Here is a 57,140-nt window from a genome sequence, read left to right as displayed (position 1 = left end):
CGACTTGGGGTCGGTGCGGCCCCGGTCCAGGCTCTGCTTGACGGCGGCGGCGTCCAGCGGGGCGCCGTCCTCGAAGGTCAGTCCGGGGCGGAGGGTGAAGGTGACGGAGGTGCCGTCGGCGGCGTACGTCCAGCCGGAGGCGAGCGCGGGGACGGCGGCGCCCTGCTCGTCCAGCTTGGTCAGGCCGGCGTAGACCAGCGAGAGCACGTGCACGTCCCAGCCGGCCGAGGAGAACACCGGATCCCACGAAGTGGGCAGCGCCCAGCCCCACTTGAGGGTTCCGGTGGAGCCCGCCGCGCCGGTGGACACGGTGCCGGCACTGCCGCAGGCGGCCAGGGCGAGCGCGGCACCCGCCCCGAGGCCGAGGCCGAGGAAGGAGCGTCTGGCGAGGGTCGACGAGGGGGCGGGAGGAGTGGTCATGGGCGTGCGTCACCTTTCGCGGGCACGGCGGGGCGGCCCGTGGCCCACCCGTGCCGGACGGACCGGTCCACGGGCGGGGCGCGGGCGCGGGCGTGCGCCGACGGGTCAGGAGGGAGGAGGCGGCCGGCGGCTCCCTCCGGGCGAGGGACGGCGCGGCGTGCGGAAGCAGACGTGGGCGGGCGGAAGCGGGCGGCGGGCGGGCCGGAGCCGGTGCGGCCGGGCGGCGGCAGGGCTGCGCCGGGCGACGGTGCTGCAGTCGGCGGGTTCACCCGCGGTGGCGCGGCCCGGCGGAGCGTGGAGCGGGCTCCGGCGGGCGGCCGGCACGGCGGCGGTGGGGCCGCCGGCGGGGGGCGCTCAGCGACAGAGGTCGCTGCTGGTGCGCCGGAGGTCCACGTAGCGGCACACCACGTTGGGGTGCGTGGAGAACATGCGCTCATCCTGGCGACTTCGGTGCTCGGCTGTCAATGGACACCAAAAGGTGTCTCATCCGTCGGTACGTCGCCGTGCACGAACCCCAATCCGCCGTCCCCGAACCGTCCTTGCTGCTCGTGCGGGTCCGGCGGGCGGCGCCGGCCGGCTACGGCGACGGCTGCCGCCCGGCCTCCCGCGCGGCGGGCAGCGCCCCCGGACAGACCTCCTCGGCGGCCGCGAGGTACGCCGCGAGCGGGCGCCACCCCGGCACCGCCCGGTGCCCGGCCGGGCCGCGGAACAGCACCGTCGGCAGCGCGTAACGGTGGCCGTCCTCGGTCTCCTTGGCCGCGCCCGGGTGCGGACCGCCGGCCCGCAGCCCGACCACCTCGGGCACCGGCCGGCGGGTCTCCGCGTGGTCCCGGCGCACCCGTTCGTACGCCTCGGCGCCGCCCGCCTCGGCCATCAGCCGGTCCAGGTCCAGGCCCGGTACGCCGTCCAGCGCGACCCGCACCCGGGCCGGCGTGTCGGCGGGCCGGCCCAGCACGAACACGGTCTCCCGCAGCCGTTGCAGCACCCGCTCGGCGGCCACCGGGCCCTGCCGCTCGGCCGCCGCGGCGGCCAGCGAGGCCGGCCAGCTGGTCGCCGCCACCCAGCCGAGCACCGCCGCCCGCGGAGCGCCGGTGTGGCCCGCGACCTGCGCCAGGTAACCGGCGTACCAGGCCGTCTCGGCCGCCGGATCGGGCGCCGGATCCTCGTCCTCGTCGAACAGGATCCCGAACACCCGGCGGTGCTCGGCCCGGCCCGCCAGCAGCCCGCGCAGCACCCGCAACCGGGGCTCCGAACCCCAGGCCCAGGGACAGAACGGGTCGGTGTACTCGACCACTTCGAGGCCGGGGCGGGCACCGAGGTCAGGGCCGGCGCTCACGCCGGGGCCGCCACGGCCTGCCGGGCGGGCAGCAGGCCCTCGACCGTGGTGCCCGCCAGGATCTCCCGGGCCCGCTCCTCGACCGCCCGCCAGACCTCCGGCAGCGCGTCCGCCGGGCCCGGGTAGGCCAGCGCGCCGAGCGGCTCGCCGCGCAGCGTGATGACCTCGCCGTCCACCGCCCGGACCACGTCGAGCAGGGTGATCTCGGCGGCGGGGCGGCCGAGCCAGTAGCCGCCCTCGCAACCGCGCTGGCTGCGCACCAGGCCGGCCCGGCGCAGGTCGCCGACCACCGATTTCAGGAACCGGAACGGGATCCCCTGGGAGGAGGCGATGGCCTCGCAGGTGAGCGGGCGGCCGGTGTCACAGGCCAGTTCGACGAGCGCGCGGGCGGCGTAGTCCGCCTTCGCGGAAATATGCATGTCCCCGAGTATCCACCGGCCGCGGCGGTGTTCAAGCTCCGCCCCGGAGCGGCCCGTTGGCGCCCGCACCGGAAAGGACACCTCTTGACATCCTTTCCGTCGCGCGCCTAGCGTCCTGTCCGCGGCCCGCCGCTGCGCCGCTCCGGCGCCCGGCCCGGTGACGTCCGCGCTCCGCGCGCTCCACCGCCGCTCCGCGCCCTCGCGCCCACTCCCGGGAGTCCCCATGTCCAGCGCCCCCCGCCCCACCGCTCCGGCCGCCGCCGGGAGCCCGGCGAGCTGCGCCGAGGCCGGTGACGGCTTCCACCCGCACCTGCCCGGCGACCCCGCCCCCGCCCCCGCCCCGCTGCGGGCCCGGCTGCACCACATCCGCGCCGGCGAGCTCGACGGCGACACCGCGCAGACCGGCGGCATGCGGCGGTTCGCCGCGATCAGCGGCCGCCGGGTCGGCTCGGAACGGCTCTGGATGGGCCAGACCCACGTGGCCCCGGCGACCGCCTCCTCCGACCACCACCACGGCGAGTCCGAGACCGCGATCCACGTGGTCAGCGGCCACCCCGAGTTCGTCTTCGTCGACGACTCCTCCGGTGAGCCGGTCGAGGTCCGCCTGCGCACCGGCCCCGGCGACTACATCTTCGTCCCGCCCTTCGTCCCCCACCGCGAGGAGAACCCCGACCCCACCGAGGAGGCCGTGGTGGTGATCGCCCGCTCCACCCAGGAAGCCGTCGTGGTCAACCTCCCGAGCCTGTACACCCGTTCCGCGGACGCCTGAGGCTCTCGCCGTCGGCCCGAGCACACTCCCTCAGTCCGCTACGGCCGGCGGCACTACGTAGGAAGCGATCGCCGCGGCGAGCAGCCGCGCGGAGGAAGGTCGCGAGCAGTCCCAGTGCAGGTCCAGCCCGCTCGACGTGGTGAAGTTGATGCGCCCGTAGAGCATGACGGGGATCTGCGGGTTCTCCTTGAACCGCCGGTCCGGTCCGCCGTTCACGTTCACGTACTGCCAAGTGGTGCCGACCTGCTGGCTGTCGCGGGGTACGGTACCGCCCTCGTGGAAAACGATCTCGCGCATCACGGCCTGCAACTCGCTGTAGGGCACGTCCGCGATGCTCCGGCCGTATTCCACGAGAACGCGATCGGGGAGCAGGTGGAGCGACAGGTCTCCGGCTCACGACAGCCGAGGCTCCGCTGCTCACCTTGTACTGGTACGTGGTCACCACCGGCTCCGAACCAACCAGGATCCAGTTGGCGTCCGATCGACTCACTGCATCGGCCGCGTCGACCAACCGAGCGAACCGATCTCCCGCGTGACTCTCGAAATCGTAGAACACCACCACCCGTTGGGCCACGCGGTCGTGAAGGTAGACCCAATACACCAGCGGCCCGAGGATCAGGACGGGAATCATGGAGAGCGGTACCGACACGAGAAGGGCAACGACCGCGGCCCACGGCCATAGCGAGCGCCGCTGCGCCGCAGCCCTCAGCTGCTCGACGAACGAGCCGGGGTGTGATCTCTGGAGCTCCTCGACCGCCGCCGCTGTCTCGAACACGGCTGCACTGCCCGGAAGCGTAGCGTGGCCGGCCGGCGGCGCCGCGGTCCGGCCCGGCAGCGTGACTCCCGACGTGAGCGGCCCTGCCCGCCGACGGTCGACCGTGGCCCGGTAGTTCAGGCCCCGGGTGCCGACCCGGACGTAGTTGCTCCGCGGACCCGCGCCGGCCCGGAAGCCTGGGACGCCCACGGACACCCCGATCCCGGACTTGGAGAGATTGAAGCGGAAGGGCCCGGCGCTGAGGCTGGTGCGGAGGTAGACACCCATGCCAGAACGTTGACAGTTGAAGCAGATCCCGGCGCCCCGTTTATCCAATTGTTTCCCGCTCCGGCACCACATGTCAGAAGCTCCGACTGCCGAGACTGTAGGGGGATGATGAGACCTCAATCAGCTTGCAGTTGCTGCGCGTTGCGCTAGGCTGGCTCCGCCGTTCGGTGGAGGAGCGGGAGTCATTCGGCGCGGCGGGCCCGGTACCGCAGCGTGCGACTCACGGGTGCGGGTCGCACCTTCTCCCCAGCTGCGCCATACCAGCGTTCGACAGTGATTCGCGAGCCTGAGTGTGACCGGGGTGCACTTGAGGGTTCGACATGTCCAACAATCTGGCAAGGAACCGCTCCTCGCAGCGCGAGCGAGCGGCACACACGCGCAAGGCCTACACGAACGAGTCCTTCGAAGCGGCACTCGCCGGCCTCGGTCGCAAGAACGATCCCGGGCTCGACTCGTGCCTACCGGGACAGCGGGCGTTCCGTGCGCTCTTCGCGCTGGGCCTCTTCAACGAGGGTCTTCCGGCTGCACCTCAGGCGCAATGGGGCTACTCAGTACTGAGCGCCTACGACCCTGTCATGTCGCCCCGTTGGCGCGAGCTGGTGGTGATCGCCGAACGGGCACCCGACAACGTGACGCAGTGGCTGCTACCCGATAGTAACAGGGAGCGGCTGCCGGGCCTTCGGCTCGAGGGCTGCAACGAGGACGCCGGCCGGACCTACGTGATGCGTCACGAGCCCACCGGAGCACGGTTGGTCGTCACATCTAGGGCGAGCGGTCGCACGGACAGGAATGTCGTCGACCGGACTCGGTGGCGGGAATCCTTGATGGTGGGCGAGGAGCTCACTTCTGCAGAGCGCCGCAAGCTGGACTCCATCCCACCGATGACGCCGGAGGCGGAAGTCCTGCTCGCCGGGCTCGTCACCCGCTTCACGCTGGTGGATCCCGGTCGGGAGTGGGCCACCGACTGGTCAGCCGATCCGCTGCGCCGGGGCGGCTCACGACGCACGGATCCGAATGGGCTGGTGCGGGGCAACCAGCGACGCCTCTGGGGGGATGGCAACTCCTGGGAACTTCGATGGTCCGGCTTCCCGTATCCCCAGGACCTCGGCATCGCGCTGACCCACCCGGTCATCGGGATTCCCGGGGCGGAACTCCATGCGCACAGGAGCACCTACGAGGTGACACTCGGCGATGCGGTGCTCGAACTCCGCGACTGGCGGACCTAGCCGATCGGTGATCGGCACGGCCTGTCGGATTCCGAGGAGGAGCACAAACCGGTGTTCACAGTTCCCCAATCCTTGTTCGAGCAGCTTCCAGGCTGGGCGCGATTCCCGCTCATCCTCGTCGTGTTGGTACTGGGCTTCACCCTTCGCCTGGCCCGGATCCTGCTTCCCGGCGATTCGCACGACCGGCTCTCGTGGTGGCTGGCGCTGCTCGACCACCTCCGCCGTCGGTCCACTGCGCGGGCCGAGCGGCGGACCCGAGGCCGGCGGCGGACGGCGAACCTTCCCGCAGCCGGGTCCGACCACCCGGTCGGGAGCAACCAGGGCCGTGCACGATCCGGGCAAGCCATCAGAGGCGACGGGCAGCAACCCGACAGTGCGGCTCGACGATCGCCCCCGTGATAGCCGAGAGTGCTGACGCCGTCGCCACGGTTCACGGCTCCAGGTGGGTGGGGGCGAACATCCGGAGCAGGGCCGGCAGGACGACCACGCTCGGGCCCGGGGTGGTGAGGGCGGTGGTGAGGTCCGCCCGGAGGGTCTGCGGGGTGGTGGCGGTGGCGGGGACGCCGAAGGACTCGGCGAGGCGGACGAAGTCCGGGCGGGTGAGTTCGGTGGCGGTGGCGGTGCCGAAGGTGTCGGTCATGTACTCGCGCAGGATGCCGTAGCCGCCGTCGTCCACGATCAGCCAGGTGACGTCCAGGGCGTGCTGGCGGGCGGTGGCGAGTTCGGCGATCGAGTACATGGCGCCGCCGTCGCCGGAGACCGCGAGGACCGGATGGCCGGGCCGGGCGGCAGCCGCGCCGAGGGCGGCCGGGAAGGCGTAGCCGAGTCCGCCGGCGCCCTGGGCGGAGTGCATCCCACCCGGGTGGCGGGCGTCCCAGGCGGACCACGCCCAGTAGCCGAGGATGGTCATGTCGAAGTAGGCGGGCGCGTCGTCCGGCAGCGCCGCCCGCACCGCCGCCAGCACCTGCTGCTCGACGTCCAGGCCCTGCGCGTCGATCCGCTTGCGGACCCGCTCCAGCAGTTCGGCGGCGACCGCCGCGCCGCGGCCGGTACGGCCCGCCGCCGGCGCCGCCCCGGCAAGGGTCTCGGCGAGCGTGTCGCCGAGCGCGGCCAGTGCGAGCCGGGCATCGGCGTGGATGCCGAGCGCGGGATGGTTGGACTCCAGCTTCCCCGGGTCCGCCTCGATCTGGATCACCCGGCCGCGCGGGCGGAGCGTGTGGTAGTTGCTGGAGAGTTCGCCGAGGCCCGAGCCGACCACCAGCAACACATCGGCGTCGGCGAGGAGTTCGGTGGTGTGCCGGTCCTCCAGCCAGGACTGCAGGGACAGCGGGTGCTCCCACGGGAAGGCACCCTTGGCGCCGAAGGTGCAGGCCACCGGCGCGTCCAGCAGTTCGGCCAGCCGCCGCAGTTCGCCGGCCGCACCGGCGCGGACCACTCCCCCGCCGGCCAGGATCACCGGCGCGACCGCCGAGCCGAGCAACTCCGCTGCTGCCACGATGAGTTCCGCGCGCGGAGCGGGCGTCCGGGGGGCCGCCCGCAGGCCGGTGACCGGAGGGACGGTGGTCGGCGCCAGCAGGACGTCCTGCGGGATCTCCACCCAGACCGGCCCGTGCGGCGGGGTCAGCGCGGACTCCCAGGCGGCGGCGAGCGCGGAGGGGATCTGCGAGGCCGTCCGAGCCGGGTGCACCGACTTCACCACGGGCGCGAACACGGCCTGCTGGTCGGCCAGTTCGTGCAGGTGGCCGCGGCGCCGGCCACCGAGCCCGGCGGACGGGATCTGCGAGCAGACCGCCAGCACCGGCACCGAGGCCGAGGCCGCCTCCTGGAGCGCGGGCAGCGCGGTCAGCGCGCCGGGCCCGGTGGACAGCAGCAGCGGCGCGACGCCGCCGGTGGTCCGGGCGTAACCGTCGGCGGCGAACCCGGCGTTGTTCTCCACCCGCAGCCCCACGTACCGCAGGTGCGAGCGCCGCAGCGCGTCGAAGATGCCGAGGGCGTGCTGGCCGGGGATGCCGAAGACGGTCCCGGCGCCCAGCCCGGCGAGCGACTCCACCACCAGGTCGCCACCGGTGCGCGGCTGCCGGTTCACCCGCGCTCCCCGGCGATGCCGCGGGCCATCAGCGTGGTCAGCTCGTACGCGGTGTGGGCGGCCGCCACGGCGGTGATCTCCGCGTGGTCGTAGGCCGGCGCGACCTCCACCACGTCGGCGGAGACCAGGTGGCAGCCGGCCAGGCCGCGCAGGATCTCCAGCAGCTCGCGGGAGGTGAGGCCGCCCGCCTCCGGCGTGCCGGTGCCGGGCGCGTGCGCCGGATCGAGCACGTCGATGTCGATCGACACGTACAGCGGGCGCCCGCCGATCCGCTCGCGCAGCTGCTGGGCGACCTCGTCCACACCGCGCCGCAGCACGTCGGCGGAGGTGACGATGCCGAAGCCGAGTTTCTCGTCCTCGGTGAGGTCCTGCTTGCCGTAGAGCGGCCCGCGGATGCCGACGTGGGAGAGCGCCGCGGTGTCGAGCAGGCCCTCCTCGGCGGCGCGGCGGAACGGCGTGCCGTGGGTGTACTCGGCGCCGAAGTAGGTGTCCCAGGTGTCGAGATGGGCGTCGAAGTGGAGCAGGGCGACCGGACCGTGCCGGTCGGCGACCGCGCGCAGCAGCGGCAGGGCGATGGTGTGGTCGCCGCCGAGAGTGAGCAGCCGGGCACCGGTGCCGAGCAGGTCGCGGGCGGCCGCCTCGACGGTGTCGACCGCCTGGTGGATGTCGAACGGGTTGGCCGCGACGTCGCCGGCGTCGGCGACCTGGGCGAGCGCGAACGGGGCGGCGTCCTGCGCAGGGTTGTAGGGGCGCAGCAGCCGGCTCGCCTCGCGGACGGCGTTGGCGCCGAACCGGGCGCCGGGGCGGTAGGAGACGCCGGAGTCGAACGGTACGCCGACCACGGCGATGTCGGTGCGGCCCACCTCGTCCAGGCGCGGCAGCCGGGCGAAGGTGGCGGGGCCGGCGAACCGCGGGACGCGGGAGGAGTCGATCGGTCCGCGCGGTTCGGAGCTGCTGCTCATACGAGTCCTCGGTGGTCTCGGACGGGCGCCGGACGGCCCCGCTCGGGTCTCCGTTCGCGAGTGGCGGGCGCCGGCTCGCGGTACGAACCTAACGGGCCGCCCGGGCGGGTGGAAGTACGCCACCGGGCCCGCTTCAGCCCCTCGCCGCGCCCTACGGGGCCTGCTGCGCCCGTGCTCCGACCCCGGCGGCCGGCGCCGCCCACGCCAGCAGCATCCGCAGCGCGTCGTGCGACGGCGTGCCGGGAGCGGCGGCGTAGGTGATCAGCGCCTGCCCGGACTCGTCGGCGGCCCGCAGCGTCTCGTAGTCCAGCTCCAGCGCGCCGACCACCGGGTGGTGGAAGCGCTTCACCCCGGCGGTCTTGTCCTGCACCGGGTGCTCGGCCCACCAGCGCCGGAACTCCTCGCTCTTCAGCGACAACTCACCTACCAGCTGGGCCAGTTGCGGATCGTCCGGATGCCGTCCGGCCTCCAGGTGGAGGTACGCCACGTTCTCCCGGGCGCAGCTGGACCAGTCGGCGTACAGGCTCCGGGAGACCGGGTCGAGGAAGGTGATCCGGGCGATGTTGCGCTCGGCCGCCGGGCGGGCCGCGTAGTCGCCGAGGAGCGCGACGGCGGCGTCGTTCCAGGCCAGCACGTCCATCCGGCGGCCCATCACCAGTGCGGGGACGTCGCGCAGTTCGCGCAGCAGCAGCTTCAGCATCGGCCGTACGGCCTGCTGCTCCGGCCGGGCCCAGGGCGGGCGACGGGTCGCCGGCTGGGCGAGCCGGTGCAGGTGCCGGGTCTCCTCCTCGTCCAGCCGCAGCGCCCGGGCGAGCGAGCCGATCACGGCCGAGGACGGGTTGGCGACCCGGCCCTGCTCCATCCGGGTGTAGTAGTCGACGCTCACGCCGGCGAGCTGGGCGAGTTCCTCACGGCGCAGGCCGGCGACCCGCCGCCGCCCGCCGAAGTCCGGGAGGGCGACGTCCTCGGGGCTCAGCCGGGAGCGGCGGGTCCGCAGGAACGCGCCCAGGTCGGTCGTTGCACTCATGGGACCGATTGTGCCCGCCCACCCCGCCGCGCAGCCTGGCCCTCCCAGGACCAGGCTCACCCGGCCGACGACCGCCGACCGCGGGCCGCCGGGGCCACCGGCCCGCGGTGCGTCAGGCCTGCCGGGTCGGCAGCACGATCGACTGCCGCAGGTTGACGTGCCGGGGCCGGCTGACGGTGTACCCGATCAGGTCCGCGACATCCTCCGCGGCCAGCGCCGGGATCGCGCCGAACATCCCGCCGAGCTGCTCGCGCAGCACCGGGTTGTCGATGTGGCCGCCGAGCTCGGTGTCGGTCAGGCCCGGCTCGACGGTGCTCACCCGGACGTCCAGCGGGCCGAGTTCGGTGCGCAGCGCGGCCGACAGCTGGGTGAGCGCGGCCTTGGTGGCCCCGTACACCGCGTAGTCGGGGAACAGCACGTGGGAGGCGATGGAGGAGACGTTCACCAGGTCCGCGGTCCGGCCTTCGGCGGCGGCCGCGGCGAGGTCGCCGGTGAAGGCCCGCAGGACGCGCAGCGCGCCGGTGAGGTTGGTGTCGATCATCCGGGTCCACTCGTCCAGCCGGCCGTCGGCCAGCGGGTTGGGGAGCATCACGCCGGCGTTGTTGACCACCAGGTCGACCGGGCCGTACGTGGCGTGCACGGCCTCGGCGGCGGCGTCGACGGAGGCCTGGTCGGTGATGTCGGCGGTGACGGCGAGGGCCGTGCCGCCGGCGGCGGTGAGTTCGGCGGCCAGTTCCGTCAGCCGGTCGGTGCGGCGGGCCAGCACGGCGACGCGGGCGCCGTTCGCGGCCAGCAGGCGGGCGGTGGCCGCGCCCATGCCGCTGGCGGCTCCGGTGACGACGGCGGTGCGGGCGGCGAGGGCGGGGTAGCTCATGGGGTGCTCCAGGGACGGCGGTCGGACGTTCGGCCGGTTCTGCGGCGGGCGCCGGCCCGGTTCGACCCCGGCACCTCGGCCCGCCGTGGACCACTCTGGGCCGGTCCGCGCCGCCGACCCAGGGCCCTGCCGTGCCGGGGTCCACCAGGACCACCCTGCGTCGGGTCGCGTGGAGCGCCAGCAGGTCATCCGTCCCGGACTATTGACTGCCAGTCCAACAGTGGCGATTCTCGTCACACCCGAACACGCGGACATGACAGCCGACCGGACGCGGCAGGGCCACGCGGCCGTGCGCGTGCCCGGTGCTGCCGTGCGGCCCCCGGCCGCCCGTCGGCGGGCTCCCCGACCGCGTCATCCGCTCGCGAAGCCCTGAGTGGTGGCCATGAATCAACTCGCACACAGCCGAGGCAGGCTCGTCACGGTCCTGTCGTTACTCCTCACCCTGCTGGCCATGGCGCTCGCCGCGCCCGCCCCCGGAGCCCCCGCCGCGGGCTCCGGCACCACCGCCACCAACTGGTGGGACCCGGTGGCCCGTCCGGTGCCCGACTCGCAGATCGACGTCACCGGTGAGCCCTTCAAGGGCACCGACGCCCAGGGGCAGGTCCGCGGGTTCGTCGACGCGCACACCCACCTGATGGCCAACGAGGCCTTCGGCGGACGACTGATCTGCGGCAAGCCGTTCTCCGAGCAGGGGATCGCGGACGCGCTCAAGGACTGCCCCGAGCACTACCCGGACGGCACGCTCGCGATCTTCGACTACATCACCCACGGCGGCGACGGCCGCCACGACCCGGTCGGCTGGCCCACCTTCAAGGACTGGCCGGCGCACGACTCGCTGACCCACGAGCAGAGTTACTACGCCTGGGTGGAACGCGCCTGGCGCGGCGGCCAGCGGGTGCTGGTCAACGACCTGGTCACCAACGGGGTGATCTGCTCGGTCTACTTCTTCAAGGACCGCGGCTGTGACGAGATGGACTCGATCCGCCTCCAGGCCCGCAAGACCTACGAACTCCAGTCCTACATCGACACCATGTACGGCGGGCCGGGCAAGGGCTGGTTCCGGATCGTCACCGACAGCGCGCAGGCCCGCCAGGTCGTCGAGCAGGGCAAGCTGGCCGTCGTCCTCGGGGTGGAGACCTCCGAACCGTTCGGCTGCAAGCAGATCCTGGACATCTCGCAGTGCAGCAAGGCGGACATCGACCGCGGCCTGGACGAGCTGTACGGGCTGGGCGTGCGGAGCATGTTCCTGTGCCACAAGTTCGACAACGCGCTGTGCGGGGTGCGGTTCGACGAGGGCGGTCTCGGCACCGCGATCAACGTCGGCCAGTTCCTGTCCACCGGCACGTTCTGGCAGACCGAGCAGTGCGCCGGCCCGCAGCACGACAACCCGATCGGCCTGGCGCCCGCACCCGACGCGCAGAAGGACCTGCCGCCCGGCGTGACGGTGCCCAGCTACGCCGCCGGCGCGCAGTGCAACACCCGCGGGCTCACCGACCTCGGTGAGTACGCGGTGCGCGGCATGGTGAAGCGCAAGATGATGCTCGAGGTCGACCACATGAGCGTGAAGGCCGCGGGGCGGGCCTTCGACATCCTGGAGTCCGAGTCCTACCCCGGCGTGATCTCCTCGCACAGCTGGATGGACCTGGACTGGATCGAGCGGGTGTACAAGCTCGGCGGCTTCGTCGCCCAGTACATGAACGGCGCCGAGGGCTTCAGCGCGGAGGCGAAGCGCACCGACGCGCTGCGCGAGAAGTACCACGTCGGGTACGGCTACGGCACCGACATGAACGGCGTCGGCGGCTGGCCCGGCCCGCGCGGGACGGACACCCCCAACCCGGTGCACTACCCGTTCCGCAGCGCCGACGGCGGCTCGCTGATCGACCGCCAGACCACCGGGCAGCGCACCTGGGACATCAACACCGACGGCGCCGCGCACTACGGCCTGGTGCCGGACTGGATCGAGGACATCCGGCAGGTCGGCGGCCAGGGCGTGGTGGACGACCTGTTCCACGGCGCCGAGTCCTACCTGGACACCTGGGGCGCCACCGAGCACCACCGGGCCGCGGTGAACCTGGCCGCCGGCTCCTCGGTCTCGGCCAGCTCCGCGGAGTGGAACCCGTTCACCAGCTACGCGCCCGGCCGGGCCGTGGACGGCGACCGGGGCACCCGCTGGGCCAGCGACTGGAGCGACGACCAGTGGCTGCGGATCGACCTGCCGGCCACCACCGTGGTCAAGCGGGTCACCCTGGACTGGGAGCGCGCCTACGGGCGGGCGTACCGGATCGAGGTGTCCACCGAAGGCACCACCTGGCAGACCGTCTGGTCCACCGACAGCGGTGACGGCGGCCTGGACACCGCGCAGTTCGCCGGCGTCCCGGCCCGCCAGATCCGCATCCACGGGGTGCACCGCGGCACCGACTGGGGCTACTCGCTGCACGAGGTCGGCGTCTACAGCACCTGACCGGCCCGGCGGTCCCCGGCGAGCCGCGCCGGGGACCGCCGCACGGCGGGGCCACGAACGGGAGCACGGGAGGAAGTCCATGGCACGGATGCCGTCGGCCGACCGGCGCCGACAGCTGACCGAGGCCGCGATCCGGGTGATGACCCGCGACGGCGTCGCCGGCACCACCACCCGGTCCGTCACCGCGGAGGCCGGCGTCTCGCTGAGCGTCTTCCACTACTGCTTCGACTCCAAGCAGGCCCTGCTGGAAGCCGTCATCGCCACCATCACCGAACACTCCGTCGCGGTGGTCCGGGAGGCGATCCGACCCCGCGCCACCCTCCACGAGACCATCCGGGCCGGCTTCCAGGCCTACCGCGACCACGTGGCCGCCCACCCCGGCGAGCACATGCTGACCTACGAACTCACCCAGTACGCCCTGCGCCGCCCCGGCTTCGAGCACCTGGCCCGGCGCCAGTACGAGCTGTACTCCGCCGCCTACACCGAACTCCTCGACCGGCTCTGCCGCCAGGCGGACATCCAACTCCGCGTCCCCACCCAGGTCCTGGCCCGCTACCTCGCCGCGACCACCGACGGCCTGACCCTCAACCTCCTGGTCCTGGGCGAGGACGGCATCACCGAGATCCTCGACCTGATCACCGACCACGTCACCGGCCTGACCGCGACCCCCGGCCCCGGGCCGACCGGCGAACGGTAGCCCCGGGTCGTCCCGGGGCGGGGCGCCGCGACTACTCATCGTTCATGCCTGGACTTCAGCCACGATCCGCACCAGAGGTTGACATCAGGTCCGGAGTGCAGTGTTCCGTCAGCATCAAGATGATCGTCCCAGACTTGACCGGCGGCAGACCTGGTGACGATCAGTCGGACGAAGGAGTTGCAGCCGAGATGCGCAAGTACCGGCATCGCGTATCTGGCAAGATCAAAAGGTGAGAAACCTAGCTGCCCAGGCCCACCGTCATGCAACCTCACCGCGGCGGAGTGTGCGACTGATGACCTGCGTAGCCAGCATGTTCGCGGCGGAGATGCGGTCTTCCAAGTCGATGGACAAACGGCCTATCCCAAGACCGGCCGCAGCGACGACCGCGGCGAGCTGATCGCGTTCGGCGTGCGCCAGGTCCTGCGCGCGCGGATGGGCGAGTAGGTCGTGGGCGCTGTAGCCCTCGGGGATTTCGAGGATTCTCGCGGCGGTGTCGGAGAAGATCCGGCGGCCTTGGTCTGCGTAGCCGGCCGCTGTGGCCAGGTCGGCGACCGAGAGTGCCAGGCGAACGTCGAAGATCGGCATCTCGCCATGGAGGGCAAGTGCCCGATGGCCGGTGAGCATCCCGTCCGCCTGCTCGGCACAGGGGCGGTTCGCGATGAGCATGCACGCCACCGCGAGCGTGGAAGCCACCACCTCCTCCCACGGTTTCTCCGTCGGCGCTCCGGAGAGCACTTCGAGCGCAAGATCGACATGGCCCTGAGTGGCCATGGCGACGGCGCCGATCTGGCGACTGTCGAACATCCTTCGTGCGCCGTCCGCCGCCTTCAGGTGCAGGTAGGCGTCCACCCATCGCCTAGCTCGTACGAGGGCGCGGGCGCCGTCGTACAGGACGATGTTGTCGAGCCACTCGGCGACGTGTCCCCTGGCCTTATTGGTGGCGGTCAGGCCGGCGAGTGGGACCGGGATGCCGTCCAACGTTGCGTCACGGTCGGTGGCGACGGCGTGGGCGAGCTGTTCGAGCAGGTCGAGGGCGGCTTCTCCGTCACCGGAGCGGGTGAGCAGGTGTGCGAGGTTGACCAGCGGTTCCAGGGCCAGGCAGGCCTGTTCCGCTGTGAGTGGCCGGCGGGCGAGGTAGAGGGCGGCGTGGTTGTGGCACAGGGTTCGTGCGAGGTCGGGCAGGCCGCGGTCGGCGGCGAGCAGTGCGGTGAGGTTGTGGACGCCGGACGCGTCGATCAGGTTGCCGGTCTTCTCGGCCGAGGCGGCGAGGGTGGTGAGCCTCTTGATCCGGTCGTTCATGGGGAGGGCGAGTGCTCGTTTGCGGGGGACCAGCGGGAGGCGGGCGAGGGCGTCGGCGAGCGGGCCGGACGGGATGACGGTCGTCATGAGGCGGCTGCCTTCTGGTCCGGGAGCAGTTCGAGGACGGTGTCGGCGGCGGCTGCGGCCAGCAGTGCCTGCTGCTGGTGGCTCAGTCCGAGCCGGTTGGCGTGGAAGAGGTAGTGGTGGGCGAGGACCGATCGCAGGCCGCGCTGTAGCCGGCCGTCGTCGGTGAGGGTGCGCAGGGTTCGGCCCAGGTCGGTGAAGTAGAAGAGCCATTGCTCGGCGAAGGCGAGCGGGCCACCGTCGATCAGGCCGGAGGTGGGGTTGGTGTCCGACGTGAGGAGGATGCCGGCGGCGTTACGCAGCGTCGTGCTGGCGCGGGTGTCCCGGTCGGTGGGCCGGTTCGTGCCGATCTTGGCCCAGGTGTCGCCGATCTCGTACCAGTCCAGGCCGGCGCCGCGCATCATCGCGGCCGCGAGCAGGACGGACAGTTCGGACCGTTGGTCGTCGAGTTCGCCCGCTTCGATGGCGTGCAGGTAGGACATGACCTGCTGGCTGTCCTGGTGGAACAGCCGGTGCGCGGCCTCCATCCCCTCGGCTCCGCCGAAGGCGTGGGTCTCGGGCTCGTAGATCACCACGGTCCAGCCGGTGATCATCCCGGTGGTGCGGCATCGCTCCAGCGCGGCGTCCATCGCGGTGATCGTGGCGTCGGTGTCGTCCTTGTGCGGCGGGAGGTACCGCAGGCGCCAACGGTCGCCCTTGCGCAGGTAGTGCCAGGAGGCGACGGTCCCGTTTGCTTCGAGGATGGCCAGGGCGGGGGCGAGGTCGCGGACGGCGAGTCGCTCGCCGCTGGTGCGGTCGGCGAGGTGCAGGTGGACCTGGAGCCATTGTGGTTCGGGGGTTTCGGTCACGGTGTTCTCCCGGATCAGGTGAGCAGGAGGCAGGTGTCCCAGCCCGTGACGGGCTGGTCGGTGGCGAGGGCGTGCAGGGCCAGCGCGATGCCGGCCGCGCCCTCCAGCAGTCCCGGCTCGGTGGGCGTGGCGCGTGGGACGGGAAGCAGGTCGGCGGCGGTACGTAGCTGTTCCGCGGTGGTGCTGTCGGTGGTGCGGGCGGCGAAGCGGTGGGTGAGGAGGCGGACTCCGGCGGTGCCGTGGCACAGGCTGTTGTCGGTGAGCTGCTCGCGCTGTCGGGGGTCGGTGAGGCAGGTGAGCAGGGCATGTTCGGCGGTGCGGGCGCGGTCGTGGTCGCCGGTGGCGAGGGCGGCCAGATGCTGGGCGTGGGCGATGCCCGGGGTGCCGTAGCACCAGGAGGGACGCAGCGGGCTCTTCTGGCGGGTGCGGCCGGCGGCGGATTCGGCGGGTGTGACGGCTTCGGGCCACCACGGGCCGATGGCGGTGTTCTGGCGCCAGGAGTCGAGCCAGGTGGTGATCCGGTGCATGGCCGTGTGGTGGCCGGGGACGTGGATGCCGTCGGACCAGGTGAGGGCGAGGAGGGCGAGCGGGCCGGTGATGCCGTGGGCGAGGCCCAAGTTTCCGTGGCCGCCGGGGTAGTGGGGGGAGGATTCGCCGGAGGGGGCGATGTCGGTCCACCAGCCGGGTCGGTCGCGTAGTGGTTCGGTGAGGCGGACCAGGTAGGTGAGGATGTCGCGCAGCAGGTGGCCGTCGCCGCGGGAGCGCAGGTGGGTGCCGAGGCCGGTCATGCCGTAGAGGAGGTCGTACTCGGCGAAGATCGGCCGGTCGAGTCGGGTGATCCGCTCGTGGGCGGCGGCCAGGCGCCGTTCGGTCATGCGGTCGATCGTCGCGTCCAGTGCGCTGATCTGTGCCTCGTAGTCGCGGGGGCCGAGACGGGCGGCGGTGCGCATGGCGTAGGCGAGAGCGGGGGCGCCGAAGTACAGGCCGGTCCCGGGTGTGGACAGGACGGGCCGGCGCAGGCACGCCGCGATCCAGGCGTGCACCGTGTCCCAGCCACCGTGCCCGGTGGCGGCGCGGACGGTGTGGAGCAGGGTGATGCCGGGCGCGCCCTTGGCCAGGGACTGGCCCCACTTGGCGGAGTTGCTGTCGGGCGGGGCGAGGAGTCCGGCGAGCTCGGCGTGCTCGGTGGTGGTGGTCATCGTGCCGCTCCTTCGGGAGTGCGGGCGGTGCGGGTGAGGGCGACGGCTCGGGCGAGCCTGTGGCAGAAGCGTTCGCTGTCAGGGTCGATCCCGATCGCCCGTACGTGGTGCATGTGCAGCAGGGAAGCGACCACGTCGGCGGGCTCCAGCTCTCCCTGCTGGTCGAGGTGGCGGCGGTACTCGGCGAGGGCGACGGCACGCGCCTGCCAAGCCCGGAGCAGGGCCTGGCCCGGGGCGCTGGTTTCCAGCGCCGGCCACCTTCCCGGCTGGTCGGCCAGGGTGAGGGCCTGGCGGCGGATCGCCTGGGGCAGGGTCTGGTCGGTGTGGCGGGGGACGTGATCCAGCAGCCACCGTGTTCCGGCGTCGATGCCGAGCAGTCCGGCGGCGATGGCAGCCATGCTCGCCGCCGTCACCGCCTGCCGGCGCGCCCGCTCGGGTGTGAGAAAGGCGAGTTGGGCAACAACGGCCCGGGAGTCGGCGGCGAACACGGCCTCGGCCTGATGCATCACCGAATCGTGGCCGTATCGGCCGGTCTCGGGCTGGTAGGTGTCGAGCTGGAGCCGGGTCAGCAGTCCGGCCGCGCGTAGCTCTGCGGCCCAGGCGCCGATCCGTTCCCCGGCGACGTTGAACGGCAGTGCCTCCGGCAGCTCCAGGCGCAGCCGTAGGTGTGGTTCGGGATCGATGTGGCGCAGGAACCACCACAGGAGCTCGTTCCCCCACCGGTCGAACTGTGCGGGCAGTTGGGCCAGGATCTCGTCGGCCCGGTGGGGGTTGCCGTACAGGCGGGCGTACAGCCACCGCGACGCCCACGGCAGGTGGCCGGCGCCGTGGCCGACGGCACGGGCGGGGCGGCGGCGGGTCACAGGCAGCGGCTTGCGGGTGGAGTGCAGCTGGAAGGTGATCTCGTGCGCCCGGCCGCCGCACCAGCCGTTGGCCGTCGCGGTGGGTGCCTCGGTGAGAGCCGCGGTCTTCTCCTGGTCGAGGTGGTCACGCAGCAGCACCAGGTGCTCCGACCGGTCAAGGTCGAGCGGGAGCTTCAGGTCGTGCTGGGTGAGCTGTACCCGGCTCGGCACGCGGTACAGCGTCAGCCACCCGCGGGCGGCTTTCTCCCAGTCGCCCCATGGCGCGTTCGAAGACGGCAGGTCGGCTGCGGAGAGGTTCCATCGTGCCGGGCTGAGCACGATCCGGCCGTACCGCAGGCGGGGCAGGAACGGCAGCTTCCCGGCCGCGCCCCAGTCGAAGCCGGTGAACACGGGGGTGAAGGCGCCGGTGATCTCGCACACGAACCGGGCGACGGGCTGTGTGTGCGCCCGGAACTCGACGGCGTTGAGCACACGCGGTTCCACCGGTCGGCGGTCGGTGAGCGACACCAGCCACAGCCGTTGCACGTCCGCGCACACCCCCAGGTCGTCCAGCCGCAGCGGTCGCGAGCCGGCGGGCGGGTGCTCGCCGAGCGACAGCACCGGCAGCAGCGCCTCGGCGCGGGCGACGTTCTCGACCCGGGTGAACAGCGGCGGCACCAAGACCTGTACTGGCTGCGCATCTGCGCGGAGCGTCGGTGCCCCGCCGATCGCCGTCGCCAGTCCCACCCGGGCCTCGGAGTCCAGCAGGTACAGGAACCTGCCGGCCGTCGTTCCGGCGGCGCGGGGCGCGGCCACCAACGTCACCGTGAACGCCCCGGCGGCCAGCGCCCGGGTGTCGGCGGCCGCGAGGTGGACGGTCACTTCGGCGTGCGGCTGGACCACCTGCGGGACCGGTCCCGGGGCCAGGCACTCCACCGCCTGGTCGTCCAGGACGACTTCGACCATGCCCTCGACGGCGGCCTTCTGCGCGAGGGCGAGCAGCCGGGCATCGCGCCGCCCGAGGCGCGCCACGGGCTGCGCGAGCTGCGAGTCCCGGTAGCGGGCGGGAAGGCCCAGGCCCGTATCGGGGTTCACCAGGTCTGCGACCGGCACCACCGCGCCGGGCCCGTACCGTTCGAGGAACCGGGCGTGGTAGTCGAGCCAGGCCGGGTTTCCTCCCGGGTGAGGGCTCAGCCGGGTCAGCAGCTCGGCAGCCCGCGCCGCCTCGGCCGCGACCGGCTCCGGCAGCACCATCGGCCCGCCGTCCAGCCGGAGATCGACCATCAGCGGCTGCCCGCCGTCCAGGTCCGCCGTCGTCGCCGCGAGAGATGCCCGCACCGCCCGTTGCCTGGCAGGGTCGTCGAGCCGATTGTGGCGCTCCAGCTCCGCCCGAACGGACCCGAGTGTGGTCGCGATCCGGGCCGCATGCGGCACCTCCCCCACCCCCGCCGCTTCCAGGGCGGTAAGGAGGTGAGCGAGCGGATCCGTGGTGGCCATCGGCGGCCGTAATGCACTCAACAGCAGCCGTTGCCGGACCAGTTCGCCCAGCATCGCCCGCACCTGGCCGGGCCGGGCGCGGGGGAACTTCTCGGCGAGCCGGTTGGCGAGCACGCTCACCGGCACCGACGCCTCGGCGCCGGCCAGGGCTGCGAGCACCGGACCGGTGGCGCGGACGGACACCTCGACCGGCGATCCGCCGGCCGAGTGCTGCGTGACCGGCAGCACGACCCGATCACCGCGCACCACATGCAGCTGGTTGGCCACCACCGGGATCCGGTCGGCCAACAGCTCCTCCAACCGGCCCACGGCGTGCGCCAGCCACCCCGCGTCCACCCGCGCCACCGCCCGGCCCCGCCCCCACCACGGCGCGACCGGGAGCGGACCGACAGGGCATGTGGTCACGCCGGCGAACAGGCCGAACGGCGTGGCCCGGCCCTGGCCGCGCAGCGCGTAGCGCATCACCGTGGCCGTCAGCCGGCGCAGCCGCGCCGCGCCGATGTCCCCGCCCTCGACCACCGCACGCAACCGCGCGCTCAGCTGCTGGCCGGCGGCCACCTCGATGGCGGCCTCCAGCTGCCGATCGGCAAGAGCATCCTGGAGCCAGGATCGCCATCCGGCAGTGGCGGCGGCAGAACGGTCGGCGAGGTCGGGCCAGGAGCGGTCCGCATCGCGAGGGCGGGCGGCCGCGCGGATCAGAGCAGGTCCCACAACGCGGTACACGTGGTTCACCTCCGATTCAGGCAAGGCCGAGGCCCGGGTGCGGCACTACTGCGCGTCGGCCGCACACCGGGCCTCGGGGCACTCAGGACGGGGAAGGGTCAGACGTTGCCGCCGCCGCTGGCGCAGGCCGAGCCCGCGCAGGTGCTGCCGCAGTTGTCGTCGGTGGACCGCAGCAGCGCGGCCACCGGGTCGGCACCCTCAACGATCCGCAGGTCCAACTCGAAGTCGTCGGCCGCGGTCGTGGTGTCCAGAATGGTCTTGGTCATGGTGCTTGCCCTCCATGTGGGTGGTGCACGATTGCCCGGCCGCGGGTCACGGCCAGGAGATCAGGATCCGGACGTCCTTCTTGTCGATGACCTGCCCATCCGGGAGCTGGTCATCGGCCGTGCCGGCCGGGTAGGCGGTGAAGGTCGGGCCGTCGCCGGCGCGGTGCTCGCGCGTCCACACACCGACCTGCTCGGCGATCAGGTCGGCCAGGCGGTCTGCGCCGGGGCCGAAGCCGTGCGCCCCGAACTCGAACCTCAGCGGATCCTCGCTGATCTTCCGCAGCGCCAGGTAGGCGAGGCTGTCGCCCTCCACGATGACGGGGCACGCCATCTTGTTCGCCGGAGCGACGGTCTTGGTGTCCAGCTCCTGGTCGACGGACATCAGGCCGAAGCCGGGCAGCACGCCGGCCAGCCAGAGGTACAGCGAGTCGAACGGCTCCCGATTGCCGACCGTCACATCGGTCCACCGCTCGACCCGGGGCGTCTCCAGCACGCCAGTGAGCGCGCCGGTGTCCGGGCGGTCGAGCTCGTCGAAGCGCAGCCCGACCTCCGCCGTGCCACGCGGCAGCACCAAGAACTCGTCGTGCGCGGCAGCGCCCTGCATTTTCACGAAGCCGCACACCTCCGCGCTGACACTCACCAGCCGGTCACCGTCACGGCGGAAAGTGATCGACCGGGTCAGGCCACGCATCCGCAGCGGCACGGTGATCGTCCCGCCCTCGGCCAGCCGGTCGGTCCACGCCGACGGCAGGTCCCAGGCCCCGACCGTGACGATGATCCGGTCGAACAGGCCACCGTCCACGGGTTCAGAGCCGTCCGCCAGCACCACCGTCACCCGGCTGTACCCGGCACCGTCGAGGAACTTGGCAGCGCGGTCGGTGACGAACGGATCGATGTCGACCGTCACCACGTCGCCCTCGGAGCCGACAAGTTCGGCGATCAGCGCGGCGTTGTAACCGCCCGAGCCGATCTCCTCCACCCGCATGCCCGGACGCACGTCGGCCTGCTCCAGCATCAGCGCCTGGATCTGCGCGGCCGACACCGAGCTGAGCGCGAGACCGTTCTCGTCCCGCTTGGTCACCAGAGCCTGGACCGGCTCGTACGCCTCGGCCAACGACACCTCCGGGGCGAAGGCGTGTCGCGGGACCGCCAGGAAGGCGTTGGCCACACGCTCCTTCCGGATCGTCCCCTCGGCCCGCAGGTGGTCGACCATCGCGCGGCGCAGCTCCTCGGCAGTGCTGCCGGGGGACGGAACGGTAGTCATCGTCATCGCGTCTCCTTGTGGTGGGTCGCCGCCGGGCGGCGGCAGGTGCAGCTTGGCGTACAACGTGGGGTCGGCTCCGTGCCCGTGCTGAACTGCGCGGCAAGACGTAGGTCGCCTGGCTGCCGGCAGACTGTGCGGGCCGCGAGGGAGGGCGGGTTACGGTTGCGCGTCGGCGGCCAGCGCCGAGTCCAATCGCCCGGCGTAGCCCGCCCTTCATGCGGCTCGCTCCGGTAAAGTCCCGAGCAGCACTCTTGCCCACACGATCTTGCTCCCTCTCGTGGTTACGACATCCATGTCTTTCGCGAGGCCTCGGACGAGCAGAAGGCCGCGCCCGTGCTCCCCCTGCGGACGTGGCGTCCTCGGTGGCAACAAATCGGGCCGTCGATCTTGTACTTCGAGTCGGCAATCGCCACCGATCTCTTGGAGGCGCACGTGCACCCGGTCACCCGGTCGACTCGCGTGAGTGATTGCGTTGCTGATCAACTCCGAACTGATCAGCACCAAGTCCTCGTACTGGCCGGAGTCCGTCCAGCCCCACGCGGCCAGGGTCTGGCGCAGTTCACATCGAGCCGCGGCCACCGATGCCGGGTGGGCGTCGAATGCCTGCTCCCATACGTGCAGTTGATGCGCGACTCGCATGCTCACCACCCAGGATCACTCCGATCGGGCCAGACATCGGAACCGTGTGAAGTACTGTCACCGTGCACCGTGCGACAGCCCCCAGCGCAGGGCCGCGATCACTGTGCGTCTCGTGACAGAAACGCTACGCTTCGCACGGGCTCAAGAGGACTGACTGCCAGTACGGGTAATCCGCCTGTCCACGCGAGGTTGGTGGCGAAGTGACAGCTCACCGTGAGGCGCGGGGCCTCGAAGCACTGACTGCCAGCAGCCCCCGGCCCGGCCAGCGCCTCGGCGCGGTCGCGGGCCACCTGCTCAAGGAGATCAGGGAGCGGATCGGCGCATCTCAAGATCATTTAGCTGAGATTCTCCAGGTTGACAAGAGCACAGTCCAAGGCTGGGAGTCAGGACGCCGATCGCTCAACTCCTCACGAGCGGGCTCACTTCGCGTCATCAAGCGCAATCTGCTCCGCCTGGGGGGAGACCCCACCCTCCTCACACAGCTCGACCAAGCTCTGGATGCGGACAGCCTCATCAACTTCGTCGTGAACGACCAGGCGATCCAACACGCCGACGAACACCCTCTCGCCAGCTGGGTGCTGACCCGAGACACAACTCACATGCTGGCCTGGGCACTTACAGGCGCCTCCCCTGCCTCACTGCCCGTCAGGGAGAAGCCTCCGCGTCGGGGACCGACCCCCAGCAGCCCACAGCTTCCGCGTGACGAGCTGAACGCCTTCTTCAGCCAGATGCGCAGGGCCGCCGAACTCGCGCACTGGTCCGGCGACGAGGCTGCGCTTCTCCGTCGCCAGGCCCTGTATCTCTGCTCGTACGACGACTCACCCGACACCGCCGGCTGGCTTGCGGAAATACGCCGCAGGCCACCGAAGGCGCGGGCACGCGGCTGGACACCGGACTGGGCGGACGCTCGGTCCGTCGCAACATCACTTACCCGACATGGCGATCACGCCGCGTTGGCCGCCTTCATGGCCACCGGCATGGGCGACGAGGTCGGAGAGGCCGCCAACCTGAACTACTGGGCCTACTGGCTCGGGGTCGACTCCTTGCCCAAGGCTGATGATCACTTCATGATCGCGACTCCAGCACAGTCCTGGGATGCCCTTGCTCTCTTGCGCGGACTCACCGACAGACTGAAGCCCGGCGTCGGCGCAATCGATCTCAACGTCCACTCGGTGTGGGCGCTGCTCGGCCTTCGTCGAGGTCTTCTCACCGCAGATCCCAACCTCAGCCGGAGCCTTCAGGAGCGTGTGGTGGCGCTACTCGACTCCGGCGGAATCTCCGCACAAGCACGACAAGAGCTCGTTTCCCTGCACTACGGTCTGAGACTGACCACCTGATCTTCAGGAAGGACCACCACAGTGAACGACCGCCAGGAAGCCGAAGGCACTGTCAGCTATCTCCTTGAAGCTGGTGCCCTGAAGCGCGCGAAGCGCAGCGGCTGGTGGATCGCCGGCATCAAGGATCCCGAGACCATTGCCGAGCACTCGTGGAGGACGGCCGTCATCGGCGCGGTGCTCGCGATGATGGAAGGCGCCGACCCCGCACGGGTGGCGCTCCTCTGCACCTTCCATGACACCCAAGAGACACGCATCGGCGACATCCCCTGGGTCGGCCGACGATACATCCAGACCAAGTCGAACGAGACCGTGACTGCTGACCAGGTGGCGGATGCACACCCGGCGGTAGCCGATGGGATCAGCGCCATCGTCCACGACTACGAGAACGGGGAATCGTTGGAGGTCCAAGTCGCCCACGACGCAGACAAGCTGGAGTGCATGATCCAAGGACTTGAGTACCTCCAGCAGGGCTATGCCGCAGCTCAAGAGTGGGTGGACAGCACCCGGGCCAAGCTGAAACTGCCCTCGGCAATCACTCTCGCCGACGCAGCTCAGACGATGAAGTTGGCCGACTGGCAGCGCACGTACCTTCGCTAGTTGATACGAGGTGACGGCGATCTCCGGCAGCGGCTGCCGGTCGAGCGCGAGCCCGCTGCCGCCCCCGGGTGCCCGGGGGGCGGGGTGGGGCGACAATGGGCAGATGAACGCCGGGCACCCTGCGCCGCGGATGGCGGCCGTGAGCGCCCCGGCCCGGGTCGCCGGGGCGGGCGAGGGGATCGGCGCGCAGGAGCTGGCGCTCGCCGCCCGCAACCACGCGCTGCCGCTGGAGGCGCTGCGCCACGAGGTCACCTCGATCGGGCTGCACTACGTGCTCACCCACTACGACATCCCGGCCACCGACGCCGCGCGCTGGCGGCTGACCGTGCACGGCCGGGTCGGCACGCCGCTCAACCTCGGCCTGGCCGCGCTCCGTTCGCTCGCCGCGGTCACCGTGCGGGTGACCATGGAGTGCGCCGGCAACGGCCGCGCCCGGCTGTCGCCCCGCCCGGTCAGCCAGCCGTGGCTGGACGGCGCGGTGGGCACCGCGGACTGGACCGGCGTACCGCTGCGCACCCTGCTGGCCGCCGCGGAGCTGGCGCCGGGCACCGTGGAGGCCGTGTTCACCGGCGCCGACCACGGCGTGGAGCGCGGGGTCGAGCAGGACTACCGCCGCAGCCTGCCGCTGCAGGTCGCGCTCGACCCGGACCGCACCGTCCTGGTCGCGTACGGGATGAACGGCGGCCCGATCCCGCCGCAGCACGGCAGCCCGCTGCGGCTGGTGGTGCCCGGCTGGTACGGCATGGCCGGGGTGAAGTGGCTGCGCGAGATCGTGCTGACCGACACCCCGTTCACCGGTTTCCAGCAGGCGGTGGCGTACCGCTACCGGCAGTCGGCCGACGATCCGGGCGAGCCGGTCACCAGGATCGCGCCCCGGGCGCTGCTGATCCCGCCCGGTTTCCCCGACTTCATGTCGCGCACCCGGGTCGTGCGCCCCGGCCCGCTGCTGCTGGAGGGGCGCGCGTGGTCAGGCCACGCGCCGGTGAGCCGGGTCGAGGTCAGCGCCGACGCCGGCCTCAGCTGGCAGGACGCCGAGCTGGACCCGCCCGGCCCGCATCCGTGGGCCTGGCGGCACTGGCGCTGCCCCTGGACGGCCGCACCGGGCGAGCACCTGCTCGCCGCCCGCGCGACCGACGCCGAGGGGCGCACCCAGCCGGTCCGGCAGCGGTGGACCCGGGGCGGCTTCGGCAACAACGCGGTCCAGCTGGTCCCGGTCGCCTGCCGGTGACCGCCGCACCGACCGCCGAGGCTCCAGCACTGCGGGCACGGCAGGCACGGAGGGTCACGGGCACTGGGCGAGCTCCTGGCGCAGCCGTACCCGGGCGCGGTAGCCGAGGGTCTTGATCGCGCCGACCCCCTTCCCGGTGCGCTGCGAGATCTGCTGTGCGGTGAGGCCGTCCCAGTAGCGCATCCGGAGCGCTTCGCGCTGGGCGCGGGTGAGTTTTGTCATGGCGAATTCCAATCGGGCGGTGCTCTCCGCCGATTCGAAGGCGGAGATGACCAGCCCTTCGACGCTCACCCCGGAATCCCGCTCCGGCACTTCCAGCACCGGGATTTCCGTGTTCATCGCCCTCCTGGAGTGATCGTTGAGCAGGTTCCTGGCAATGGTCATCAGCCAGGCGGAAAAATCGGTCCCGGTCCACCGGTAACCGCGGATCGCCCGCATCGCGCGGACGAACGTCTCCTGGGTGAGATCCTCGGCGAGCGCGCGGTCGCCGTTGGTGCGCCGGAGCAGGTAACTCACCAGCGGGGCGCGGTAGCGGAGGTAGAACTCGCTCCAGGCCACCGGGTCACCGGCTCGGGCGTGATCGATCAATGTCGACATCAGATCGTCGACGTCACAGGATGTCAGGACGGCCTCCCTAGTACGGCAGTACGGCGCGACGCCCTCGTCAGGGTGATCGGAGACGCTAACAGGGTGACTTGCATGCGTGCAAGGCAAAACGTGGGCCAATAACCCGTCAAATATGGTCCGAAATAGGCAGAATGCTCAATGCCCGAGCGTGCATGCCTGCATGTCCAGGACATGCAGCGCGGTAACCTTCCGCCATGGCATCCATGGACAAGGGCGCGGAACACGCCGGAACGGCCCGCCGGTTCGGCGCGGCGGTGCACGCGGCGGCCGAACGGGCCGGTTACGACCTGCGGCCCGGGGCCGGCGGCCGAAAGGCACTGGCCGACGACGTGGGCATGAGCGCGTCCGCGGTCGGCCGCATGCTCAGGGGCGAAACGCTCCCCCACCCCGGGCAGTTCGAACGAATTGCCGATGCCGTCCGGATCGAACTGCGCGACCTTCTGGTACGCGGAGGCGTTATCTCCGCAGATTCCGCCAACAATCTTCCCGTGCGAGTACGCTCACACCCCATCAGTCCCGAGGAAGCGGCCGACGCCTGGGGTGTCACCGACCCGGTGATCCGCCGTTTCCTCCTCGCCACCATCGCGCAGGCGATCGATCTGCAGCAGGAGAAGCAGGAGAACCGGAAAGAGGCGGCGGGATGACAGCGTGCCGTTCTGGAGGTGAAAGGTCAGCGTGGCAAGGTTCGCAGCTCCGATCACACGACTCTTCGTTCCCGTCGTCGGCCTGGCGCTCTGCACCGTCGGCGGCTGGGGAGCGCCCTGGGTCCCGTCCCTGGCCGGCTGCCTGCTCGCCGGCCTGGTGGTCACCGAGATCGCCCTCTTCCGGATCAACCGCTGGATCGGCACCACCAGCGACCGGCTCTTCGGGCACCTCGCCGTGGTGGCGGCCGAGCAGCAGGAGGTGACCCTCCAGCGCCGGGCCCTGGAGGGGCGCCTGGCCGTACTGGACCGGCGCGTACGGGAGCAGGAGGCGCTCGAACTGCGGGTGGACTCCCTGCTCGGGCTGCTGTCGCAGACCCGCAGCGACCTGTCCCAGGCCCATCTGGTCATCGCGGAGCTCTCGGCCGAGTTCACCGACCTCGCGGCGGACTGGAACGGCCTGGTCAGCGAGGTGATGGCCGGGCGACCGGAGGCGGATCCCCGGCTGCCCCCGCCGCGTACCGGCACCCGCCCGGGCGACGGCACCCGTCCGGGCGACGGCCCCCGCCGGGAGGGGTGAAGAAACGATCCTGCACGGCTCCACCGCACCGGTCGACCACCAACGAGCCCCGTCCCGCGGACGGACCCGAGCTCAGAGGAGCGAGATGGACACCAGCGACCCCGTCCCCGGCTGCCCGGGCGCGGCCACCTGCACCAGCGAGCCGATCTACCACGAACTCCTCGACCGCTGGAAGGCCCGGGGCCTGACCCTCCCCGGCACCACCGTGCCGGTCCGGGGCCTGACCCCGACCGCCGCACCCACCCACGGCTCCGGCGCCGCGCCCGGCCTGGTCGCCGCCCGGGTACCGGCCGCCCGCACCTCCGGCCCGGGCCGGGACCAGGGCCGCCCACCCCGCGGTCGGCCGGACAAGCGCCCGGACCGATGACCGGCGCGCCGCCCCACCCGCGCGCCGCCCGTCCAGCCCCACCCCGCCCCGCGCGCCCACCCCCTCCCCCAGCGCCTCCCCGGACCTCCGCCCCGGGCGGCCGGAGCACACCCGCCGGTAAACTGGCCGATGGACCGAGCCGTCCCCGACGGGCCGCCCCGCCGCCCGTCCGCACTCCCCCGGTCACCCGCCGAACTGGAGCCGGAGCCCGAACCGAAGCCCCGGGCCGAAGCCCCGCACGGGACCCCCGGCCAGGAGTCCGGGGACGCCGCCCAGAGCTGGGAGCGCCGCATGGCCGACGAGGTACGGATCCGGCTGCTCGGCGGGTTCGAGGTCACCGTCGCCGATCGCCCGGTCGCCCCCGGGGCCTGGCGGCTGCGCAAGGCGCGCAGCGCGCTCAAGCTGCTGGCGCTGGCACCGGGCCACCGGCTGCACCGCGACCAGGTGTACGACCGGCTCTGGCCCGATCTCGATCCGGTGGCCGCCGCCAACAACCTGCACCAGGTGCTGCACGCCGTCCGGCGTGCGCTCGCGACCGCCGGCGCGCCCGGCGAGGTGGTGGCGCTGCGCGACGACGTCCTGGTGCTCGGGCCGGAGGGCGGCGTCACTGTCGACCTCGACGAGCTGGACCGGCTGGCCCGGCGGGCCGGGGCCGGCGGCAGCGCGGCCGACCACCGGGCCGCGCTCGCGCTGGCCGAGCGCGAGCTGCTGCCCGAGGACACCTTCGAGCCGTGGACCGAGCCGGAACGCGCCGCCCTGGCCACCCGGCGCGCCGGGCTGCGACTGGCGCTGGCCGAGGCACTCGAACGGGAGGAGCGCCCGCGCGAGGCGGCCGAGGTGCTGGCCGCCCAGGTCGCCGCCGACCCGCAGGACGAGCCGGGCCACCGGGCGCTGATGCGGGCGCTCGCCGCCGCCGGGCAGCGCCGGGAGGCCTTGGCCGTCTACGAGCGGCTGCGCGACGCGCTGCGCGACGGCTCGGGCTCCGACCCGGATCCGCAGACCCGGGCGCTCTACCGCACCCTGCTGGCCGGTTCGGTGGAGGACCCGGCACGGAGTGGGCCGGAGCGCCGGCACAACCTGCCGGCCCAGCTGACCAGCTTCATCGGCCGCGAACGCGAACTCGCCGAGGTGCAGGACCTGTTGGCGCGCGGCCGGCTGCTGACCCTGACCGGCCCGGGCGGCTGCGGCAAGACCCGGCTGGCGCTGGCCGTGGCCGAGCGGCGGGTCGAGGCCGTCCGCGACGGGGTGTGGTTCGTCGACCTCGCGGCGCTGGCCGACCCCCGGTTCCTGCCGGACGTGGTCGCCACCGCACTCGGCCTCCAGCTCTCCGCCGGCGCGGGGACGCGGGCCGCGCTGCTCGCCCAACTCGCGGCCCGGGAACTGCTGCTGGTGCTGGACAACTGCGAGCACCTGGTGGAGGCCTGCGCCGCGCTGGTCGCGGACCTGCTGGCGCACTGCCCCGGCGTGGTGGTGCTGGCCACCGGCCGGGAGCCGTTGCAGGCGTACGGCGAGCGCACCTGGCGGGTGCCCTCGCTGGGCGTACCGGACCCGGCCCGGCCGGCGCCGCCCGCCGAGCTGGCCCGGTACGCCTCGGTGCGGCTGTTCACCGAGCGGGCGGCGGAGGTGGTCCCGGACTTCCGGCTGGACGGGCGGAACGCGGCGGCGGTCGCCCAGATCTGCTTCCGGCTGGACGGGATCCCGCTGGCGCTGGAACTCGCGGCCGCCCGGGTGCGGATGCTGGCGCCGCAGCAGATCGCCGAGCGGCTGGACGACGCGCTCACCCTGCTCGGGCACGGCAGCCGGCATGCGGTGACCAGGCATCAGACCCTGCTGGCCACGCTGACCTGGAGCCACCAGCTGCTCGGGCCCGAGGAACGGGTGCTGCTGCGGCGGCTGTCCGTCTTCGCCGGCAGCTTCTCGCTGGCGGCCGTGGAACGGGTGTGCGGCGACGACCCCGGCGCGCACCGGCCGGACGACCCGAGCGACCCGAGCACCGCCACCGAGCACGACCGGCCCGACCAGGTGCCCGACCCGGAAGACCCGCTCAACCTGCCCAACCCGCTCGACCCGCTCGACCTGCTCGGCCGGCTGGTCGACAAATCGCTGGTGCTGGTCGAACGGCACGGCGAGGCCGAGGTGCGCTACCGCCTGCTGGAGACCATCCGGCAGTACGCGCGCGAGCGGCTGCGGGAGGCCGGCGAGGCGGCCCGGATCGAGGCCCGGCACCGCGCCTGCTACCTCGACCTGGCCGAGTCCTCCGACCCGGAGGTCACCGCGCTGGGCCCGGCCACCACCCCGCTCGAACTGGAGGCCGACCGCGACAACCTGCGGGCCGCGCTGCGCTCGGCGCTGGCCGAGGACCCGGAGACTGCCCTGCGGCTGGCGGTCGCGCTGCGGCTGTTCTGGGCCGAACGCGGCTACCTGGCCGAAGGCCGGCAGCGGCTGGACGACGCGCTGGCCGCAGCCCCCGCGCCGACCCCGCTGCGGGCCCGGGCGCTGCTCGGGCGGGGCGTGCTGGCGATCCGGCTCGGCGACGGCTCCCGGCTGCCCGCGATCGGCGCGGAGGTGGTGGCGATCCACCGGGCCGGCCCGGGCGGCGCGGCCCTGGCCGGCGCGTACTGCCGCCAGGCGCTGCTGCTGTGGATGCACGGCAGTTGGGCGGAGGCGGCCGCCGCGCTGGAGCGCGCTCGGGAGCTGGCCGGCGGCGAGCCCTCGGTGCTGGCGGCGGCGGCGCACCAGCGGGGTGTGGCCGCGGTCTGCGGGGGCCGGGACGAGGAGGCCGGGGCGGCCTTCGCCGAGTGCCTGCGGCTGCTGGCCGAGGTCGACCGCGGCAGCCGGCCGTTCTTCCCGGTGCTGACCCCCGGGTACGCGCGGGAGCTGGACGCCGGGGGCCGGGTCTCGGTGTTCTTCGAGGAGACGGTGCTGATCGGGCGGCTGGTGGGCGCGGAGCAGGCGCGCGGCTACGCGCTGGCCGCGCTCGCCTGGGCCGGGCGCCGGAGCGGGTCGCCCGGGCGGGCCCGGGAGTCGGCCGAGCGCGCCGTCGAGTGCTTCCGTTCGCTGGACGACCCGCGCGGGGAGGCGCTGGCGCTGAACGTGCTCGGCGGCCTGTGCCGCGCCCACGGCGGGTACCGGGAGGCCGGCGCGCACCTGGAGGCCTGCCTGCGGATCCGGCGCCGGCTGGGCGACCGCCGCGAGGTGGGGATCGCGCTCGGCGGGCTGGGCCTGCTGGCGCTGGCCGACGGCGACCTGGACGGTGCCCGTGGGCTGTTCGGCCGGGCCAGGGCGGGGTTCGAGGAGACCGACGACCTGCCGGGGGTCACCAACAGCCTGCTCCACCTGGGGCTGGTGGCCCGGGCCGCGGGTGACGCCGCGACCGCCGGCGAGCTGCTCGGCCGCGCGCTCGGGCTGGAGTCGGTGGCCGGGTCGACCTGTGCGGCCGGCTGGGTAGCGGTGATCCTCGCCGAGCTGGTCGACGGCGCCGGCGACCGGGCGGGGGCGGTGCGGGCCGCCGACCGGGCGCGCGCCCTGTTCACCCGGCTGGGCGATGCCGAGGGGCTGGCCCGGCTGCGGCTGAGCGGTCTGCAAAGCGCGCGCTAACCGGGTGCAAAGCGGCGCCTCCTACCGTCGGGGGCATCGGCAACGGAACCGAACAGGGAGGCCGACCATGTCAGTCGAGACGGCACGTGGGGTGCTGGGCGACGCCACCATCGGTGAGCTGGAAGCGGCGGTGCGGGGCAGCGTGGTGCGCCCCGGCGACGCCGCGTACGAGGAGGCCAGGGCGGTCTGGAACGCCGCCCACGACAAGCGTCCGGCGCTGGTGGTGCGCTGCGCCGGGGTCGCGGACGTGATCCGCGCGGTGGAGTTCGCCCGCAGCCAGGACCTGCTGGTCGCGGTCCGCGGCGGGGCGCACAGCATCGCCGGGTTCTCCACCTGCGACGGCGGGATCGTGATCGACCTGTCCGGGATGAAGGGCGTGCGGGTCGACCCGGGGCGCCGCCGGGTGATCGCCGAGGCCGGTCTGACCTGGGGCGAGCTCGACCACGAGACGCAGGCGTTCGGCCTCGCGGTGACCGGCGGGCTGGTCTCCTCGACCGGGGTCTCCGGCTTCACGCTGGGCGGCGGGGTCGGCTGGCTGCTCCGGCGCCACGGCCTGGCCTGCGACAACCTGGTCGGCGCCGACCTGGTCACCGCGGACGGCCGCCTGGTGCACGCGGACGCCGAGGAGCATCCCGAGCTGTTCTGGGCGCTGCGCGGCGGCGGCGGCAACTTCGGGGTGGTCACCTCGCTGGAGTTCGAGCTGCACCCGGTGGGCCCGCAGGTGCTGGCGGGGCTGGTGATCTACCCGGCGGCCGAGGCGGCGCAGGTGGTCCGCCGCTGGCGCGACCTGTGCCCCGACCTGCCGGACGAGCTGACCACGCTGGTCAACCTGACCACGGCGCCCCCGCTGCCGTTCCTGCCGGAGGCGGTGCACGGCACCCGGATCGTGGTGCTGGCGGCCATGTACGCGGGCCCGGCCGAGGCCGGCGAGGAAGCGGTGCGGCCGCTGCGCTCGCTCGGCACGCCGATCGCGGACGTGCTCGGCCCGATGCCCTACCTCGGGATGCAGACGCTGCTGGACCCGCTCTGGACCAGGGGCGCCCACAACTACTTCACCTCGGCGTTCGTCGAGCCCTCGGACGCGGCGCTGGACGCCGTGACGGCGGCGCACCTGACCACGCCGACCCCGCAGAGCGAGATCCACCTGCACCAGCTGGGCGGTGCCTTCGCCCGGGTCCCGGCCGGTGCGACGGCCTTCAGCCAGCGGGACGCGGGGGTGCTGTGCAACGTGATCGCCCGCTCCCCCGAGGCGGACGGCTTCGACGGGCACGCCGACTGGGCCCGGGCCACGCGGGAGGCCATCGCCCGGCACGGCAACGGTTCGATGTACGTCAACTTCACCGGGGACGGGGAGCGGGACAAGGCGCTGGCCTCGTACCCGCAGGAGGTCCGCGACCGGCTGGTGCGGGTGAAGGACGCGTACGACCCGACCAACCTGTTCCGGCTCAACCAGAACATCCGGCCGTCGGCGGCCGGCTGACGGCGACACCCCCGGGTCGCGGCCGGGACGCCGGCTCACAGCGGCGGCGGCATCGCACGCAGCAGCAGCGTGGCGATGTCGTCGGCGCGCGGGCCGGACAGCCGGGCCCGGGCGACCACCTCGGCCGCCACGGCCTCCACGTCGGGGCCGGCCCGGTCGAGCTGGGCGGCGAGGTCGGCGACGGCCTGGTCGAGGTCGGTGCCGGGGGCCTCCACCAGGCCGTCGGTGTAGAGCAGCAGCAGCGCACCGAACTCGAACGGCACCTCGGTGATCGGGTAGCGCGAGTCGGGGTCCACGCCCAGCGGCAGGCCGGGCGGCACCTCCAGGGTGCGCGCCGGGCCGCCGGGCGGGCGCAGCAGCGGCGGCGGGTGGCCGGCGCTGACCAGGTGGGCGCGGTGCGCGGCCAGGTCCAGGTGGGCGTACAGGCAGGTGGTGAAGAGGTCCGGGTCCAGGTCGCAGAGCAGCCGGTTGGCCAGGACCAGCACCTGGTCGGGGGCGGCGCCGGCGGTGGCGTGGACGGCGGTGCGGACCTGCCCCATCAGCGCGGCGGCCGGGACGTTGTGGCCCTGGACGTCGCCGATCACGGCGGCGGCGGTGCTCGGGCCGAGCCGGATCAGGTCGTAGAAGTCGCCGCCGATGTCCATGCCCCGGGTGGCGGGCAGGTAGCGGGCGGCCACCCGCAGCCCGGCCACGGTCGGCAGGGCGTGCGGCAGCAGCGCCTGCTGGAGGCCGTGCGCGAGGCGGCTCTTGGTGTCGTACAGCTGCGCGCGGTCGAGTGCCTGGGCGATCAGCCCGGCCAGCGAGGTCAGCACGGTGCGCTCGTCGGCGGCGAACCGGTGCGGGCGGCCGTAGGAGAGCAGGCAGCAGCCGACCGGGCGGCCGGAGGTGATCAGCGGGAGCACCGCCCAGGCCTGCTTGCCGGTGACCTGCGGGACCTGCGGGTAGGCGTCGGCCAGCTCCTCGGGCGAGCCGTAGAAGCCGGGGGCGCCGGTGCTCAGGGCATAGGTCATCGGGGCGGTGCGCTCGTCCAGCGGGATCTTGCTGAAGCGGGCCATCTCCTCGGCGGTGTAGCCGCGGTAGCCGGTGACGTTGAGCCGCCCGTCCTCGGTGGACATCAGGGCGAGCGCCTGGGCGTCGAAGGCGGGCATGATCTGCTCGGCGACCAGCGCGATGACGTCGTCGACGGTGACGGCCTCGGTGAGGGCGGCCGCCAGGTGCATGATCTGGTAGAGCTGGCCGGCCCGGGAGACCGGGGTGGGGCGGGGGCGGTCGGGCAGCGCGGTGGTCTCGGGTCCGTCGCTGGTCGGGGTGATCCGGACGCTGATGCCGTCGCCGGCCGGGTACAGCCGGAAGTTCAGCCAGCTGTCCGGCGGGCGTTTCGCGGTGAAGGCCATCGGCCGCCGGCTGATGATGGCCGCCCGGTACCGGTCCTCGTACACCGGGTCGTCCAGCCAGGGCACGGCCTGCCAGGGGATCGCGCCGAGCACCTTGTCGTGCTCGACGCCGAGCAGCGCGCAGGCGCTCTGCGTGATGAAGGTGATCCGGCCGTTGAGGTCGAGCCCGCAGCTGCCGCCCGGGAGCCGTTCCGCGAAGGCGCCGGCCGCGGCCTCGGGCAGCTTGGCGGCGTCCAGCTGGAGCGGGAGCACCCGCGGGCGGCCGGGCGGGGTGATCGGCCGGCCGGCCGACTCGGCGGCGGCGAGCAGCTCGGCGAGCCGGCCGCACTCGTCCAGGATGTGCCGGCGCTCCTCGGTGGCGAGCTCCGGCGGGCGGGTGCCGGGCCACATCATCAGCAGCGAGCCGAGCCGGCGCCCGCCGGCGCCGATCGGGGCGGCGGCCATCGCGAAGTGGTACGGCATGGTGAGCGCGATCCGCGGGTAGAGGCGGGCGAATTCCTGCTGGCTGCCGGACCACACCAGCCGGAAGTCACGCAGCGCGTCGCCGACGGGGGACGGGGCGGTGAGCGCGATCCTGGTCCAGGGTGCGATGAACTCGGCGGGCAGGCTGCGGACCACGGCGAGGTGCAGCACGTCCTTCTCGGGCGGCAGCAGGTAGACCCCGCCGGAGGAGGCGCCGGCCCGCGCCAGGATCGCGGTCAGCTCCTCGTCCAACCGCGCGTGCCACCCGGCCGGGTCACCCGCGGGCGGCACGGGATTCTCCCGCACGGCGCCGCGGCCCCGGCCGGTGGTCCGGCGGCGCTGCCCGCAGCTGGGTCGCGACGACGCCCATACCCGTGACGCTACGCCCGCCGTCAGGGCCGGGCGACCGCGACGGGGCGGCCGGCGGCGCGGGCTCAGTGGGCCGCGCTCTCCTCCGCGATCATGGCGACCAGACCGCGGCGCCCGCCCAGCTCCAGCGCCCGGCGCTGCCGGTCGGCGCCGTTGCCCTCCCGCAGCAGCCGGTGCAGCAGCGAGGTGACCTGGCGCTCGTCACCCGCCCGGACCAGGGCCGGGGTGAGGTACTCGACCAGGTCGCTGACCAGGTCGCCGACCCGGCGGGGCAGTCCGGTGACCGGATCGTGCAGGGCTTCGGTCATGCCGTACCGGGCGGCGTTCCAGCTGGCGCCGGCCAGGCTCTCCGGGGTCCGCTCGGGGCCCGGGACGCCCTGCCGGTACTCGCTCATCACGGTGGTGGCCAGGGCCCGGACCAGCCCGGCGAGCATCACCGCCTCGTCGGCGCGCAGCTGCACGTCCATCGCCCGGACCTCGAGCGTCGGGTAGCGCTCGGACAGCCGGGCCTGCCAGTACAGCTGCCCGCGGTCGCGGATCATCCGGGCGTCCTGCAGCGCGGTGATCCGCCGGTCGTAGTCCTCGGCGTCGGCGAACCGGGGCGGCACGCCGCTGATCGGCCAGCGGTTGAAGACCACCGTGCGCCAGCTGGAGAAGCCGCTGTCGGTGCCGTACCAGAGCGGGGAGTTGGCGGCCAGCGCGACCAGCAGCGGCAGCCACGGCCGCAGCCGGTTGAGCACCGCGACCCCGGTCTCCCGGTCGGGGATCCCGACGTGCACGTGCATCCCGTTGATCAGGTTCTCGTCGGCGAGCCGGGAGAAGTCCTGGTGGATCGAGCGGTAGCGCGGCGCGTCGGTGATCGCCGGCGGGAGGTCGTCGGCGTACGGGGCGGTGCCGCAGGCGGCGAGGTGGCAGCCGGAGGCCTCGGCGGCGGCGGCCACCGCGTGGCGCAACCGCAGCAGGTGGCCGCCGACCTCGGAGAGCCCCTGGCAGACCGGGGTGGCGATCTCCACCTGGGCCTGGAGCAGCTCGTGCTGCACCTCGGCGTCGTCCAGTGCGGGGTGCAGGTCGGCGGCGGCCCGGACCTGCTCGACCCTGGGCAGCGGGAGCCCGGTGTCCGGGTCCAGCAGCAGGTACTCCTCCTCGACACCGAGGGTGAGGGGCTCGTCGCCGGGCCCGGGGCGTGCGGCGGATTCGCGCAGCGTGGTGCTCATGACCGGCAGGTACCCGAACGGTCGGCGCTCAAGCCTCCCCGCCCCCGTCCGGACGTGCCGGGGCGGCCGGAGCCGGAGCGCCCGGGCGGGGCGGCAGCGCGTGCAGCCGGACCTGTCCGAGCCGGCCGTCCTCGACCACGGCGGTCAGGTAGGTGCACTCCGGGCGGCGGCGCCGGTCGGTGGGCGAGCCCGGGTTGAGCAGCCGCATCCCGCCGGGGCCGACCGAGTCCCAGGGGATGTGGCTGTGTCCGAAGACCAGCACGTCGACCCCGGGGAACCGGAGCTCGCAGCGGTGCTCCCGGCCCCGTGCCGGGCCGGTCTCGTGGACCACGGCCAGGCGCAGGCCGGCCAGCTCGGCCTCGGCCACCTCGGGCAGCCGGGCCCGCAGGGCCGGGCCGTCGTTGTTGCCGTGCACGGCGATCAGCCGCCGGGCCCGGGCCGCCAGCAGGTCCAGGGTCGGCTCGTCGACCCAGTCGCCGGCGTGCACCACCACGTCGGCCTCGTCGACCGCGGCCAGCAGCGTCGCGGGCAGCCGGCGGGCCCGGGCGGGCACGTGGGTGTCCGAGGTGAGCAGCAGGCGCACGGGCCCTCCTGGTCCAGCGGTACGGGCGGTCCAGCGGTACAGGCGGTCCAGCGGTACGGGCGCTCAGCGCCGGGCGGTGGGCGCCCGCAGCTGCGGGTCGCAGCCGCAGGAGCGGCGTACCACCAGGGTCGCCGGAAAGCGCCGGACCAGCCCGCCGGGGCCGGCCTGCGCGGCCGGCGGGTCGAGCACCATGGCGACCGCCGCCTGGGCCATCGCCTCGGTGTCGGAGGCCACCGTGGTCAGCGGCGGGTCGCAGAACGCGGCCTCCGATATGTCGTCGAAGCCGGCCACCGCGAGGTCCTGCGGCACCCGAAGGCCGAGCTCCCGGGCGGCCCGCAGGACGCCCATCGCCTGGTCGTCGGTGGTGCAGAAGACCGCCGAGGGCCGGTCGGGCGCCGTCAGCAGCCCGAGGGCCAGGTCGAAACTGCGGAAGCGGTCGAACGGGGCCTCGACCAGCAGGCCGCCGGTCGCCAGGCTGGCCTGCGCCATCGCCTGCGACCAGCCCTCCACCCGGTCCACCACCGGGTCGCCCGGCGCCAGTGTGGAGGCGGTCCGGCCGAGGCAGGCGACGCTGCGGTGCCCGTGGTCCAGCAGGTGCCGTACGGCGAGCCGGGCGCCGCCGACGTCGTCGGTCACCACGGCCGCGTTGGCGGGGTCGTCGGGCCGCCGGTGCAGCAGCGCGACCCTGGTCCCGTCGTCCTGGCCGAGGTCCGCGGCGGGCCGCCGGCCGCCGTGCTGGCTGATCAGGATCAGCCCGGCGACGCGCATGCCGAGGAAGGCGTGGGTGTAGTGCTCCTCGCGGGCGCCGCCGTAGTCGGAGTTGCCGATCAGCACCAGCTTGCCGCGCTCGAAGGCGACCCGCTCCACCGCGTGGGCGAGTTCCGCGAAGAACGGCTGCCGGGCGTCGGGCAGGACCATGCCGAGCAGGTCGGTGCGGCGCCGGGCCATCGCCTGCGCCATGCTGTCGGGCCGGTAGCCGAGCTGCTCGATCGCGGCCTGCACGCGCTGTCTGGTGGCCGGCGCCACCGGCCGCGGCCCGTTGTTGATGACGTAGCTGACGACCGCCGTCGACGTCCCGGCCAGCGCGGCCACCTGATCCCGTGTCACTTTCGGCACCGGTCGAGCCTACACACCCGGGCGCCCGGCGGGCGCCACCGCGGCGACGCCCGGTCAGTACACGTCGCGGACGTAACGCCGGTCGGCGGCCAGCTGCTTGACGTAGGCGTCGGCCTCCTCCTCGGCCAGACCACCGTGGACCCGGACGATGTCGCGCAGCGCCCGGTCGACGTCCCGGGCCATCCGGCCGGCGTCCCCGCAGACGTAGAAGTGGGCGCCGTCGCGCAGCCGGTCCCACAGCCGGGCACCGTGCTCGCGCATCCGGTCCTGGACGTAGACCTTGGAGCGCTGGTCGCGGGAGAAGGCCAGGTCGAGGCGGTCGAGGTGACCGGAGGCCCGGAAGGCGGTGAGCTCCTCGCGGTAGTAGAAGTCGGTGGCCGCGCGCTGCTCGCCGAAGAACAGCCAGTTCGGGCCGGTGTGCCCGCGGGCCTGCCGCTCCTCGAGGAAGCCGATGAACGGGGCGATCCCGGTCCCCGGACCGACCATGATCATCGGGGTGGCCGGGTCGGCGGGCGGCCGGAAGTGCGGCGCGCGCTGCACGAAGACCGGCACCGGGCCGTCGTCGGCCGAGTCCGCCAGGTAGCTGGAGCAGACGCCGGTGCGGGGCCGGCCGTACTCGTTGGTGTAGCGGACCACCGACACCGTGAGCCGCACCTCGCCGGGCCGGGCCAGCGGGCTGGACGATATCGAGTACAGCCGGGGCTGCAGCCGCCGCAGCACGTCGGCCCACTCCTGGGCGCCCGCCCGGACCGGGTGGCCGCCGATCACGTCGACCGCCTGGCGGCCCCAACTCCACCGCGCCAGCTCGTCCTTGTTGTCGGAGCGCAGCAGCCGCCGCAGGCCCCGGTCGCCGCTGCGGTCGGCGACGAAGCGCAGCAGGCCGGGGGTGATCCGGGCGATCTCCAGGCGGGTGCGCAGCGCCTCGCCGAGCGGCAGCTCGCCGCTGTCCGGGACGGACACCCGCTCGGCCGGGTCGAGACCGGTGACGGCGAGCCACTCCTCGACCAGCCCGGCGTCGTTGGCGGGCCAGACGCCGAGCGCGTCCCCGGCCTGGTGGCCGAGGTCGCCGCGGTCCCCGCCACGGGTGTCGAAGGTGAACTGCCGGACCTCCTTGGCCGATCCGGGGAGGCTGAGCAGCCGGTTGCCGATCAGCAGGGTGGCGAACGGCGAAGCCTTGGAGTACGGCTCCTCGCCCCGGCGCGCGGCGACCACGACGGGTGCCGGCCCGACAACTGTGGCCCGGGCGCCGGCGGGGGCCGGCCCGGTGCCGGTGGCCCGGGCGCCCGCGGCGGCCTGCTCGGCCAGCGCCGACACCAGCTGCTCCAGCCACCGCCCGACGGTCTCCTCGTGGTCCGGTTCGCAGTCGGCGCGCGGCACCAGCCGGGTGCCGCCGAGTTCGCCGAGCCGCTGGTCCAGCCGGCGCCCGTGGCCGCAGAAGTCGTCGTAGCTGGAGTCGCCGAGGGCCAGCACGGCGTAGCGCAGGCCGGCGGCCTGCTCACGGGCGGCCAGCGCGGTCCAGAAACCGGCGCCGTTGTCGGGTGCTTCGCCGTCGCCGAAGGTGCTGGTGACGAACAGCACCGGCACGCCGTCCGGCAGGGTGTCCGGGGCGCAGTCGTCCATGCTGCGCACCGCCGGCCGCCACCCGGCCTCGGCGAGCCGGGCGGCCGCCCGGGCCGCCACCTCCTGCGCGGTGCCGGTCTGCGAGGCCCACAGCACGGTGATCTCGCGCCCCGGGGCGTCGACGGCCGGGGAGCCGGCCAGGGAGCCGGCCGGGGCGTCGGCTGCCGGGGCGTCGGCTGCCGGGGCGGCCTGTGCCGGGCGGCGGGAGTAGAGCCCGGCCAGCAGGCCGTCCACCCACAGCGCGCGCTCCGGGTCGAGCGGCGCCCGTTCGGGCAGGACCGGTACGGCGGCCGGCGGCGCGCTGCCGAGGCCGGCGAGGAAGCCCGCCAGGAACTGCCGTTCGGCGGGGGCGAAGGAGGGCGGGGCGAGGTCCGGGACGCCCAGCAGCCCGCGCAGTGCCTCCACGGCCGCGTCCGGCCCGGCGCCGACCAGGGCCGGCGTCGGGAAAGCCCCGACCAGGGTCGGGGTCGGGGCCGGCAGGCGGCCGGGGGCGGAGGCGGGGACGGCCGGCGGGCGCTCCGCCGCGGTCACCACACTGAGCGCCACCGCGCAGGCCTTCAGCTCGGGCTGGAAGGAGATCGGGTCGACCGCGTCGTTGGTCACCGCGTTGATGCTCAGGTACTCGCCGAACAGGTCGTTCCAGTGGAACGGCGCGAAGCAGTTGCCGGGCCGGACCCGGTCGGTGACCACGGCGGGCAGCACCGCCCGGCCGCGGCGCGAGACGATCTCCAGGTGGTCGCCCTCGGCGGCCCCGAGCGCCTCGGCGTCCTGCGGGTGCACCTCCACGAACGGGCCGGGGGCGAGCCGGTTCAGTTTGGCCACCCGGCCGGTCTTGGTCAGGGTGTGCCACTGGTGCTGGAGGCGGCCGGTGTTCAGTACGAACGGGAAGTCGTCGTCCGGCAGTTCGGCCGCCTCCAGGTGCGGGCGGGGGAAGAACACCGCCCGCCCGCTCGCGGTCGGGAAGGCCAGCCGGGGGCGGCTGCCGTCGGGCCGCTCCAGCAGGTGGGCGCTGACCCCGTCGTTGAGGTAGCGGATCGGGTTGCGGTCCGGCCCGTCCTCGCTCGCGCTCGGCCACTGCACCGGGCTCTCGCGCAGCCGGCGGTAGCTGACCCCGCGCAGGTCGTAGCCGGTCGCCGGGTTCCAGGCCCGTCTGATCTCCTCGAAGACCTCCTCGGCGCTGGCGTGCTCGAACCCCTCGGTGAAGCCCATCGCCCGGGCCACCCGGGCGATCAGCTGCCAGTCCGGCAGCGACTGGCCGACCGGGTCGGCGGCAGGCCGCACCAGGGTCAGGTTGCGCTCCGAGTTGATCATCACGCCCTCGGCCTCGGACCACATCGCCGCCGGCAGCACCACGTCGGCGTAGGCGTTGGTCTCGGTGTCGCCGAACACGTCCTGGGTGATGACCAGTTCGGCGGCCTCCAGGCCGGCGATGACGGTCTTGCGGTTGCCCACGCTGGCCACCGGGTTGGTGCAGATGATCCAGCAGGCCTTGATCTCCCCCTCGGCCATCCGGGAGAACATCTCGACCGTGCCGCGGCCGACCTCGGTCCGGATGGTGCCGGGGACCAGCCCCCACAGCCGCTCGGTGAACTCCCGGTCGGCGGGGACCAGGACGGAGCGCTGGCCGGGCAGCCCGGGGCCCATGTACCCCATCTCGCGCCCGCCCATCGCGTTCGGCTGGCCGGTCAGCGAGAACGGCCCGCTGCCCGGCCGGCAGATGGCGCCGGTCGCCAGGTGCAGGTTGACCAGCGCGTTGGTGTTCCAGGTGCCGTGGGTGGACTGGTTGAGCCCCATCGTCCAGCAGCTCATCCACTCCCCCGCCGCGCCGATCAGCCGGGCCGCCTCCCGCAGGTCCTCCTCGGCCACCCCGGTCACCTCGCTGACCCGGCCGGGCGGGTAGTCCCGCAGGAAGTCCGGCATCGCCTCCCAGCCCTCGGTGAACTCCTCGATGAAGGCCGGATCGGTGTGCCCGCCCTCGACCAGCAGGTGCAGCAGCCCGTTCAGCAGCGCGAGGTCGGTGCCCGGCCGGACCTGGAGGAAGAGCTGCGCCTTGTCCGCGGTGGCGGTGCGCCGGGGGTCGACCACGATCAGCTTGGCGCCCGCCTTCACCCGCTCCATCATCCGCAGGAACAGGATCGGGTGGCAGTCCGCCATGTTGGCGCCGATCACCAGGAAGACGTCCGCCTGCTCGAAGTCCCGGTACGAGCCGGGCGGCCCGTCCGCGCCCAGCGACAGCTTGTAGCCGGAGCCCGCACTGGCCATGCACAGCCGGGAGTTGGACTCGATCTGGTTGGTCCGCACGAATCCCTTGGCCAGCTTGTTCGCCAGGTACTGGGCCTCCAGGCTGAGCTGGCCGGAGACGTAGAAGGACAGCGCGTCCGGGCCGTGCTCGTCCAGGATCCGGCGCAGCCGCCGGCCGGTCTCGGCGATCGCCTCGTCCACGTCGGTGGCGACCGGCTGCGCGCCGCGCTCCGGCCGGACCAGCGCGGTGCCCAGCCGCCCGGGGGCGGCGAGCAGGTCGGCGCTGGTGGCGCCCTTGGTGCAGAGCCGGCCGAAGTTGGCCGGGTGGGCCTTGTCGCCGGATGCCCTGGCCACCGTGCGCCGGCCCGAGGCGGGGTCGGTGGTGAGCTCGAACAGCATCCCGCAGCCGACACCGCAGTAGGAGCAGACGGTCCGCACGGTACTGCCGGCGGTCTTCGGGCCCGACGCCGTCACAGCGGCCCCCCTCGGGTAGCGGTCGGGTGGTGAGCGCGGGGAACCCCCGCCCTCAGCACCGTAGGTGTCCGGGATTACCGCGACATCACACCGGTCACGCACCGGCGGTTAACGCGGCCGCACAGCCGCCGCCGCCCGCGTGTGAGCGGCCCGCCGTGCCACCGGCCCAAGCTAACCGGCCCCGCCCCGTCCTGGGCAGCCCTCGGACCGACCGTGTCACCTCAGGCGGCGCACGGCGGCCGCGGGCGGACAGCACGACGGCCGGGACCACGTCCTGGTCCCGGCCGCGGGCGGCCCCTGCCGCGGGGTCAGACGGTGGCGAGCGACAGCTCGGTGGACTTGATCAGTGCCACCACGGCGGTCCCGGTGACCAGGCCGAGGTCGGTGACGGCGTCCTTGGTGATGGCCGCGGTCAGCTCGCCGCCCTCGACGGCCACCTTCACCGTCGCCATGGCGGCGCCGGCGGCCACGTCCGTGACGGTGCCCGGCAGCTGGTTGCGGATGCTCAGCCCGGTGACCGGGCCGGTGGCCAGCGCGACGTCGGTGGACTTGACCATGGCCCGGACGGCGCTGCCCTCGGCCAGGCCCAGGTCCTTCACCGCGTCGAGGGTGACCGCCGAGGTGACCAGCTGCCCGCCGGCCAGCCGGGTCTTCACGGTCGCCATCGCCTCGCCGGTGGTGACGGAGGTGACGGTGCCGGGGATCTGGTTGCGGATGCTCAGGCTCATGGGAGGACCTCGCGGGAGAGGGGCGACGGGTGCGGTTGCGGCCGTCTCCCGCCCACCGTAGCCACGGCCGCGGCGCCCCGGGCTACGGCGATCGCAGCTGCTGGGCGGCGCGCCGGAAGGCGCTCGCAGGTCGGAGGGAGGGTGGTCCGGACGGGTCAGGACCCGTCCCGGTCCGGTGGCCCGGGGCGCGGGTCCCGGCCGGGCGCCAGCCGGGCGACCACCTCGCCGAGCTCGTCGCAGGCCTGCTGGATCCGCCGCTGGGTGCTGCGCTGCTCGGAGACGATCGCGGCGAGCAGCAGCCCGGTCAGCGCCGCCGAGCCGTTCAGGGCCTGCAGGATCACCATCGTGTCGAGCACGCTGCGGTCGGCGAACGGCCCGACCCCGTCGGTGGCGGCGGTGACGGTCAGCACGGACACCGCCAGCACGCAGGGCGCGGCACCGGCCAGCTCGAACCGCAGCGCCGCCCAGATGATCAGCGGGAAGACCAGGAAGAGCAGGTTGAGCGGGCTCCGGGCGGCCACGTACGCCGCGGCCGCGGTCGCCGCCAGCACCAGCACCGGTTCGATCCGGCGCGCCCCCTGGCCCGGCCGGCTGATGGTCCGGGCCACCAGCAGCACGGGCGCGACCACCAGGACGCCCATCGCGTCCCCCACCCACCAGGCCGACCAGGTCGCCCAGAACCCGCTGGCGGGCAGCGCCCCGCTCACCAGCAGCGCGCCGCTGCCGATGGTCGCGCTGACCAGCATCCCGGCGAGCGCGCCCAGGAAGACCAGCGCCAGCCCGTCCCGCAGCCGGTCCAGCTCCGGGCGGAACCCCACCCGGCGCAGCATCAGGTACGCACAGACCGGGGCGAGGGTGTTCCCCGCGGTGATCGCCACCGCCGCGGCGTCCACACTGCCGATGCTCGCGATGACGAGCAGCGCCCCGGCGGCGATCGCCGGCCAGATCCGCAGGCCGAGCAGGAGCAGCGCGGTCAGCGCGATGCCGGTGGGCGGCCACAGCGGGGTGACCCGCGCGCCGGCCACCACCACCTGTTCCAGCAGGCCGAGCCGGCCGGCCACGAAGTAGCCGACCGCCACGCCTGCCGCGGCCAGGGCGGCCACGGCCGGCCGCCGGAGCTCCTCGTTTCTCACCATTGCAGACATCAGAACGCGTCCGGGCCCGGGGCGCGGTGCTGACACGCTCAGCCCCGGCCGCGGTCACCTCTGCGCGTGCCCGTGGTCGTCGCAGAGCACCAGCACCGCGGCGTCGTCGGTGTGCCCGGTCAGCTCGGCCACCTTGATCACCTCGGCGGCCAGCTGCTCCGGGCCGGCCGGGACCAGGGCGCGCACCACCCGCTCGACCTCGGCCAGCCCGTCCTCGACCGAGAACGTCGGGCCCTCCACCACCCCGTCGGTGACCAGCACGTACGCCCCGTCCTCGGGCAGCCGCCGGGCGGCCGCCGGGTAGTCCTCGCCGGGCAGGATGCCCAGCGGGAGCCCGCCCTCCCCCTCCCAGGCGATCCCGCTGCGGCCGTCGGCGGTGGCCCAGACCGCCGGGACGTGCCCGGCCCGGGCCACAGTGAGCGTCCTGCTGCCGGGTTCGAAGCGCAGGAAGGTGCAGGTCGCGAAGAGTTCGGCGTCGAGCGAGATCAGCAGGTCGTTGGCGCGGTGCAGCACCTCGCCCGGGGCGTCGGTGAACGAGGCCACGGCGCGCAGTCCGACCCGCAGCTGCCCCATGAAGGCCGCCGCCTCCACGTCGTGACCCTGGACGTCGCCGATCGAGAAGGCGAGCGTGCCGTCGGGCAGCCGGAAGCCGTCGTACCAGTCGCCGCCGACGGCCAGCCCGTCGCGGGCGGGGGCGTAGCGGGCCGCCGTGCGCAGCCCGGGGCAGGAGGGCAGCACGGCCGGCAGGAGTTCGCGCTGCAGGGCCTCGGCCAGCTCCACCCGGGCCTGCTGGAGCTCCGCGCGCTCCAGCGCCTGCGCGGTCAGCCGGCCCAGCTCGGTCAGCAGGTCGTCGGCGCTCGCGGGACGGCTGGTACGGCGTCGGGCCACTGACCCTCCGGGGTGTCGGCTGCGGCCGGTGCCTGCTCCCCCGCGGGCCGCACCAGCCATGGTATTTCGGCGGCGCGGCGGCCGCCCGGCCGGGCGGCGGGGCCCGGAACGGCTGCGCCGGCGGGGGCGGCGGTGGCCATCCGGGGGTGAGATCGCGTTCGCACCGGTGCTCGGGCGCCGGCGGGGGAAGAAGGGAGGAATGCCAGCCATGAGCGAAGCAGTGAGCGCCAGGTTCCGGCGGTGGCTGAAGGATCCCACCGTCGTGCTGACGATCCGCGCCACCGTCGCGGCGACCCTCGCCTACGCGGTGGCGCTCCAGCTCAGCGCCGAGCCGGCCCCGCTGACCGCCCCGCTGACCGCGCTGCTGGTCGTCCAGGTCACCCTCTACTCGACGCTGACCACCAGCATCCGCCGGGTCAACTCGGTGGTGGTCGGGGTGGTGATCGCGATCGGGTTCAGCTCGGTGATGGGCCTGTCCTGGTGGAGCCTCGGGCTGATCATCCTGGCCTCGCTGACCATCGGGCAGTTCGTGCGGGTCGACGAGTTCGTCAACGAGGTGGCGATCAGCGCGATGCTCGTGCTCGGGGTCACCCGGCTCGCCACCCAGGCCTGGGACCGGGTGCTGGAGACCCTGATCGGCGCCGTGGTGGGGCTGCTGTTCAACCTGGTGTTCGCCCCGCCGGTCTGGGTGGACACCGCCGGGGAGTCGATCGAGGACCTCGCCCGGCAGGCCCGCCACCTGCTGCTGCGGATCGCCGAGGAGCTCGGCGGCCACACCCCGGTCGAGCGGGCCGCCGCGCGGCTGCACGAGGCCCGCGCCCTGGACCAGGCCATCGCCGACGTGGACGGCGCGCTGCGGCAGGCCGAGGACAGCCTGCGGCTGAACCCGCGGATCAGCGAGGGCCTGCTGTCCCGGTTGGTGCTGCGCACCGGCCTGGACACGCTGGAGATCTGCGTGGTGGTGATCCGGGTGCTGGCCCGCTCGCTCACCGACCTGGCCAAGCACCGGGAGGAGGGCGAGGAGCTCCTGCCGTCGGACGTCGCGCTGGCGCTGGAGGAGCTGCTGACCCACGTGGGCGGCGCGCTGGTGAGCTTCTCGGTGCTGGTGACCACGCAGGTGAGCCGCAACGCCGAGGAGGCCGAGGGCCGGCTGACCGCGGAGCTCTCGGCCGCGCTGGCCAGCCGGGAGCGGGTGGCCCAGATGCTGCTGCTGCGGGTCCAGGCCCACCCCAAGGCCTGGCAGCTGCACGGCTCGCTGCTGGCCGAGATCGACCGGATCCTGGACGAGCTCGACCTCGAGCACCGCAGCCGGCGGCTGATGGAGGAACTCGACCGGGCCTCGGTCGCCAACCGGGAGCGGTTCACCGGGCTCGGCCGGATCCGCGGCCTGGTCCGCGGCGAGGGCTGGCGCCGGCGCAAGGAGGCCTGAGCCGGCTCCCGTTGCGGCCTCAGCCGCCCGGGATCTCCTGCTCGGTCCAGATCGCCTTGCCCCGGTCGGTGTAGCGGCTGCCCCACCGGCTGGTCAGCTGCGCCACCAGGTACAGGCCGCGGCCGCCTTCGTCGGTGAGCCGGGCCCGGCGCATCCTCGGCTGGGTGCTGCTCGGGTCGGACACCTCGCAGATCAGCCGCTGCGCCCGGATCAGCCGGACCCCGACCGCGCCGCCGCCGTACCGGATGGCGTTGGTGACCAGCTCGCTCACCACCAGCTCGGTGGTGAAGGCCAGGTCCTCCAGCCCCCAGCGCTCCAGCTGCGCGGTCACCGCGTCCCGGACCCGGGAGACTGAGGCCGGCTCCGGGTCCACGTCCCAGGCGGCGGTGTCACCGGTGGGCAGCAGCCGGGTGCGGGCGAGCAGCAGGGTGACGTCGTCGGGCAGCCGGTGCGCGGGCAGGCTCTCGGTGATCTCCTTGCCGGCCTCGGCGAGCGGGCGGGTGGTCACCGCGGCCCGTGCGAGCCGGCCGCGCAGCTCGGTCATGCCCTCGTCCAGGTCGCCCTCGCCGCCGCCGATCAGGCCGTCGGTGTAGAGCACCAGGACGCTGCCGGCGGCGAGCTCGACCTCCGCCACCTCGAACGGGAAGCCGCCGACGCCCAGCGGGGGCCCGGGGCTGACCTCCACGTAGGAGATCGCGCCGTCCGGGCCGACCACCGCCGGCGGCGGGTGCCCGGCGCTGGCCATCACGCACCGCCCGGAGACCGGGTCGTAGACCGCGTAGAGGCAGGTCGCCCCGGACGGCGCGGGCTCCCCGCGGACGCCGCCGCCCTGGTCGTCGGCCTCCACCGCGAGCTGGGAGACCAGGTCGTCGAGGTGCACCAGCAGCTCGTCCGGCCCGAGGTCGAGGTCGGCGAGGGTGCGCACCGCCGTGCGCAGCCGTCCCATGGTGGCGCTGGCCTGGAGGCCGTGGCCGACCACGTCGCCGACCACCAGGGCGATCCTGGCCGAGGACAGCGGGATCACGTCGAACCAGTCGCCGCCGACCCCGCCGTCGGTGTTGGTGGGCAGGTAGACGCTGGCGGTGACGGCCGCCGGGGTGTCGCTGGCGGCCGGCGGCAGCAGGCTGCGCTGGAGGCTCACGGCGGCCCGGTGCTCGCGGGCGTAGCGGCGGGCGTTGTCGAGCGCCAGGGCGGCCCGGGAGCCGATCTCCTGGAGCAGCTCCAGGTCGGGGCTCTCGAAGCGTTCGCCGCCGACCTCCCGGTACGCGCAGATCCGGCCGAGCACGATGCCGCGGGCCCGGAGCGGGGCGATCATGAGCGGCCGGCCGGCGGACTCGGACAGGGCGGGCACCGAGGAGCCGGCCGCCTCCACCGCCACGGCGGTGCCGATCGGCACCTGGCCGGCGCCCTCACCGGCCTCGGCGGCCCGGCGCAGGGTGAGCATCCCGGCGTGGTCGGGGGTGGGCTCGTCGCCCTGGAAGACCGCCTCGGCGACCTCGATCACCGCGGCCTCGCACAGGCCGGGGACGAGGACGGCGGCCAGGTCGACGCAGGTGCCGTTGACGGACAGCGAGCCGCCGACCGCCGCGGTCGCCCGGTGCAGCAGCTCCAGCCGGCGGCGCGAGCGGCCGAGTTCGGTGGTGTCGGTGAACAGGGCGGTCACCCCGAGCGGCTCCTCGCCGTCCGCCTGCAGCCGGAAGGCGGAGATCCCCATCAGCCGCCCGCCCTGCGGGTCCAGCACGGTGCGCACCTGGGCCTCGGGCAGCACCAGGGGTCGCCCGCTGTCCAGTACGTCCCGCAGCAGGCCCTCGATGTTCTCGGCGTCCTCGGCGCGCAGGAAGTCGGCCAGCCGCCGGCCCTTCAGGTCGGTCGGGACGCCGCTGTAGGGCAGCAGGTGGGTGTTGGTGCGGATCAGCCGCAGTTCCGCGTCGAAGACCGCCAGCCCGACCCGGTCCTGGAGGAACAGCTCCCGGGTGAAGGCGTGCTCCTCGCGCCAGCGGGCCACCGTGGCGGCCGGCGCGCCGATCACCAGGTAGCGCGGCGGACCGTCGGCGACCAACGGCAGCACCCGGAAGGCGAGGTCGGTCGCCTCGCCGCGTCCGTCCAGCAGCACGGCGCTGCCGGCCCGGCCGGCCGCGAGGGCGTCCCAGAGCTCCGGCTCGGCGAGCAGCCGGCTCATCGGGGACCCGCAGACCTCGTCGGCCGGCCGGCCGAGGAGGTCCTCCGCGGCGCGCGTCCAGCCCACGACCACGCCCTCGGCATCGACGACGGCCGCGGCCATGGCGCCGATGAACGGGTGATGGTTGTTGTCCATGGTGTGCGCACCTCACGCGGTCGGCGGGCGGGCCGGTCCACTCCTCCTCATCCTGCAACGGATGCCGGTGCCGCGCGTCCCCTCGGCCCGGACGGCCGGGCGGCGGGCGCGGGAGCAGCGGCGCGGGCGGGGCGGGCGGTGTTCACAGGCGGGGCCGGAAGACCAGCAGCGCCACGTCGTCCCGGCGGTCGCCGACCCGGCGCAGCTCGTCGCAGAGCTCCTCCACCGGCAGGTGGCGGGCGGCGGTGGCGGCGGCGGCCAACCGGTTCATCCCTTCGGTCAGACCGGCCTCCGGGCTCTCCACCAGGCCATCGGTGTAGAGCAGCAGGGTGTCGCCGGCGCCCAGGATCCGGCGGTGCGTGCTGCGGGCGACGTCCGGGTCGACGCACAGCGGCAGGTCGACCCGGCGGCCGGTGAGGAAGCGGGCCGGGCCGTCGGCGGGGATCAGCAGCGGCGGCGGATGGCCGGCGCTCGCCCACACGGCGTGCCAGCCGTCGGCCCGCAGCGCCAGGTGCACGTGCACGATGGTGACGAACGGCGCCACCCGCAGGCCTTCGGCGACCCGGTCCAGCTGGGCCAGGATGTCCGCCGGGGTGGCCGGGCGGTTGCTGTTGAAGGCGAGCGCGCGCAGCATGCTGCGCAGCTGGCCCATCGCGGTGGCCGCGGTCAGGTCGTGGCCGGCGATGTCGCCGATGGCCAGCGCCAGGGTGCCGTCCGGCAGGAAGAACGCGTCGTACCAGTCGCCGCCGATCTCGGCGGTGGTGCTGGCCGGCTGGTAGCGGGCGGCCAGGTCGGCGCCGGGCACCTCGGGCGTCGGCGTCAGCTGGGCGCGTTGCAGGATCAGCGCGGTGCGCCGGGTGTGCTGGTGCTCCAGGGCGTTGCGCAGCGGCCGCTGGGCCTGCTGGAGCACCTCGCTCAGCAGGGCGATGTCGGCAGCGCTCGGCGGGGGGCTGTCGCCGCAGCCGGCCGCGGCGGCGAAGGCGACCACGGCGGAGTCCACCAGGATCGGCACCAGGACCAGGCTGGTCGCCCGGGCCTCGGCCAGCCAGCGCAGCGAGACGTCCGGCAGGATGCCGTCGGGGGGATGGCCGGCGGCGAAGGTCAGCAGCCGGGGCCGGCCGCTCTCGATCACCTGCCGGGCCACCGGCCCGACCTGGTAGGTCTGGCTGCGCAGGGCGGGCAGGCCGGGCAGGCCGACCCGGGCCGCCGAGGCCACCCGGGTGGCGATCATGGCGCCCGAGGAGGGCCCGCCCTCGCCCTCGGGCAGGCGGAACACCGCGCAGGCGTCGGTGAGTTCGGGCACCACCGCCTCGGCCATCGCCGCGAAGGCGCCCTGCAGGTGGTGGCCGGGCACGGCGGACACCCGGGCGAGCAGCCGCTCGCGCAGCCGGGCCCGCCACTGGTCCTCGATGTCGGCGGTCGCGCCGACCCATTCGGCAACCGTCTCGCCGTTCGCCCCGGTGCCGAGCACCGGCACCGCGCGGGCCTTGACGTGGCGGTACTCGCCGGAGACGGTGAGCACCCGGAAGGTGGACTCGAACATGGTGGGGGTGCCGGTGAGCGCCCGGGTCCAGACCCGGAGCAGTTCCGGCGCGTCCCGCGGGTGGATCAGCTCCAACCAGCCCGGGTCCAGCGCCGGGCGCCAGGGGGAGCCGGTGAGGTCCTCCCAGCCTTCGACCAGCTCGGTCATCGAGCCGTCGGGGCGCAGCAGCCACACCATCTGGGAGACCGCGGAGATCAGCGCCTCGTAGCGCTCCAGGGTCTGCTGCCGCTGCCGGGAGAGCTGCTCGGCGCGTTCGGCGGCGGCCACCTCGCGAGTGGTGTCGATGCCGAGCGCCAGCACGCCGACGCCGTGCCGGGAGCGGACCCGGGTGCAGCTGTAGACGAAGTGCCGCGGCCCCGGCGCGCCCGGGCCGGTGCCGGCGGTGGCCCGGGGCGCGGTGACCTGGCGGGCCAGGCCGTCCGCGTAGACCTGGTCCATCAGGTGGAGGAAGGCCCCGGCGCGTTCGTCCGCGAAGGCCTCGGCGGCCGGCAGGTCGAGCGGCCGGGCGCCGAACAGCTTGCCGAAGGCCTCGTTGCGGTAGACCAGACGGTGGTCCGGGCCGCTGAACAGCGACACGGCGACGATCGCCTGGTCGAAGACCTCGGGCACCAGCTCCGGCTCGGCGTCCACGGGCGGAGGGCTCCTCTCGGGGCAGGGGCGTGCCCACTCCTGTCCGACGCTACGAGAGGTGCCGCCGAACCGCATGCCGCGCGCGGTGCCGCGGCCGGCCGCCGGGGGCCCGGGCGTCGCACCCGCCCGGGCCCGTCGGGTCGGACGGGTCAGCAGGTGACCGGGAGGTCCAGGGTGACCGGGTTGGGCGACCACGGGAACGACGCCACGGCGAAGCTCGCGTGGACGGTGGAGCCGCACGGCACGGTGCCGCCGACGCCGCGGACCTGGATCGTCGAGGCGGTGAAGACCACGTTCTGGTTCAGCGTGCCGAGCGAGGCGCCGCCGACCACCTCGCCGGACAGGGTGGTGATCAGCTGCTTGGGCTGCGGGGCCGGGCTGCCCGGGGACGGCGGGCCGGCCAGGCCGACCTGGCCGTACAGCGCCACGCTGGTGCCGGTGACCTCGGCGCAGACCTTGGTGGCGAGACCGGCCTGGTAGCCGAGGCTGCCGCAGGTGGTGACGGTGGTGAGCGCGGTGGCGGCCTGCGGAGCCGGGGCGGCGACGGCGGGGGCGACACCGAAGGCGGTCAGACCGGCGACACCGGCCGCGAGCAGGGCGAGACGACTCATCGAACTTCTCCTCATGAGGGTGGGCCGCCCGCGGAACTGCGGGGCGGCATCTGCAATGTGATATTTCACATCGGACCTGAATGCAGAGTGGCACGGAATCGAACGCTTCGGGCGATCTTCGAGAAAGATCGGTGACGGATGTGACGCAGCTAACTACGCAGCCCACGGCTGCTCATGACGCCCGGTCACCGGACTGTCCGTCAGATCAACCGCCCGGCGGAGCGACCTGTGGCACCGCACCCGGGGCCGACCGGAGGGCCGGGCGCGCGGGCCGTGTCTACGATGAAGCCGGGGGCCGGACAGGAGGGCCGCGTATGAGTCAGGGCAAGCGCTATGCGTTGACGTTCCCCGGAGCCCCGGGGGCGCACGCGCCGCAGGACGTGGTGGTGGTCGAGGCGACCGGGGGCACCGGCCCCGGCGGTCACCCGGTCTACGCGGACGCGTCCGGGATCGTCCGGGCGGAGATCAGCGACCGCGGCGAGGTACGGATGCTGGCCTCCGGGGGCGGGCAGACCGCCCAGACACCGATCCACGCGGTCCTGCTGCCCTGAGGGGCGCACCGCACGGCGGACGGCCCACCCGCACCGGGTGGGCCGTCCGCCGGGTACGGTCCCGGCCCCAGCAGGCTCAGCGGGCCAGCCGGCCCATCAACGCGGACGCCGCGCCGACCCCGAGCGCGGCCGCCAGGGCCAGCACCCCGAGGTCGAGCCACAGGTGCGCCGGGGTGCCCAGCAGGAGCCCGCGCAGCGCGTCGACCTCGTAGCTCAGCGGGTTGACCTTGCTGACCGCCTGGAGCCAGCCCGGCATCACGTCGACCGGGTAGAGCGCGTTCGAACCGAAGAACAGCGGCATCGTGATGGCCTGCCCGATGCCCATCAGCCGCTCCCGGGTGAGCACGATCCCGGCGATCGACATGGACAGGCAGGCGAAGAAGGCCGAGCCCAGCACCACGACCAGGGCGACCGCCAGCAGCCGGAGCGGGTTCCAGGTCATCGCCACCCCGAGCACCGCGGCGATCACCACCACCACCAGCGCCTGGATCACCGACTTGACGCCGGCCGCGAAGGCCTTGCCGGTCACCAGCACGGCCCGCGGGGTCGGGGTGACCAGCAGTTTGGTGAGCACCCCGGAGTCCCGCTCCCAGATGATCATGATGCCGTAGAAGATCGCGATGAACATCGCCGACTGGGCGATGATCCCGGGAGCCAGGTAGTCCAGGTAGGGGATGCCACCGGTCGGGATGGCCTTGATCCGGGTGAAGGTCTCCCCGAAGATCAGCAGCCAGAGCGCCGGCTGCACCGCCCGGGTGTACAGCTCGACCCGGTCGTGACGCAGCTTCTGCAGCTCGATCGCGCACAGCGCGGCCACCCGGGCCGGGACCAGCCGCCACCCCTCACGGGCCGGCGGCGGGGTCAGCAGCAGTCTCAGCTCGGGCTGCGGCTGCTGCGGGGTGTCAGCCGACGCGGGAAGCTGTCCTGCGGGTGCGACGGACATCGCTCAGATCCCCTCCTTCCTCGGTGTCCCGGCCGCTCAGACCGCTGCCGGCGTAGTGGCGGAACACGTCCTCCAGGCTGGGCGCGGCGTCCGGCCGCGCGGCCAGCGAGGACCTCAGCTCCTCGGGCGTGCCGACCGCGCGCACCCGGCCGCGGTGCATCAGCGCGACCCGGTCGCAGTACTGGTCCGCCTCGTCCATGTAGTGGGTGGTGACCAGCACCGTCATCCCGGTGGCCGCCCGGACCTGGTTGATCCGGTCCCACACGCCGGTGCGCGCGATCGGGTCGAGCCCGATCGTGGGCTCGTCGAGGATCAGCAGCCGCGGCGCGCTGACCAGGGCCTGGGCCAGCTCCAGCCGCCGCACCATGCCGCCGGAGTAGGTGCCGGCCAGCCGGTCGGCGGGTTCGGTCAGGTCGACCGCGGCCAGCGCCTCGGCGACCCGGGCGGCCCGCTCCCGCCGGGGTACGTCGAACACCCGGGCGAAGAGCGCGACGTTCTCCCGGCCGGTCAGGCCGCCGTCGGCGGAGAGCTGCTGCGGCACGTAGCCCAGCAGCCGGCGCACCGCCATCCGTTCGCGGGCGCTGTCGTGCCCGAAGACCTGGACCATGCCGGGCGGGATCCGCAACAGCGTGGTGACGGCCCGGATCGCCGTGGTCTTGCCGGCGCCGTTCGGGCCGAGCAGGCCGAACACCTCGCCGGCCCGGACCTCCAGGTCGAGACCGTCCACCGCCCGGGTGGCTCCGAAGGCGTAGACCAGCCCGGTGCAGCGCACGGCGAGGGCCTCCGGCGGCGCGGCGCCCTGCGGCGCCCCGGCGGTGGGTGTCACGGTCATGCCCCGTCCCCTTCCTCGTGGAGGCCCTCGGCCAGGCGCCGCAGGGCCGGGAGTGCGGCGGTGAGCGCCGCCCGGTCGGCCTCCGGCAGCCGGGCGACCTGCGAGCGGACCAGCTCGCTGCGGCGGGCGTCCCAGGCGGCCAGCCGGGCCGCCGCCTCGGGGGTGGGGTGCAGCAGGGCGGCCCGGCCGTCCGCCGGGTCGGGGGCGCGGATCAGCAGGCCGTCCCCGACCAGCTGGTTGACCAGGGTGGAGACCGAGTTGCCGGCCAGGAACAGCTCCTTGGCGGCGGCGGACACCCGGATCCCCGGCCGGGCCGCGACCAGCCGCAGCAGCTCCACCTGGGCGCCGCGCAGCCGCGGCACGGTCAGGCCGCTGCGCAGCCGGCGGCGCAGCAGCCGCTGGATGCCGACGAGCAGATCGGCCAGCTCGTCGCCGAGTCCCTTGGTCGCCATGCCGGCAATTTTAGCTCTCAGTAAGAGCTATCGCAGTGGAACGCGGGAACCCGTACGCCGTTCGGGCGCCGGCCGCCGTTCGGGCGGGCCGCAGGCTCAGGGCACGACGGTGACCGGCCAGCGCCCGGCCTTCACCAGCCGGACCGCCACCGAGCCGACGATCCGGTGCCCGGCCTGCTCCGAGGCACCGACCACCACGGCGTCCGCCTTGAGCCGGTCGGCGGTCTCCACCAGGCCGCCGTACGGATCGCCGCGGAAGGTCACGAACTTCCACCGGACCTCGAAGACGCCGTGCATCCGCTCCGCCCAGCTGCGGATCTCCTGGAGCAGCTGCTCGGCGACCTCCTCGGTCAGCTCGGCGACCGAGGCGCCCATCGCCACCGCCGCCCCGAGCACCGGCTGCACGTAGACCACCACCAGCAGGGCGTTCTGACGGCGGGCCAGGCCGGCCGCGTAGGCGGCGGCGCGGCCGGAGGCGGCCGAACCGTCCACCCCGACCACGATCACCTTGGGGCCGTCGGTGCCCCGCTCGAACTGCTCACCGGAGAGCTCGGACCGTTCGGACTGCCACTCGTCACTCACAGCTGCCGAGCGTAGCCCCGCCCCGTCCGGCGCGGCGCGCGGGGGCCGGTGAGCCGGCGTCCGGTCCGGCCGGCGGGCGCCCGCCCACGGTGCGGACGGCCTGCGCGCCGGCCCGGCAGCCGGCCGCCGCCGCCTGCGCGAGGTCGGCGCCGGCCAGCCGGGCGGCCAGGAAGCCGCCGGTGAACGCGTCCCCCGCACCCGTGCTGTCCAGCGCGGCCGACGGGACGGCCGGGACCTCGGCCACCAGCCGCCCGTCCCGGGCCACCAGGGCGCCGCGCGCGCCCAGCGTCACCGCCACCGTGCCGTACGCGGTGCTCAACTCGGCGGCGGCGAGCGCCGGATCGTCCCGGCCGGAGAGCAGCCGTGCCTCCGCCAGGTTGGGCACCAGCAGGCCCGCGCCGGTGACCGCGGCCCGGAAGGCGCCGACCCCGAGCCGTGCGACGAAGCCGGTGGAGGCCGGGTCGACGCTGACCGGCAGGGCGCGGCGCTCGGCGTCGGCGAACACCCGGGCGGCCAGCCGGCGGCCCGGGTCCGAGAAGAACAGGTACCCGGAGAGGTGGACCAGGGCCACGTCGTTCAGCAGGTCGGCCCGCCAGTCCTCGGGCCCGAGCCGGACGGAGGCGCCGCCGTCGGTGACCAGGGTGCGCTCGGCCCCGCCGTCCACCAGGCAGATCACCACCGCCGTCGGGGTGCGGTCGTCCACCACCAGCCGGGGTTCGACGCCGGCGGCCCGCAGCTCGGCGCGGTGCCAGTCGGCCGAGTCGGCGCCGACCCGGGCCAGCAGCGCCGTCCGGGCGCCGCCGCGGGCGGCCCAGGCCGCGACGTTGGCGCCCGCGCCGCCGGGCCGCACCGAGATCCGCGCGGCGGTGTCGGTGTCCGGGGCGAGCGGTCCCTCGTGCAGGGCGAGCACGTCGGTGACCACGTCCCCGACCACCAGCAGCCCGCCGGTGGCGCCGGTCACCCGCGCGCCGCCGGGCCCGCCGCCCAGTGCCCGGCGATCCGGGCCGCCAGCCGGACGTTGCCCCGGACGGCCGCCAGGTTGGCCTCCAGCGAGGCGCCCGCGGTGTGCTCGGTGAGGTGGGCGAGCAGGAAGGGCGTGGTGGCCTGCCCGGTGACACCGGCCCGGTCGGCGGCGGCGAGCGCCTCGGCGAGCACCCGGTCGTGCAGCTGCGGGTCCAACTGCTCGTCCTGCGGCACCGGGTTGGCGACGATCAGCGCCGATCCGGGGCCGCCCAGGTCGTCCTGGGCCCGCATCACGGCGGCCACCTCGTCCGGGCCGTCCACCGTCCAGTCCACCGGGCAGCCCGAACTCGCCAGGTAGAAGCCGGGGAACAGCGAGGTCCGGTGGCCGAGCACGGTCACCCCGAGGGTCTCCAGCCGCTCCAGCGTGGCGGGCACGTCCAGGATCGACTTCACCCCGGCACAGACCACGGTGATCCTGGTCCTGGCCAGCAGGGCGAGGTCGTTGGACTCGTCCTGGGTCTGCGTCCAGCCCCGGTGGACGCCGCCGAGGCCGCCGGTGGCGAAGACCCGGATGCCGGCGTGGGCGGCCAGGAAGGCCGTCCCCGAGACGGTGGTGGCGCCGCTCGCGCCCGTCGCCACCGCCGGGGCGAGGTCACGGGCGCCGAGCTTGCGCAGGGTGTCGTCGCCGGCCACCCGCTCCAGTTCGGCCTTGCCGAGCCCGATCCGCGCCGCACCGTCCAGCACGGCGACAGTGGCCGGCACCGCGCCGCCGGCCCGGACCAGCGCCTCCAGCTCCTGCGCCACCTGGAGGTTGCGCGGTCTGGGCAGCCCGTGCGCGATGATCGTGGATTCCAGCGCGACCACGGGCACGCCCCGCTCCAGGGCGTGCTGGACCTCGTCGGAGAGCCGGAGGGCGGGCGCGGGCGCGGGAGTGGTCATCCTCCATACCTGGCATGGCCGCGAGGAGTCCAAACCTGCCGCCGCCGGCGGCGGCGGTAGGATGCCCGGTGCGGGGTGGGGTGACGAACGGTCTGGATCTGCCATGCCACACGAGAACGACGCGGTCTGCTCCCGGGTCGGCGCCGAGCCGGCGCCCGTCGGCCCGGCCGAGATCCTGGGCCTCGCCCGGGACTTCTCCAGCGTCGTCTTCCCGGTCAACGGACTGCGCCAGCCCGCCGAGGACGGCGACTGCGGCTGGTTCGTCTGGTCCTCGGACGAACTGCCGGACGACCCCGAGTACTTCCTGCCCACGCCCGTCGGCCACCTGGTGACGGTCTGCCCCTCGGTGCGGCCCTACCTCGCGCTCCCGCCCGGCTGGCGCTTCCGCCTCGGCCCGGGCCATCAGGACGTCTGGTACGACGAGGAGTTGCTGCGCGGCGACTGACGGGGGCCGGCCCACCCGTGGCGGACGGCCCCCGATGCCCGACCTACGGGAGGTTGCGGGCCATCACGATCCGCTGGACCTGGTTGGTGCCCTCGTAGATCTGGGTGATCTTCGCGTCCCGCATCATCCGCTCCACCGGATAATCCCGCGTGTACCCGTACCCACCCAGCAACTGCACCGCGTCCGTGGTCACCTCCATCGCCACGTCCGACGCGAAACACTTCGCCGCCGCCCCGAA

Annotated in this window: 49 protein-coding genes and 1 pseudogene (1 of these 50 running past the window's edge); 15 read left to right on the top strand and 35 right to left on the bottom strand. The window is 74.0% G+C overall.

The window, feature by feature from the left end; genetic code table 11:
- The 3 genes from ABT014_RS26655 to ABT014_RS26645 all read right to left on the bottom strand — a co-directional run.
- A protein-coding gene (locus tag ABT014_RS26655) for an ABC transporter substrate-binding protein (RefSeq protein WP_350641732.1) crosses the window boundary here: on the bottom strand, positions 1-420 show its 5' end (the start). 1,131 nt of this gene lie to the left of the window's left edge; only the first 420 of its 1,551 coding nucleotides appear in the window; it begins with the start codon at positions 418-420; its stop codon lies beyond the left edge, outside the window.
- A 577-nt stretch (positions 421-997) separates the two neighbouring features.
- Positions 998-1,756, bottom strand: coding sequence for a hypothetical protein (locus ABT014_RS26650; protein ID WP_502895103.1), 759 nt, complete (start codon positions 1,754-1,756; stop codon positions 998-1,000).
- The gene (locus tag ABT014_RS26645; RefSeq protein WP_350641731.1) at positions 1,753-2,175 is read right to left on the bottom strand and encodes an RrF2 family transcriptional regulator; all 423 of its coding nucleotides are present in this window, start codon (positions 2,173-2,175) and stop codon (positions 1,753-1,755) included. Before ABT014_RS26645 ends, ABT014_RS26650 begins: the two co-directional genes overlap by 4 nt.
- Positions 2,176-2,398: 223 nt before the next feature.
- On the opposite strand from ABT014_RS26645, the gene ABT014_RS26640 reads away from it, so the two are divergent.
- Positions 2,399-2,944: a cupin domain-containing protein gene (locus ABT014_RS26640; protein ID WP_350641730.1), complete on the top strand. Its 546-nt coding sequence runs from the start codon at positions 2,399-2,401 to the stop codon at positions 2,942-2,944.
- Between the two features lie 30 nt (positions 2,945-2,974).
- Here ABT014_RS26640 and ABT014_RS26635 read toward each other — a convergent pair whose 3' ends face one another.
- Positions 2,975-3,268, bottom strand: coding sequence for a hypothetical protein (locus ABT014_RS26635; protein ID WP_350641765.1), 294 nt, complete (start codon positions 3,266-3,268; stop codon positions 2,975-2,977).
- A gap of 571 nt (positions 3,269-3,839) precedes the next feature.
- Positions 3,840-3,986: pseudogene (locus ABT014_RS26630) on the bottom strand (DUF4236 domain-containing protein); the annotation flags it as partial.
- 320 nt (positions 3,987-4,306) lie between these two features.
- On the opposite strand from ABT014_RS26630, the gene ABT014_RS26625 reads away from it, so the two are divergent.
- Positions 4,307-5,212, top strand: coding sequence for a hypothetical protein (locus tag ABT014_RS26625; RefSeq protein WP_350641729.1), 906 nt, complete (start codon positions 4,307-4,309; stop codon positions 5,210-5,212).
- Positions 5,213-5,642: 430 nt separating this feature from the next.
- Here ABT014_RS26625 and ABT014_RS26620 read toward each other — a convergent pair whose 3' ends face one another.
- The 4 genes from ABT014_RS26620 to ABT014_RS26605 all read right to left on the bottom strand — a co-directional run bounded on the left by ABT014_RS26620 (position 5,643) and on the right by ABT014_RS26605 (position 10,161).
- Entirely contained in the window at positions 5,643-7,298 is a 1,656-nt protein-coding gene (locus tag ABT014_RS26620; protein WP_350641728.1) for a thiamine pyrophosphate-binding protein, read from the bottom strand.
- Positions 7,295-8,260: an agmatinase gene (gene speB, locus ABT014_RS26615; protein ID WP_350641727.1), complete on the bottom strand. Its 966-nt coding sequence runs from the start codon at positions 8,258-8,260 to the stop codon at positions 7,295-7,297. Before speB ends, ABT014_RS26620 begins: the two co-directional genes overlap by 4 nt.
- A 151-nt stretch (positions 8,261-8,411) precedes the next feature.
- A complete protein-coding gene (locus ABT014_RS26610; protein ID WP_350641726.1) occupies positions 8,412-9,287 on the bottom strand; it encodes a helix-turn-helix transcriptional regulator in 876 nt (291 codons plus the stop codon).
- Positions 9,288-9,399: 112 nt separating this feature from the next.
- A complete protein-coding gene (locus ABT014_RS26605; RefSeq protein WP_350641725.1) occupies positions 9,400-10,161 on the bottom strand; it encodes an SDR family oxidoreductase in 762 nt (253 codons plus the stop codon).
- A 382-nt stretch (positions 10,162-10,543) separates the two neighbouring features.
- On the opposite strand from ABT014_RS26605, the gene ABT014_RS26600 reads away from it, so the two are divergent.
- Complete coding sequence (locus ABT014_RS26600; RefSeq protein WP_350641724.1) at positions 10,544-12,622, top strand: galactose-binding domain-containing protein; 2,079 nt, start codon at positions 10,544-10,546, stop codon at positions 12,620-12,622.
- Positions 12,623-12,701: 79 nt separating this feature from the next.
- Positions 12,702-13,319, top strand: coding sequence for a TetR/AcrR family transcriptional regulator (locus tag ABT014_RS26595; protein ID WP_350641723.1), 618 nt, complete (start codon positions 12,702-12,704; stop codon positions 13,317-13,319).
- Between the two features lie 258 nt (positions 13,320-13,577).
- On the opposite strand, the gene ABT014_RS26590 is transcribed toward ABT014_RS26595, so the two are convergent.
- The 7 genes from ABT014_RS26590 to ABT014_RS26560 form a co-directional block, all read right to left on the bottom strand.
- Positions 13,578-14,705, bottom strand: coding sequence for a hypothetical protein (locus tag ABT014_RS26590; RefSeq protein ID WP_350641722.1), 1,128 nt, complete (start codon positions 14,703-14,705; stop codon positions 13,578-13,580).
- On the bottom strand, positions 14,702-15,550 hold the full coding sequence (locus ABT014_RS26585) for a thiopeptide-type bacteriocin biosynthesis protein (protein ID WP_350641721.1): 849 nt from the start codon (positions 15,548-15,550) through the stop codon (positions 14,702-14,704). Before ABT014_RS26585 ends, ABT014_RS26590 begins: the two co-directional genes overlap by 4 nt.
- Positions 15,551-15,564: 14 nt before the next feature.
- The gene (locus ABT014_RS26580; RefSeq protein ID WP_350641720.1) at positions 15,565-16,749 is read right to left on the bottom strand and encodes a lanthionine synthetase C family protein; all 1,185 of its coding nucleotides are present in this window, start codon (positions 16,747-16,749) and stop codon (positions 15,565-15,567) included.
- Positions 16,746-19,811, bottom strand: coding sequence for a lantibiotic dehydratase (locus tag ABT014_RS26575; protein ID WP_350641719.1), 3,066 nt, complete (start codon positions 19,809-19,811; stop codon positions 16,746-16,748). Before ABT014_RS26575 ends, ABT014_RS26580 begins: the two co-directional genes overlap by 4 nt.
- A 98-nt stretch (positions 19,812-19,909) precedes the next feature.
- Complete coding sequence (locus ABT014_RS26570; protein WP_350641718.1) at positions 19,910-20,077, bottom strand: FxLD family lanthipeptide; 168 nt, start codon at positions 20,075-20,077, stop codon at positions 19,910-19,912.
- Between the two features lie 46 nt (positions 20,078-20,123).
- Positions 20,124-21,341 (bottom strand): methyltransferase, FxLD system, encoded by a 1,218-nt coding sequence (fxlM, locus tag ABT014_RS26565; RefSeq protein WP_350641717.1) that lies wholly within the window; start codon positions 21,339-21,341, stop codon positions 20,124-20,126.
- 213 nt (positions 21,342-21,554) lie between these two features.
- Positions 21,555-21,980: an ATP-binding protein gene (locus ABT014_RS26560; protein WP_350641716.1), complete on the bottom strand. Its 426-nt coding sequence runs from the start codon at positions 21,978-21,980 to the stop codon at positions 21,555-21,557.
- A 200-nt stretch (positions 21,981-22,180) separates the two neighbouring features.
- On the opposite strand from ABT014_RS26560, the gene ABT014_RS26555 reads away from it, so the two are divergent.
- From ABT014_RS26555 to ABT014_RS26545, 3 genes are all read left to right on the top strand, one after another.
- Entirely contained in the window at positions 22,181-23,317 is a 1,137-nt protein-coding gene (locus ABT014_RS26555) for a helix-turn-helix domain-containing protein (RefSeq protein WP_350641715.1), read from the top strand.
- Positions 23,318-23,338: 21 nt separating this feature from the next.
- Positions 23,339-23,914, top strand: coding sequence for an HD domain-containing protein (locus tag ABT014_RS26550; protein WP_350641714.1), 576 nt, complete (start codon positions 23,339-23,341; stop codon positions 23,912-23,914).
- A gap of 103 nt (positions 23,915-24,017) precedes the next feature.
- Complete coding sequence (locus ABT014_RS26545; RefSeq protein ID WP_350641713.1) at positions 24,018-25,142, top strand: sulfite oxidase; 1,125 nt, start codon at positions 24,018-24,020, stop codon at positions 25,140-25,142.
- 54 nt (positions 25,143-25,196) lie between these two features.
- Here ABT014_RS26545 and ABT014_RS26540 read toward each other — a convergent pair whose 3' ends face one another.
- Complete coding sequence (locus tag ABT014_RS26540; RefSeq protein ID WP_350641712.1) at positions 25,197-25,739, bottom strand: RNA polymerase sigma factor; 543 nt, start codon at positions 25,737-25,739, stop codon at positions 25,197-25,199.
- 224 nt (positions 25,740-25,963) lie between these two features.
- Here ABT014_RS26540 and ABT014_RS26535 point away from each other — a divergent pair, with 224 nt between their 5' ends.
- From ABT014_RS26535 to ABT014_RS26515, 5 genes are all read left to right on the top strand, one after another.
- Entirely contained in the window at positions 25,964-26,413 is a 450-nt protein-coding gene (locus tag ABT014_RS26535) for a helix-turn-helix domain-containing protein (protein WP_350641711.1), read from the top strand.
- Positions 26,414-26,444: 31 nt separating this feature from the next.
- Positions 26,445-26,990, top strand: a complete 546-nt coding sequence (locus ABT014_RS26530; RefSeq protein WP_350641710.1) for a hypothetical protein — start codon at positions 26,445-26,447, stop codon at positions 26,988-26,990.
- Between the two features lie 85 nt (positions 26,991-27,075).
- On the top strand, positions 27,076-27,357 hold the full coding sequence (locus ABT014_RS26525) for a hypothetical protein (RefSeq protein ID WP_350641709.1): 282 nt from the start codon (positions 27,076-27,078) through the stop codon (positions 27,355-27,357).
- 129 nt (positions 27,358-27,486) lie between these two features.
- Entirely contained in the window at positions 27,487-30,954 is a 3,468-nt protein-coding gene (locus ABT014_RS26520; protein ID WP_350641708.1) for an ATP-binding protein, read from the top strand.
- Positions 30,955-31,021: 67 nt separating this feature from the next.
- Positions 31,022-32,434, top strand: a complete 1,413-nt coding sequence (locus ABT014_RS26515; protein WP_350641707.1) for an FAD-binding oxidoreductase — start codon at positions 31,022-31,024, stop codon at positions 32,432-32,434.
- 35 nt (positions 32,435-32,469) lie between these two features.
- Here ABT014_RS26515 and ABT014_RS26510 read toward each other — a convergent pair whose 3' ends face one another.
- The 8 genes from ABT014_RS26510 to ABT014_RS26475 all read right to left on the bottom strand — a co-directional run bounded on the left by ABT014_RS26510 (position 32,470) and on the right by ABT014_RS26475 (position 44,668).
- Complete coding sequence (locus ABT014_RS26510; RefSeq protein ID WP_350641706.1) at positions 32,470-34,581, bottom strand: SpoIIE family protein phosphatase; 2,112 nt, start codon at positions 34,579-34,581, stop codon at positions 32,470-32,472.
- A 143-nt stretch (positions 34,582-34,724) separates the two neighbouring features.
- Positions 34,725-35,873 (bottom strand): carboxylate-amine ligase, encoded by a 1,149-nt coding sequence (locus ABT014_RS26505; protein WP_350641705.1) that lies wholly within the window; start codon positions 35,871-35,873, stop codon positions 34,725-34,727.
- Between the two features lie 28 nt (positions 35,874-35,901).
- Positions 35,902-36,456: a metallophosphoesterase family protein gene (locus tag ABT014_RS26500; RefSeq protein WP_350641704.1), complete on the bottom strand. Its 555-nt coding sequence runs from the start codon at positions 36,454-36,456 to the stop codon at positions 35,902-35,904.
- A 63-nt stretch (positions 36,457-36,519) separates the two neighbouring features.
- Complete coding sequence (locus ABT014_RS26495) at positions 36,520-37,572, bottom strand: LacI family DNA-binding transcriptional regulator (RefSeq protein ID WP_350641703.1); 1,053 nt, start codon at positions 37,570-37,572, stop codon at positions 36,520-36,522.
- A 54-nt stretch (positions 37,573-37,626) separates the two neighbouring features.
- Entirely contained in the window at positions 37,627-41,907 is a 4,281-nt protein-coding gene (locus ABT014_RS26490; protein WP_350641702.1) for a bifunctional nitrate reductase/sulfite reductase flavoprotein subunit alpha, read from the bottom strand.
- Positions 41,908-42,215: 308 nt separating this feature from the next.
- A complete protein-coding gene (locus ABT014_RS26485; RefSeq protein ID WP_350641701.1) occupies positions 42,216-42,635 on the bottom strand; it encodes a TOBE domain-containing protein in 420 nt (139 codons plus the stop codon).
- Positions 42,636-42,790: 155 nt separating this feature from the next.
- Positions 42,791-43,771 (bottom strand): MASE1 domain-containing protein, encoded by a 981-nt coding sequence (locus tag ABT014_RS26480; protein ID WP_350641700.1) that lies wholly within the window; start codon positions 43,769-43,771, stop codon positions 42,791-42,793.
- A gap of 63 nt (positions 43,772-43,834) precedes the next feature.
- Positions 43,835-44,668 (bottom strand): PP2C family protein-serine/threonine phosphatase, encoded by an 834-nt coding sequence (locus ABT014_RS26475; RefSeq protein ID WP_350641699.1) that lies wholly within the window; start codon positions 44,666-44,668, stop codon positions 43,835-43,837.
- Between the two features lie 208 nt (positions 44,669-44,876).
- On the opposite strand from ABT014_RS26475, the gene ABT014_RS26470 reads away from it, so the two are divergent.
- Entirely contained in the window at positions 44,877-46,097 is a 1,221-nt protein-coding gene (locus ABT014_RS26470; protein ID WP_350641698.1) for an FUSC family protein, read from the top strand.
- 19 nt (positions 46,098-46,116) lie between these two features.
- Here the strand turns inward: ABT014_RS26470 and ABT014_RS26465 are convergent, their stop codons facing one another.
- The 3 genes from ABT014_RS26465 to ABT014_RS26455 form a co-directional block, all read right to left on the bottom strand.
- Positions 46,117-48,411, bottom strand: a complete 2,295-nt coding sequence (locus ABT014_RS26465) for an ATP-binding SpoIIE family protein phosphatase (RefSeq protein ID WP_350641697.1) — start codon at positions 48,409-48,411, stop codon at positions 46,117-46,119.
- 142 nt (positions 48,412-48,553) lie between these two features.
- Positions 48,554-50,584: a SpoIIE family protein phosphatase gene (locus ABT014_RS26460; RefSeq protein WP_350641696.1), complete on the bottom strand. Its 2,031-nt coding sequence runs from the start codon at positions 50,582-50,584 to the stop codon at positions 48,554-48,556.
- A gap of 149 nt (positions 50,585-50,733) precedes the next feature.
- The gene (locus tag ABT014_RS26455) at positions 50,734-51,195 is read right to left on the bottom strand and encodes a hypothetical protein (protein ID WP_350641695.1); all 462 of its coding nucleotides are present in this window, start codon (positions 51,193-51,195) and stop codon (positions 50,734-50,736) included.
- A 314-nt stretch (positions 51,196-51,509) separates the two neighbouring features.
- Here ABT014_RS26455 and ABT014_RS26450 point away from each other — a divergent pair, with 314 nt between their 5' ends.
- Positions 51,510-51,746, top strand: coding sequence for a DUF6296 family protein (locus ABT014_RS26450; RefSeq protein ID WP_350641694.1), 237 nt, complete (start codon positions 51,510-51,512; stop codon positions 51,744-51,746).
- A gap of 76 nt (positions 51,747-51,822) precedes the next feature.
- On the opposite strand, the gene ABT014_RS26445 is transcribed toward ABT014_RS26450, so the two are convergent.
- The 6 genes from ABT014_RS26445 to ABT014_RS26420 all read right to left on the bottom strand — a co-directional run bounded on the left by ABT014_RS26445 (position 51,823) and on the right by ABT014_RS26420 (position 56,457).
- Positions 51,823-52,689, bottom strand: a complete 867-nt coding sequence (locus ABT014_RS26445) for an ABC transporter permease (RefSeq protein WP_350641693.1) — start codon at positions 52,687-52,689, stop codon at positions 51,823-51,825.
- Complete coding sequence (locus ABT014_RS26440; RefSeq protein ID WP_350641692.1) at positions 52,649-53,521, bottom strand: ABC transporter ATP-binding protein; 873 nt, start codon at positions 53,519-53,521, stop codon at positions 52,649-52,651. The genes ABT014_RS26445 and ABT014_RS26440 overlap by 41 nt, the downstream gene beginning before the upstream one ends.
- A complete protein-coding gene (locus ABT014_RS26435) occupies positions 53,518-53,973 on the bottom strand; it encodes a MarR family winged helix-turn-helix transcriptional regulator (RefSeq protein WP_350641691.1) in 456 nt (151 codons plus the stop codon). Before ABT014_RS26435 ends, ABT014_RS26440 begins: the two co-directional genes overlap by 4 nt.
- A gap of 96 nt (positions 53,974-54,069) precedes the next feature.
- Positions 54,070-54,555, bottom strand: a complete 486-nt coding sequence (locus tag ABT014_RS26430) for a universal stress protein (RefSeq protein WP_350641690.1) — start codon at positions 54,553-54,555, stop codon at positions 54,070-54,072.
- The gene (locus ABT014_RS26425; RefSeq protein ID WP_350641689.1) at positions 54,548-55,516 is read right to left on the bottom strand and encodes a carbohydrate kinase family protein; all 969 of its coding nucleotides are present in this window, start codon (positions 55,514-55,516) and stop codon (positions 54,548-54,550) included. The genes ABT014_RS26430 and ABT014_RS26425 overlap by 8 nt, the downstream gene beginning before the upstream one ends.
- Positions 55,513-56,457, bottom strand: coding sequence for a pseudouridine-5'-phosphate glycosidase (locus tag ABT014_RS26420; protein WP_350641688.1), 945 nt, complete (start codon positions 56,455-56,457; stop codon positions 55,513-55,515). The genes ABT014_RS26425 and ABT014_RS26420 overlap by 4 nt, the downstream gene beginning before the upstream one ends.
- A gap of 103 nt (positions 56,458-56,560) precedes the next feature.
- Here ABT014_RS26420 and ABT014_RS26415 point away from each other — a divergent pair, with 103 nt between their 5' ends.
- Complete coding sequence (locus ABT014_RS26415) at positions 56,561-56,902, top strand: immunity protein Imm33 domain-containing protein (protein ID WP_350641687.1); 342 nt, start codon at positions 56,561-56,563, stop codon at positions 56,900-56,902.
- 43 nt (positions 56,903-56,945) lie between these two features.
- On the opposite strand, the gene ABT014_RS26410 is transcribed toward ABT014_RS26415, so the two are convergent.
- The coding region (locus ABT014_RS26410) for an acyl-CoA dehydrogenase family protein (protein WP_350641686.1) at positions 56,946-57,140 on the bottom strand (195 nt) is incomplete at its 5' end.

It is taken from the genome of Kitasatospora sp. NPDC094015, assembly GCF_040304075.1.
GTDB lineage: Bacteria > Actinomycetota > Actinomycetes > Streptomycetales > Streptomycetaceae > Kitasatospora.
Note: the sequence above shows the minus strand (reverse complement) of the source record. Positions and strands in the feature narration are given on the sequence as shown.

What these genes read in the sequence shown, in the direction of transcription:
- ABT014_RS26590 (WP_350641722.1), bottom strand. Translation starts at nt 14,705, where the DNA reads ATGACGACCGTCATCCCGTCCGGCCCGCTCGCCGACGCCCTCGCCCGC.
- ABT014_RS26520 (WP_350641708.1), top strand. Translation starts at nt 27,487, where the DNA reads ATGGACCGAGCCGTCCCCGACGGGCCGCCCCGCCGCCCGTCCGCACTC.
- ABT014_RS26415 (WP_350641687.1), top strand. Translation starts at nt 56,561, where the DNA reads ATGCCACACGAGAACGACGCGGTCTGCTCCCGGGTCGGCGCCGAGCCG.
- ABT014_RS26580 (WP_350641720.1), bottom strand. Translation starts at nt 16,749, where the DNA reads ATGACCACCACCACCGAGCACGCCGAGCTCGCCGGACTCCTCGCCCCG.
- speB (WP_350641727.1), bottom strand. Translation starts at nt 8,260, where the DNA reads ATGAGCAGCAGCTCCGAACCGCGCGGACCGATCGACTCCTCCCGCGTC.
- ABT014_RS26610 (WP_350641726.1), bottom strand. Translation starts at nt 9,287, where the DNA reads ATGAGTGCAACGACCGACCTGGGCGCGTTCCTGCGGACCCGCCGCTCC.
- ABT014_RS26450 (WP_350641694.1), top strand. Translation starts at nt 51,510, where the DNA reads ATGAGTCAGGGCAAGCGCTATGCGTTGACGTTCCCCGGAGCCCCGGGG.
- ABT014_RS26440 (WP_350641692.1), bottom strand. Translation starts at nt 53,521, where the DNA reads ATGACCGTGACACCCACCGCCGGGGCGCCGCAGGGCGCCGCGCCGCCG.
- ABT014_RS26545 (WP_350641713.1), top strand. Translation starts at nt 24,018, where the DNA reads ATGAACGCCGGGCACCCTGCGCCGCGGATGGCGGCCGTGAGCGCCCCG.
- ABT014_RS26570 (WP_350641718.1), bottom strand. Translation starts at nt 20,077, where the DNA reads ATGACCAAGACCATTCTGGACACCACGACCGCGGCCGACGACTTCGAG.
- ABT014_RS26625 (WP_350641729.1), top strand. Translation starts at nt 4,307, where the DNA reads ATGTCCAACAATCTGGCAAGGAACCGCTCCTCGCAGCGCGAGCGAGCG.
- ABT014_RS26470 (WP_350641698.1), top strand. Translation starts at nt 44,877, where the DNA reads ATGAGCGAAGCAGTGAGCGCCAGGTTCCGGCGGTGGCTGAAGGATCCC.
- ABT014_RS26605 (WP_350641725.1), bottom strand. Translation starts at nt 10,161, where the DNA reads ATGAGCTACCCCGCCCTCGCCGCCCGCACCGCCGTCGTCACCGGAGCC.
- ABT014_RS26445 (WP_350641693.1), bottom strand. Translation starts at nt 52,689, where the DNA reads ATGTCCGTCGCACCCGCAGGACAGCTTCCCGCGTCGGCTGACACCCCG.
- ABT014_RS26540 (WP_350641712.1), bottom strand. Translation starts at nt 25,739, where the DNA reads ATGTCGACATTGATCGATCACGCCCGAGCCGGTGACCCGGTGGCCTGG.
- fxlM (WP_350641717.1), bottom strand. Translation starts at nt 21,341, where the DNA reads ATGACTACCGTTCCGTCCCCCGGCAGCACTGCCGAGGAGCTGCGCCGC.
- ABT014_RS26465 (WP_350641697.1), bottom strand. Translation starts at nt 48,411, where the DNA reads ATGGACAACAACCATCACCCGTTCATCGGCGCCATGGCCGCGGCCGTC.
- ABT014_RS26420 (WP_350641688.1), bottom strand. Translation starts at nt 56,457, where the DNA reads ATGACCACTCCCGCGCCCGCGCCCGCCCTCCGGCTCTCCGACGAGGTC.
- ABT014_RS26515 (WP_350641707.1), top strand. Translation starts at nt 31,022, where the DNA reads ATGTCAGTCGAGACGGCACGTGGGGTGCTGGGCGACGCCACCATCGGT.
- ABT014_RS26560 (WP_350641716.1), bottom strand. Translation starts at nt 21,980, where the DNA reads ATGCGAGTCGCGCATCAACTGCACGTATGGGAGCAGGCATTCGACGCC.
- ABT014_RS26455 (WP_350641695.1), bottom strand. Translation starts at nt 51,195, where the DNA reads ATGAGTCGTCTCGCCCTGCTCGCGGCCGGTGTCGCCGGTCTGACCGCC.
- ABT014_RS26535 (WP_350641711.1), top strand. Translation starts at nt 25,964, where the DNA reads ATGGCATCCATGGACAAGGGCGCGGAACACGCCGGAACGGCCCGCCGG.
- ABT014_RS26480 (WP_350641700.1), bottom strand. Translation starts at nt 43,771, where the DNA reads ATGGTGAGAAACGAGGAGCTCCGGCGGCCGGCCGTGGCCGCCCTGGCC.
- ABT014_RS26525 (WP_350641709.1), top strand. Translation starts at nt 27,076, where the DNA reads ATGGACACCAGCGACCCCGTCCCCGGCTGCCCGGGCGCGGCCACCTGC.
- ABT014_RS26505 (WP_350641705.1), bottom strand. Translation starts at nt 35,873, where the DNA reads ATGAGCACCACGCTGCGCGAATCCGCCGCACGCCCCGGGCCCGGCGAC.
- ABT014_RS26435 (WP_350641691.1), bottom strand. Translation starts at nt 53,973, where the DNA reads ATGGCGACCAAGGGACTCGGCGACGAGCTGGCCGATCTGCTCGTCGGC.
- ABT014_RS26600 (WP_350641724.1), top strand. Translation starts at nt 10,544, where the DNA reads ATGAATCAACTCGCACACAGCCGAGGCAGGCTCGTCACGGTCCTGTCG.
- ABT014_RS26595 (WP_350641723.1), top strand. Translation starts at nt 12,702, where the DNA reads ATGGCACGGATGCCGTCGGCCGACCGGCGCCGACAGCTGACCGAGGCC.
- ABT014_RS26645 (WP_350641731.1), bottom strand. Translation starts at nt 2,175, where the DNA reads ATGCATATTTCCGCGAAGGCGGACTACGCCGCCCGCGCGCTCGTCGAA.
- ABT014_RS26485 (WP_350641701.1), bottom strand. Translation starts at nt 42,635, where the DNA reads ATGAGCCTGAGCATCCGCAACCAGATCCCCGGCACCGTCACCTCCGTC.
- ABT014_RS26640 (WP_350641730.1), top strand. Translation starts at nt 2,399, where the DNA reads ATGTCCAGCGCCCCCCGCCCCACCGCTCCGGCCGCCGCCGGGAGCCCG.